This is a genomic window from Ruegeria sp. CDSA089 (genome assembly GCF_059612205.1).
The window spans coordinates 57,672-115,342 of the sequence record NZ_JBXWQD010000004.1; the positions used below are offsets into that span (position 1 = coordinate 57,672).

Below are 57,671 nucleotides of genomic sequence, written 5' to 3' on the forward strand. Positions count from 1 at the left end.
GTTACCGGCAATAACCGGCCCGCTTTAGACGCGACCTCGCCGCCGGGGTCTCCAATTGCCTGTAGCGCCCATTCGAGTACCTCGCGCAATCCAGAGCATGTCCAGCCGCTATCACGGCCGCCCCAATGTCTTCCCCGTCCGCAAAACAAACACCGACCCAGCGATCATGCGTGCGCTCACCATTTAGTTTGCACTCTACGTCCTTGCCTCGAAGGAAATTCACCATCCAGCGTCTTGCGTCTTGACCAGAACGAGTGCCAAGCTCGGGCGCATCCACGCCGTTCAAGCGCACGGGAGTGCCATCGACAACAATTGTGTCTGCGTCACGTACTTGGAGACCACCCGCAGTGGCAGTCGTAGCGAACAGCGCCGCGGCAATGGTTAGCTTCTTTAACAAGGCAAAGTCCTCGGTGTCTGGTGTTAATCGATTATTTGGGTTGCTATGCGGGTATCTACGAGTTCATCCTCGACAAGCGCATAGATCTCCTCCGGAGGAGTATTCAGCGAATACAACATGAGCGCCGGTTCCACACCCATGTCGATGAGATGCTGCATAGTTTCTCCTTGCCCTTTTTGGATACCCTCGACGGCGAAAACGACTGGAATCAGGCGGGGCTGCTCGTAGTAGTGTTGGTGCATACCCACAAGGCCGCGCAGCGAGACAATGCGATCTTCTCCGCCTGCTAGGATGTAAGGGCATGAGGACACGCACATCGCGCCAGCGAGAACGGCAGAAGCCAGCTCAGCCTCTCTAACTTTCTTACCGATGGACAATGCCTCTGAAACCACTCCTCCTGGGCTGTGAAGAGCTACCAAGTCAGGCTTCTCCTGCATGTCCGACAAGTACGAAGCGAAGCGAGACGAGTCATCCACCTCTATCTGACCGCTGAGTAGAAGTACCCTCCCCAGTCCTTCGACTTCCTGAACCGTGAAGTCCAATCGGCTTGGAAATGCTTCAGGTACGGGGACGTCTAGTGGCCCGTCTTGAGGCACAAGCGATGGATCACTGCGGTCAGTGCGGTACTCGCGGCGTTGATCACCGGGGGATATAGGTCCTGTTGGGAGTTCAACACGCTCTTTGAACGGGCTGGGGATTCCACCAAGAACGTCCGACGCTATTAGAACGCCCGCAATCGCTGACTGCAAAATCAGAATGTAGCGCAGCCAAGAGCGCGGATCGAGACGACGTAGCAGGCCCATCACATTTCATCTTTTTGTGAAGTGGCGCGGTTGAGGATAGCTGCGTCGGCCACGCCCATTGTCGCCTCAACGTCCTTCATAGCATTCATTGCGGCTCTAAGGTCAGAAAGCGTTAGAGTATCCTCAATGCTCATGCCGTCCTTGCCACTGCGGATCGCGGCTTGTGTGATAGCCAGCACAAACACCAACACGGCGGGCAACAAGTCGATGGCTATAGCTCCAGCCCAAGAAGGTACGAAGTTGTGGGCGTACTTGATCACCGCATCGGCGCTGGAAATCGGGTTATATGCCGTCTCGATGGGCGGCTCCATTTCCAACACCTCGTCAGCAGCGTTCTTGAGTGTCTTGCTGCGTTGGTCCAGTGCATTCAAAACTGAGTTGATTGTGGATGATTGCGCATCTCGTACGTCGGAACTGCGCCCATCAAGTTCAGGAAGTACAACCGAGGATGGCAGGTCCTCAGCAGCGCGGGCAACAAGTGGTGCCACGCTGTATTGGTTGAGGCGCGAGATAACACCCGCCAGCTTCACGCTTTCTTCGGAGAATTGAACTGAGCGGCGATCCACTGGACCGGGCGCTACAGTAAGCTCGCGCATCTTTGCGAGAATTTCGTTGCCTTGCTGGAACGCTTCCTCGATGGGTTCCTGCTGTGCCGCAATCTGCTCTTCAAGATTGCGTAATTCTTCGGCCTTTTGGGTCAGTACGCGAAACACTGCGCCTCGGCCAGCGGTTCCAGAGAGGTCTCCGGATTGCTCCAGTTCAGCGAGTTCTTCAAAACTCTGGCGGGCGCGTTCCACCTCGCGACCCAACGCTTGACCACTCAGAGCTATATCGTGAGCTTGCTCAAGAGCAGCTTGGTAGTCACGGACAGTGTTTTCCAAGTGTTGTTCGACCGCTGCGGAACCTGCAAGGGCGGCTGCGTTAAGCCAGCTAGACATGGCGATGATGGCGACAGAACCAACAATCGTGGAGATGGTCAAACCGATGAAACCACTGGCCGTACGCATCGAAGGCAACAGACGGAGCATATAGCTCCAGAAGACAAAGATACCGACAGAGACAGCGATTGAGTACGCGACCGCAGCGAAGAATGAGACCGCGCCATTATCTTCAAGCAGCGAGGACACACCAAGATAGGTGTAAATGCCAGACGCAATAGCTAGGACCCCCAAGGCTGCGGGAGTAAAAGTATCTAACCAGGCAAGATGACCTTCGAGTTCTTTAGCCGTACGAAGTCCCTTTGCTTCTTCAGCCGTTAAGCGATCCTTGTTCTCCGTCATACTGCATATTGCTCCACACTCATCACGCGATAGTTCGCTACTTAATCATTCATTAAGATTTTTCACCTTGGGTTGCACATCTGAACGGTACGAAACGATTGCTTGCGCGCAACGGCCATTCTTCTGTGAGTTTCCGCCAACCTGCGCTGCCAGCCCTAGCGGAAGCGAAAATCACGAACTAACTGAATCTCCAGTCGTTATTCTGGAAGTTTCAGTAAGTGGAGATCAGTCGCCTGGCTTACCCGCGAGTGAATGCGCTCAGCGGGGTAAATCCGCCACATCTCTCAAAGTGAATGTGAAGCGTCCCTACCATATCAACCCGAACGTGTGCTTGGGTCGATCATGATCCAGTATGACAATTTTGATTGACCGAACTTTTGGAGACCTGTCCCGTGGAAATCTTGATAGTTTTAGGTTTGGTTTTGGCTGTCGCGGTGTATTTGGCAGTCCGCAGTAACAGGCCAGGCGATACAACTACTCCGCCGAGTCAATCAGGTGTGAATGAGAAACCTAGATTGACCACGAACCAACGGCAGCGCACAACGCCGCCACAGAGTTTTGATCCAGACCATACGCTACCGAAACCCGACGTCACGATACTGGCGGGTTCAGCGTACGTTGTAGATGGCGATACATTGGTCATTAAGAAAACACAGGTCCGTCTGTTTGGTGTCGATGCTCCCGAGATGAACCACCCCTATAGCAAGAAAGCAAAATGGGCGCTCGTTTCGCTCTGATCACAGCGGAAAACAGTGATTTCTTTAGACTGCAAAAAGCCGTCAGTGGGTTACGACGCGCGCGTGGTGTTCGGGAAAGGCACTCTTAAATGCAGCATCCATTAGTATGCGCGCCTTGTCTTTCTCAATAGACTGCGCCGCCATCTCCCTGATCAAACCCTGTGTGGTAAGAAACACTGCTTCGCTCAAACCAATATTATGTGTTTTTGCGGCCAAAATGGCTGCTTCGATATATCCATCAATTTTGATTTTCAGCACAGTCTGGCGCTGCTTGTTCAAGTTTTTGAAGTCGTTCATCGATCAATCCTCCAACTTTTGCTCAATTGCGATTTGCAATCAAATTGCATCTTGGTTGGCCAGCGCGCCTGCAACTAACAGCGCCTCAGCAAGGTCTAGTGCATCGTCAGGCCAATAGGTTTTGGGTCGTGGGTGATGGATGTCATCCGCTACAACCGGTCGACAGGTCAAAACGGCATTTCGCCATTGCAACGGTACGGCATCGCGTCCCTGTGACGCCCCCAGAAGAGCGCCGCAAATTGCAGCATTTGTATCGGTGTCTCCTCCACAAGCCACAGTTCCAACCACCGCATCCCGAAGCGATTGCTCGGCCATCAAGCAATAGAATGCGTTCTGAAACGCAGTGAGTACCCAACCCATTTGATGCTGGAACTCGATGGGACGTTTCGTTCGTGCTGCCAGAAGCCGGTCGCGTACAACAGCCGCGCCTTCATCCTGACCCGCATTGGCATAAGCGGACGACCACATGTCTTCCTTGCTCCCTCCAGCCACACCCGTAGATACCGCCGCAGCAAATGCGGCATTAGCGGCCTTGGTCACCTCATTCGGATGGGTGAGAGAAGCGTCTTGGCGTGCGATCTCTGCGGCCAGTGCAGGCATTCCACATGCAAAGACCCCAATAGGGCTTACACGCATCAATGCCCCGTTTGCCTGGCTATCAGAGGCGACGGGGCCACTTTGTGCCAGCGCAGATATCGCACTGCTGGTTGTCATTCCAATGTCGAAGGGCCGGGAGTTCCGCCAATCGACATAAGCATTCGCCACGTGATCTCTGTCGAAACGATCCATCGCGCACAGGCTTCGGGCCAGTGCCAAAGCCATTTCACTGTCATCTGTGGGTTGGCCAGCAATCAGGTTCCAAGTGCCGCCATCCTGAAGACTGTCGACAACACCTGGATGCCTGCGGGCAATCGTCTCTGCCTCCAGAAATTCCACGAATGACCCCAACGCGTCGCCTGCCAATTGTCCCAACAAGACACCATGTGCACGCGCGAGGTTCGTGGGGAGATTTGTACGTCGCCTTGGAACGGCAGGTCTACGGTCAGCTTTCGGGTGCGCGGTCATTTGGGCGCCGGACAATCCGCGTACCAAAGCTTCCGCGCCTGCGACAACGCCATCGAAGGAGGTTTGACGGTAGTCGATAGGACTTCCGTTTCTCTGTGCGATGACCTTGCCAGCACCAATTATCAGGGCGTGTCCACCAGCAATATCCCAAGAAGACAACCCGCCTACCAAACTCATGGCAGCGTCGAGCTCCCCTACAGCGGCGAGCGCCAACCTATAGGCGGGGCTAGGCATTGTGCGCACACGGAGCCCTTTGAGGCTAACATGGTTAGCCAGGGCAAAATCCGCTGCATCTGCATTTAATCCAACAATTGGCTTATCGTGGGAACCGGCCGGATTGATAACCTTTCCATTGCGTTTCAGGTTGCCCCCTTTAGCCCAAGTTATCAGATCGCCCGCATCGTCCGGAGCTGTGGGTGCATACACCACGCCCAGTATGGGCGTATTGTTTTCAAGCAGCGCCACGGACACAGCGGACCCGCGCAAGCCCTTCATAAAGTCCGCCGTCCCGTCATGAGGATCAATCACCCATGTCAGAGACCCGTCGATCAACGAGCTTTCAGTCTCTTCTCCAAGCCAGCTTGCCGGCTGAAGGCGCATCAGATTTGTTTTCAAAAAGGCTTCTACTTCGGCGTCGACGATGGCCTTGTGAAGGGTTCCGCGCGGCCCCTCTGGTCGATGAAACTCGGCTCGGATCATTGCACCGGCCGTTTTTACCAATTGGATGATTGCTGGCAGTTTTTTAGAAATCGGGTTTTTGGTCTTATTGATCATTGAAGGTTCTCCGTGGATTCTTTCGATTGACGCCAACTTAACCAACCGTCAGACCTGAATTTGGATCCCTCGGGATTTTGCGGAATTCGAACTAAGGGAGTGTAACGCTTGGAAAACGCTGTAGGTTTCTATTGGACACTACCTGTTACTTGGGCGCATTTTGTAGAACTACCGAAAGATTTGGAAGCTGCGGCCACTGTCAGCAAAACTATTCGCTATCAGATGGAACTGATCAGACGATACGCGAAAAACCATGACTACAATCTCATACATGAAGAGATTTTTCTCGAAATCGAACCTGACAGGGGCAGCGTACATATCCAATCAGCTCTGGACTTCATTGAGCGCATGTGTCGAACCAGTAGTGCAACCATTCTAGTCGTCGATTTTTCAGTTGTGCAGAACTGGCGTCGGAATGGGTATATGGACGAATGGTTTGAAAACACTGACATGCCATTTATTCGCATCCCGCCTGATCCGCTCCTGTCTGCTGAATGGACTTTCGATCCCGGCCAGCATTTTGGCGATTGGCGCAAGCGGCACTCGGACTGGATTAACTCCAAGCGTGAACGAGAAGCGTTTGCATTGCGTCGAAGTTTAAAGCTTCAGGAAACCGGTCTGAGCGTGAACGCAATAGCCGAACAATTGAACATGGAAAAAACTCCCTCACCAACAGGGAAACCATGGCGTGAGAGCAATCTCAGAGCCTTCATGAAAAAGCACAAATGAGGTTGCTCCCGTTCTTCCTTGAGTCGGAGTTAAGCGCCATTAAACTTTTGAAATGATGTCAGGGGTCCTGTGACCGCTTCCAATTTTGCTCGTGCCTTTCTGTCGTCGCCGAAAACCAGGGCTGACTTTTCCCGCGATGTACGCCCAGCATTGTTTTTTAATCGAAACGTGACTTGGATCGCGCACTTACCGTCAAAGCCCCCACCATAGATAAATCTATATGGGTCTTTTGACATTTCTTTCGCGGTGGGGAGGTCTTGCGCAGCGAGCTGTTTGGAAGCCCAGATATCCGGCATGAACCTGGCACAGTCAGTCGGTGAAAGAAATATCACATCATGGGATTGAACGGCACGTTGGATCCGTGTGCCGCCCTTTTTGAAACTCCGCCATTGTTCAATGCGGTCAACAGTGGCATCCACAACCACGGGTGAAAGCAGATACACGTTTTTGGGGCATTCATTGTGGATCAACCGGATGCGATCCATCGCCTGTAATATCTCCATTTCCCGGATTTGCCTGAGAATCCTATCCCCCCAAGCATCGGGATGTGCAACGACCTCTAAGGGCGAAACCCCTCCTTTCAGCCGGATACCTCTAGATACTTTAGTGTACTCCCCACTTTGGAAGGCATCACCTGTAGCGGCAGCATAGGCTCGCGCGATGCGCTCTATGTCCTGACAAGCCGGTTGCTCACGGCCAATTACAAGTGCTGAAGGGCAACCCTCCCATCTGTTCTGCCCCCTTAGAGCACCAAAGTGCCCTGCTCGTTCGGTGTTGATAATGTCGAGTGACTGGAGAACACTTTTGTTTGCAAACACCGCGGCGTTAGGCTGGCGTGCAATGACTTGTTCAACCCAGGCTTTGAGTCTTTGGTTTTCTTCTAGGATCTTTGTGCTTAATCCTTGACGAGCTTGGCTTTCCTGACACAGTCGACGCTTAGAAAAATTGCATCCTACTACCTGTGTAATTTTGGCGTTTCGCTCCACCGGATGGTGATGGCATTCAAGATCTGACCCAAAAGCTATACGAGACAACTCTTGATCTGCCGTGCCATCAAGGTACAGAAAGGGGACGTCGTTTCCATGCTTAAGCGACTTAACCCTTACAGCTGTCAAACTCGGCTCACGTTTTGGGTCGCGCCAATCAGGGCCTTGTTTGAAAACACCTACGGCTTCTTCAAGACCGTAATCGAATTCGGAGCGAAGGCACTCGAGCAAAAACTGAAGCGACTGAGCTTCTTCGGTGGGCAGTCTTTGCAGCCTACTGCGCAAGAGCGCAATGTCGCGCGCGTTCCATGTTTGAGTGCCATAGCCCAGAGCCTTTCGAAGAATCACTGACACCGATTTCGAGTTAAAGGCTTCGAGTGCCGCGATAGCTTGTTCGAGGAGTATGGACGTTATGCCAGAGGCTCTGAGTGCATTCAGAGACACACTGGAAGACTGCCCAAGCGAACTTAAAAGGGCTCGTTGAACACGGGTAACGGGATGCTCATCGACAACGGGAGCAACTCCTTTCGTAGCGCCGTGTTCTTCCGAAAATGACCGGGCCTCAGGAAGAATGAAGTCCCCGAGTTCTTCCAATGTGACATCTACACTTTCAACGGCGAAATCTCTCGGGCGCTCATCAAAGATGACAAGGTCAGGTTTCGCTTCACCCGGCAGCGGTAAATAGCCAAATTCGTGTGGGGCAAAGACAATTAGACCGGTCTTGTCCCTCAAAGCTCGTTTGATCTCGGCCTCTTGGCGAAGATATCCGCAAGTGTCTTGATGTGGACATCGCTTGCATAGCGATGAACGAACCGACCAACCTCGAGCCGACACGTGCCGGGCTGTCTCAAATACCCGGCACATTTTTACCCCGTTTTCCATTGGGTCGGTCTGACCCCGCCCACGTAGGCCTATCGCGAGGGGAGCACCAGCCGGCGCATTGACGATATAGTCGTCGAGCGCTTCTTGAACTTTTGCATGATCCGGCAAGAGCATCAGTGAAACCAGGCCATGTGTTTTGTGAAGAAAGCCTGGCGCTCCCTCTCTGCCAACGAGGAACGCTGTCTTCCCAACGCCTTGCGCCCCGGACAGAAGAACACGCGGCGCTGTTACAGGTTGAGGGCCATCTGTGAATTGCCAAGACTTGGCATGGTAAGCCAAGGCTTGTCTTCCCCAGTCTTCCAAAACCTGGGCATGCTTTGCGATGGCCTCTTCACGATGGAGGGTCGGCGCTGGATAGAAAGGTACTGTCGCGACTTTAATGTCGCTTTGGCTGAGCGGCCGCTCCAAGCCAGTTTTGAGACCGTTCTCAACTACTTCGTCCGCACGTTTGTATCCAACAGATCGCGCAGCTTCGACAAGGCTTTCTCGAGCTTCGTCGAAGGAAATGTGTCCACCTGCTACGTAGCCGCCAACGAGTTGAACTTCGTCGAAGATCCGAGGATTGGATGCCCCCTTCAGTACAATTCGTTTGCAGGCCTTGGACAACTGCTGTCGTCCAAAATTGGATGTCGACGTGCATCCTTTTGAAGACTTGGTAAGAGAACCCTTGTCGTTTCTTCTATTGGACTGCCTTGGATTGGCATGCCTTTTCTTGGCTTCGATTGGAAAAGCAATGAGCGAGGCATCGACGGCATCTTTGTACCCTCTAAACACTCCTGACCTGGGGCACCCTGCGAGTGGATCAGATACGCCCTGAAAGATCGGGAAGGCCGTATAATTGGGTTGAGCAATGCCCGCGAGAGACTTGTCGCTTCCGGCATGTTCGAACAAAAATCGACGCTCGTGTGCAAACAGAGGACGGTTTGCCAGACACCAGAAGTGAAACTTGGCCAAGTCATCTTTCCCGGGGGCTGCCGCGCTGGAAGACGCTTGCCAAACTACGGATACACCTTGCAACACAGGTATTTTGCGACAAAGTGCGCTCCAGGCCCATTGCGCTAAGGCCGCCGGATCTTCCCATCCCAAATGGCCGGGACGTACGAGATCATCCACATCGAAATGTAAAAGGTAGGAGCCTCTGTCTTCCAGCGTCGCAGGCGCCCCGTCACGTGGATTGGCCAATCTTCGTATTTTCTGTTGATTGCGGTATGCCTCGGTGACTGAGCCCATCACGACCACTTTGGATGGCTCGTAAGCCAGCTTAGTGAGCAAAGCTGCAAGACCATCAAACCCTGAGATTTCGGCTTCATGAGGTTTGAAGTGTTTTGCTCGACTGCTGCGCTCCACCCCGCCTGGATGAAACACCTTCGTTTGAGGTTTATTGGTGCTGGCTTCTAAGACAGTTACTTTGAATACATTAGTTTTGGCGGCGACCTTAGTTGTTCGCTTGGCATCAATTGCCATGGGTGTTTCTCCGGGAGCACATAGCCAGGCGCGTTCAGTTTACGTAATGCGAAAATTCTCAAATTGACTGACACTACTCGGGTCCTGCCGTTGGGCTCTCATCCATTGGCCAGCGAAATTGCTGACATGCGGAGTGTCCCGAACTTTGGTTTAGCGGTGGTTTCTAAAGCCGAGACTCAAGGCTGGCGTTCAGGTTTTGTTAACTTCACACAACACCAGGGCTTACCCGAGGATAGGAAGGGCTTGGAAAGGCAAGCCTAAAATAGCCAAGTCTTGGTATGGCAATCCTCGTAAACCCAAGACAAAGAATGCCAATCTGAGACTTGGCCTCCAAATTCTTGGTTTTCCAAAGCATCCTTAAATTTTCCGAAAGGTCGATCTGCCAATATGGAACCAGGCAAAAAAAAGGAGTCTATAAGTGCCTGTTATTTCGTTTCTTTCTCCAAAGGGTGGTTGCGGAAAGTCAACCGTCTGTGCGTTGATTTCACAAGAACTCTCTAGGCTGGACCTATCCTCAATCATCCTGGACACTGATCCAAAACGCTGGATTTCCAGTTGGGCGAACCTGAAACAGCTGAACAGCAATATCGATGTGCGCCCCATTGACCAAGAGAACCTTACGGATGCCGTCTTCAAATCCGCAGTAGAGGCGGATTTTGTACTGGTGGATGTTGAGGGTTCAAATGATGCTAGCCTGATTGACGCAGTCTTGGTTTCTGACTTTGTAGTTGTACCATGCCGGGCAAGCAGGATGGATGCGCTAGGAGCCGTACAGGTTCTCAAGCAAGTAGCTCAGAAAAGCCAGGTTCTGGGTCGGAAAATTCCGGCTGGTGTACTGCTCAACCAGACTGAACCCGGGGCAGTAGAGTTCCGGATCACAGGCGCTATCAAAGCCATTCTCGAAGAAGCCGGTGCACCGATTTTCAAAACGCAATTGGCGGCTCGACCCGTTTTTCAGGCGATGATGAGTCTGGGTGGAGACTACGTCGATCTACCGCGTGCGTTTCAAGGATCTTCGCCAAAATCCGCTTACGAAAATGCGAGGGCACTGGCTCGCGAGGTTCTACTTCGTGCCACAACACCTGGCTACGAACATGTATAAGGAAAGCCGGATGAGCACACACACAAAAGTACCGAGTATTGGCAGCATTCAGGAACACACACCAGACGACATGAGTTTCGAGCGCAAGGCACCAGTATCGCTGTCACAGCTGAAGCTGGCAGAAATGAGCCCGAGTCGACGAAGAGCAGCGCTTCGGACAAAGACGTTTACTTCGGATGTGAACCCAGCGCTTTATGCGGCATGGGACGAACTTCGCGAGGCTAAGGAGCTAACAGTTGTCCGAGCTCTAGAACTGTCGCTAATTTCTTTCCTGAACGCTAACGACAAGGAATTTGAGCTGTAGATATAATCTCAAGCGTATTCCGTTCCGAAGAAAACTGCAAAGGATCGTAACTATCCTTCCGAACCGTCGCGTTGTTTTTCCTTAGAACAAAGACATCCGTAAAGGGCGCCCGATAGGGGCGCCTTTTTACTTACATACGCACGTCTGCATTTGCATGTGTATTTGTTTGTTTGATCATTCAATCGTGTACGAGGCGCTGACCTTTTTGGCTTCCATTATAGCCAACTTATGCCCGCGACAAAGCCTGACATAGTCCGAAGATGTGCGTGTGCCCGCTTGCCACTGGACATGATGCGACCGGGGCTGATCACCTCTCGTCGCACCTGAGATCCGTCCGATCCACTCCAATCTGAAGCCCTTAAGGCCGGGTTGATACCATTGGCGCGAGTATCTGCTTCAGTTTCGCCTTTGATCATTTAACTAATTGTTTTCATGAAAACTTGGCTTTGCATTTTGTTAAATTTATGGCCGCCCGAGCACATCAAGCGCCTCGGTTGCAGTGATAAACCTGCCGTCCTCCAGCACATCCTCGAAGTTGTCGACCGCGACAAGGAAGGAACCACCACGGCGCATATCCATGGATATTCTATAAACCCAATTGACGTCCTCCTTGGTTACCACCGAAACCTCCGCTTTCAGATATTCCTCATCAAACTCATCGATGTCCCCACCAATTTTCACACAAAGATCACTGGTAAACTTGGACAGCATGTCAGCAGCTTTTTCCCTATTCATTTGGGTGTTGGCCTCCCACAAAAGCTTCTTACCTCCAATTTTTCAACGCCCCACCCAGTTGGTACATTCCGACCCCACTGCCCTTCGACTTCTTTGGATACTTCGCTGATGGCTTGTTTCGGTTCTTTCTATGAAACTTAGCCCAATCTGAGGCTTCCTTTGGGTTGAAACCAAGCCCTTTTATCTGATTTTTGCAGTTGTTTATGCTCGTTACGAGCTTTCTTGCTTCCAAAGCCTCTTTCGGAGTTAACTCTTTACCAGATTTCGCTTTTTTCAGGAGTTTCCCGAGCCGCGTTCGTCGCTCCTCATTCTTCAAAGCGATCTTCTTTGCTTCTGCGAGGTTGCTGGTAGCTTTGTTCAGCTTCGTTCGTCTGCCCATTTAAGTATCTGCCTAATTCTATCGACCATCAGCTACCCAATTTCCGTGTCCGTTCTATGCGATTGAAATCACGACGCGAAGAAATCGGAACTCATGACTATGACCGGCAGCAATATCACCAAAGCCAAGAAACCCCACTTTAGCGCGGCGCTTTCGACCTTTTGACCAAATGCCGTTCCTCGACCAAAGATGACAGCGTCGCCTAGCCACCCGAGCAGCAGAGCGTTGGCAACAAAGACTGTCGCGAACATGCCTGGTCGATCCAATGACAACTCAAGACCAGGTAGAGCAAAGTAGCAAACTGGAAAGAACGCAACGATCCAAACGTAGTATGCGATCCGTCCAATCATGTCAGGTCTCCTGCGAAAGCTTTGTGACCGTCCGGCTAAGGCGCTCTAGTTTTGTTCCGGTACGGCTTATTACGCTGCTTAGGTAGCGTAACGCCAGGGGAGATGTTCGTCGAGGCGTGTGATCTTGTGGTCTGCGAATTGGGTAAGGACCCAGGTGAGGCAAGCCTGTTGTGCGATGGCTTCGAGCTCGTTTACGGATGCGCTCAAGGGGTTACCCCCCCTTTTTCCTCGCCAAGGAAAAAAGGGGGTAAACCGGGGGTAGCACAAGCGAGTCTTCAACGGTTCTTCCCAAGTTTCTAAATTGGCGGGTTTAGCTACCTGCTCTGAACGGAGCTCATCGGCGAACACCGGTTATCTTTTCTATATTTTATCTTTTCTATATTTTCTCAGTTCTATCTTTTTCACTTTTCTATCTTTTTGCCTTCCGAATTCATATCTGGCCTCAAGCAAGTTACTTAAAAAATATAATATAATCAATGTGTTAGGTTGATTTTTTGTTGACATGCAGTTTTAGACATGTCAAAAGAACTGCGTGAAAACAATCAAATGGAGATGCGCATGCTTGAGTATATTCGAACCGCCTACAATCAACTTCACGTCGCAGCAGTTATCATTCATGTTCTGCTTGTTTTCGGCCAACTGCTTCACATTCTGCCACATGCATAAGGACCCCCAAGTGACCTGTACGCACTTTGATATAGCCATGCAGGTGCAGCCTCTCCTTCGACACCGTATTATTTCAGCCTAACGGGCTTGATACGCGGTCGGCGTCGAATGAAAGGCTGCACCTGCTTCTGCTCCTCGATCATAGAAAAAGTCAAAAGAAAGTACCTTTTCCCGTTCGTATCGCGGCACATCCAACATCCGACCGCAAAGCGTTGCTGGTGGATTATTGCCACTCCAAAAAGGTGTGGCTCGCTCTCCTCGGTTCTTTTGTGAAAGACCTCAAGCTTTGCTTTTTGGCTGGTTCGCACACCAGAGCGCCTTTCATGAATCTCCAAAAAAAGTGCTGCGTCGGATGGAGAAAAAATCTCTACAAATCCTGTAACAAGATATCTTTTGCCGCAAATATCCAGCACGCCAAGCCAAGCAGAGCATTCATTGTGATTGGGGATCCCATTTGGGTACAGCTTTGCAGATCCTGTCTTTGTCATATTGCATAACCTCATTTGCTCGATGGCAAATGTATGTGCGGACGCAAGCAACAACGGCCCGTCCCGCGGTTGTTGGTAAGTTGTTTGTTGCAATGTCGTTACCAAACTTCTGGCTACGCGAACGTCCAACAACAAGTTGTGCCGCTAGCCAAATGGAGTTTACGCGATGGGAAAAGCTGCCCGGAGTTCAAAGACCCGACAAACTGAACTCATTGGAGTTAGGTTGAACTCGGATTTGAAAAGCCTGTTGGATGAACGGGCCAAGGAAAATGGTATCTCACCTACTTCACAGGCTCGCGTCCTGCTTGCACGTTCACTCGGGTTCTCAAACGAAGTGGAAACGCGGCCACCATCTCGGCGTTGCAGTCAAAAAACGATCTCACAAGATCTAAAACGCGCCGTCTGTTTTCTGGATCTTTTGCAGGACATGCGCAGGGAACTTCAATACCTCGCGCATACCCTAACGCGCACTCATAACGATCCTTCTGAAAGCCGCGCCATTGCTGCTGCTCTGGCCAAAATATCTGCTTCCCTACATGGCATCCAAATCCACGTGACAGGAGGCAACACATGATCATCAAAACATTTCGTGTCCCTACCGGTCATACCAACAAGATTGCCAAATACCTTGCCGCCAAAGGCGAAAACGAGCGGGTTGATTGGCTCTGCGGTCATCCCGATGACATCCAAATCATGGGCGAGATTTCGAAGCTCTCGGGAAAAGCTTTCTCCGTACGGCACGTGGTTCTGGCACCCCAGGCCCGTTTAGATCACACTCAGCTCGCGCAAGTGATCAAGGCATATTGCCAAGAGTATCGAGTACCCAATTCCAGCGTAAGACGCCTTTGCCTGATCAAGCATATGAAACCGCGTGCTTCCACAGAGTGCACAAATGTTCACTGGCATCTTGCGATACCGGAGACAGATCCCCTCAGTTTGAGAGTACTCAACAGTTCCTTCACGCGAATCCGAGACGAGAAGTTATCCCGAATGTCCGAATTAATGCTCGGCCACCCCATTGTGCCAGGGCGGTTCACCAAGCAGATTTTAGAAGCTTTGAAGAAGGAGCAGCCGAACCTTGATCTTACTCCTTACTGGAAAGCGCTAGAAGGAGTTGTTCATGGCGCAAATTCTTCGATCATCCTAGACAGAACTATCGGACTGGCCCAAGACGAAAAAAACAGTCCGCCTCACCTCACCGGCACAAGCTCCGGTGAGGTAACAAGTGCTCCCGAGTGGGACGCGACATGTGTCCCATTTTGGCGAAAAACTGTTTCGATCTCTGCTTTGTAGATCTCGCGTTTCTCAACCAGAAGAGCGCTCAAATTTTCAATGACGGCTCGGCTTTTGTCGATGACGTCTTTCGCCCGAGAACTGGCCGTTTCCAAACGTTGTAATACGTTGTGCCGAATCTGTTCATCCTGAAGGACCTTACTAAGGTTCGTCACTTCGACTGGCCGCCACAGCAAAGGATTTGCGCCAAGTCCAAACATCTCTTCCAGGCGCGTCGCAAGAAGTGTCGCTTGCGCAAGGTCACTTTGCGCACTGCCGCCAGAGCCAGTAGAAACCGATCCAAGAAAAACCATTTCCGCTTCGCGCCCTGCAAGAAGCATTGCCAGCTTCGCTTCAAGCTCAGCGAGCAAGGGAAATGGGCTCTTGTTCTCAAAGAACACGACCCCACCTCCAGTTCGGATCTCGGCACGATCAGGCACCCCAAGCCCGAGAAGGCTCCCGGCAACAATGTGCCCCGCTTCATGATAAGCTGCCCGCAGCAAATCCGATTGCGAACTCTCAGGTACAATATTCTCTGCGGCAGCCCACAGATGAGCATCTTCTAACGTGGCTCCTTTGTATCTCGCCAAACTGCGGGCTTTTCGCACAATCGCCGCCGCATCCGCGCCTGTGCAGCCAATAAGATGTGCAGCCACGTCCTTAATCGTGCGCAGCGTAATTTCGTCGCCGCAATGATCTAAAAGAATGTCGACAAGCGCGTCTTTTCCGGGTTGTGACATCTCAATTTTCAGATCAAAACGCCCCGAGCGGACCAACGCGGCATCCAGTTTTTCTGGATGGTTACACGCCCCGACAATCAGAATACCTTGATGCAAATTGGCTTTATCCATTGCCTCAAGGAGGCCATTGAGCGCCGATCTGGTATAATTTGCATTCTCGCCGCTTGCGGTTGCACGATCCTCAAAGGAATCGATTTCATCAATGAACAGTACCGTCGGCGACCTTCTGCGCGCTGCATCGAAGGACTTGTTCATTGCCGCCAGAAAATCGCCCAGGTGGCCATGTTGCTGCCAGTCGGCGTAGCTCGTCGCAATGAAGTGCGCACCGATCTGACTGGCAAGCTTTGAAGCGGCAAAAGTCTTACCTGTGCCCGGGGCGCCAAACATGAGAACACCCCTGGGAATTTCCGACCAATCCAATTGACCGCCTCTCCATGTTTGAATGTCGGCAGACAGTTGCTTCAGAACCGCTTTGGTCGAACCCAAGCCCTTTACTGCGTCAAGCGCTGACTTATCGGCCGCAACCGAGTTGTCATCGGCAAATCGAACAAGCGCTTCCACCATCTTCTTGGTGTTCGTCTGTCGCACTGCGGTGGTCAGCTGTTCCAGCGTCAAACACTGCAACTCCTGTGCTTGAGGCAGTTGGTCAAGGATCGGTTGCATGACCGGGTTGCAACATGGACGGTGCAGTACCTGATGAAGTTTTAGAACGATTTGCGGAGAGATTTCCGCTAGCCGCACAACTTGTGTTGCCGCCTGTCGGATTGTTTCAGGAATTTCCTCCAAACACTCGACAATGCACAGGAACGGCCGTGACTCCGCCATGCGATCAGACAAGTTTTTCTCAAACTCATCTTTTCCTTTGGCCCGGCGCGATGAATAGGTCCTAGAATTCCGAGTAACAAGGCTGATCTTTGGAAGGTGTTTCTGAGCTTTTTTTGTTGCCGGCATGAGGCCGCGTTCGAAAGCGTCCTCGACATGTTCAACCCATGCCGGATCACCGGTTTCAACGACGGTGAAACCATATGGGGCATACAAGCTTTCGATGACGGTCTTTTGGTCCTCGGGGAAGCTTGCAAACAGCCGGATCAAAGCTGCCGCAGAGTGGATATCGAGTTTTGGTGAGCAAGCGAACCACTTCGTCCCCACACCCGCTTTTCCCTCATCTGCGCCCCAAGCATTTTCTTGAGAATCGGTAGAGCATAGTTCACGCAGCGCGTCATCGAACCAGGTGTTGAGTTGTCTTAGAAAACTGGAAGAAGTCTTAGATCCTCGTGGCATCGAGCACCCCTTTTGTCGGATTCAATCTGAAGCAGCTTGGAACGGTCGAACTACGACCAGGGACTATCCAAGCGATATCAGCCTCACGCTGGGGCGACTGAACAGTTCAGGTTGTTTCACAACAAAAGTCATCAATATTTCCAATTTGGGATCAGCAATTTAGTGCTGTTTGACTACGAGTACAAGACCCGACTAACTACCTTCGTCAGGGTTCAAGAATCCGGATTTTTGTCCATAATTTTGTCTCATTATTTAGATACCCAGACATGGTGCCAGAACAAGGTTAACTTGGGATTAACGTTTTCAGCAGAGTTTGTCGTTGAGCGTTGACAGAGGCGATAAGGCTCAAGCCTTTTGGGGTACTTCGCCGGGGCCATGCACAGTCAAAAAACTAATTTAAGATATACTTTTTATATAAAAATTATATAACTTGTTGCACTCAGATTTTCCCTGGGTAATATCACCTTGAGATTGAAAGGTTGAACTCCCATGCCTACGACCATGGTCATTTTCACAAGCAAGAAGCCAGAAGACGTCGCGAACTTGGGCGGGACTGGGTGGTGGAAAGTTGACCCCGTAAAGGCACGGGGCGCGACCCATGTTGTCCTTACTCACAACGCCTTCGACAAGAGGCGACCTGGGGATCCAGAGCATCACGGTGAATCGTTCATGGTAGCAACGATAAAAGATGTCTTGCAGGATGAGGACGGGCGTTGGCTTATTCAGTTTGATCAGTATGCAATGACAAGTGCGGGACTGAAGTGGCCTGGATATAGAAACCCTGTCAATTATACGGACACCGATGGAGTACTTGATCAGCTCGAGATTGGTGATTGGCAAAAAGTACAAGAGGTCTCATTTAAGGACGCGCAGGCAAAAAGGCGGCGTGACGATGCTTCCGCAGCGCGCATGCAAGCGAGACAGGCTCCAACATCAGGCACAGGCGAGCTGACATTTGGCGAGATCATCGAACTGCACCGCGAACGCATTGCAGTTGATCTCGGTGTCGAGCCGGCGGCCGTAAAAATCACGATAGAGACCTCAAAATGAACCACTTTGGCATAAAGTCACAAGTTCATGGCACCAAAAAAATACTCGCGGATCTCCTCCAAACTTATATCAAGTCCATCTTCTCATGATCCTACAACAAATTGGGTTATTTGAGGGCTCAACCCATATCCTGCTGCTTCGGCGACGCTACGGCATCTATGGCTTATTGGTAGTGAACACTGAAAAACAGACACGCAAAATAAAACTGTGAGGGAACGATTGGAAGGATCAAACGACTACCGAATGTCTTTTTCCACAGGTGGGTTGTTTCTCAACGAAAGCGTTGAGTTTGCTTCGCTGCATCGTGAAGATGAGGCTTGGGAGGAAACCCAGGCACGGGCCGTGAAAGAAGGCACCACCCAACTGCCGAAAGATGCCTCCAATACTCGCAGCATTCGAGAAATCAAAAACAGGGTCTCGACACTCACCGCCGAAGAGCTTGACTTCTTTGTGCGTGAGGCCGACCGCGCCGATCAAAAAGCGCTGTTGTGGCTGGCCTGTTGCCGTGCCTACCGTTTTGTCCGCGAATTTGCCGTCGATGTTTTGCAGGATCGGTATCTATCTTACCAACTTGATCTTCCGCTCGAGGCGTTTGACATCTTTTTTGATGCCAAAGCCGAATGGCATGACGAACTAGCAGAACTGAGCACGTCCACAAGGCTAAAGCTGCGCCAGATCCTGTTTCGGATGATGCGAGAAGCTGACATTCTGTCCGAGCAGAAGGAGATCCAAACTTATCTCCTATCTTCAAAGCTGATTGCAATGATCCAGTCTAACACCCCGGAAGAGCTAAACTATTTCCCCGGCCAAACATGGGAGGGCTCATGAATATGAAAGCACCCATTAGCCGTAAAGAACGCCTCGAGCATGTTCTAAACGCCATCACCAGCCCACGGTTTCTCGACATGCAGGGCTACAACGAGGTTCCGTTTTTCATCTGTGAGTATCCGGCCTCTGACGGGTTGGCAATCAATGAAGATCGCGAAGACATCATCAAGCGCGCAGGTCATGCTGGCGTTCGTGTGTTGGATTTGAACCTCTATGATCTCTGCCTTGAAATCCTGGATGAGCGGGACGTCCTCGATCAGGTGTTGGAAGCAGAGGCGGAGTTGGGGAAGTCCGAGCTTCTGGAATTGCTGCAAAACGTTCTGGATCCTTCTGAACATCTCATTCCCAAGATCGCTGAAAAGATCAAAGAAGCAGACCACGACGTCATCTTCTTGTCTGGAGTTGGTGAGATCTATCCCTATATCCGGTCCCACAATGTGCTGAACAATCTGCAAAGCACCGCAAAACACGTGCCCACGGTGATGTTCTTTCCCGGCACTTATACACATGCCCTGGCAACCGGTGCGTCACTGGATCTCTTCGGATTGCTCCATGACGACAAGTATTACCGTGCCTTCAATCTCATGACTTACGAGGTCTGACCAATGACCACCTTGATGCGTGACATCTTCCAAAAACCCGTTGATCGCCCAATTGATGCAGTGATCAAGGCCGATGACGATGAAAGCCTGCTGATCGAGCTGGAAGAATACGTCATCACCGGCGAAATAGGCCAGCGGTTGGAGCGGTTCCTTGAGGAATATAACAACTATCAGAAGTCGAACGGTGTCTGGATCTCGGGCTTCTATGGATCTGGTAAGTCGCACCTGTTGAAGATGCTGGCGCTCCTTCTTGAAAACTCCCCCATGAATGGCAAGACGCCACTTGAGATTTTCGAAGACAAGCTCACGGATCAACCGATGCTGACAGGCGCGCTGCGCAGAGCCGTCTCGGTGCCATCCAAATCGATCCTGTTTAATATCGACCAGAAGGCAGACGTTATCTCGAAGGGCGATGTGGATGCGCTTCTGTCTGTGTTCCAGAAGGTGTTTGATGAGGCCTGCGGGTATTTTGGCAAACAGGCACACATTGCGCAGTTCGAGCGCGATCTCGATGAACGTGGTCAGCTCGATGCGTTCAGGGTTGCCTATGAGAAGGCCGCCGGGAAGCCTTGGGCGCGCGGCCGCGAGCAAGCCGTTCTTGAAGGAAAGAACATTGGCAAAGCTTATGCGTCTGTTTCCGGAAACGATGCCGATGATGCGAAAGATATCCTGAAGCAGTACCGCGCCGATACACGGGTATCCATCGAGGACTTCGCCAATCAGGTGAAAGCCTGGATTGATCGTCAGGACCCGAAGTTTCGTCTGAACTTCTTTGTTGATGAAGTTGGCCAATATATTGCCGACAACGTTAAGCTGATGACCAACCTGCAAACGATTGCTGAAAGCCTGAACACCAAGTGCAAGGGTCAGGCCTGGGTCATCGTAACCTCTCAGCAGGACATGGAAGCCATCATCGGCGACAACCAAGCGTTTCAAGCGCAGGACTTTTCCAAGATTATGGCCCGCTTTGATGTGCGGATGCCGTTGAACTCCGCGGATGTGGCAGAGGTCATTCAGCGCAGGCTCTTGGCCAAAACGGACGCCGGCACGATCACGCTTGGTCATCTTCATGACCGCGAAGAAAACAATCTCAAGACGCTCTTTGATTTCGCTGACGGCTCCATCAAGCTGAAGAACTTCAAAGATAAGGACCATTTCATCGCGAGCTATCCGTTCCCCGGATATCAATACGATCTGTTCCAAATGGCCATTCAGGGTCTGTCGCAACACAATGCCTTTGAAGGCAAGCACAGCTCGGTTGGGGAGCGGTCGATGCTGGGCGTATTCCAGGACGTCTCCAAAGCGATGGCGGATCAGCCAGTCAAAGGGTTTGCGACCTTTGACATGATGTTCGAAGGCATCCGCTCCGCGCTGAAATCCGCCGCGCAAAGCTCCATTCTGGTGGCGGAGCGTAATCTGACGGACCCATTCGCAGTACGCATTTTGAAGGCTCTCTTCCTCGTTAAATATGTGAAAGAGTTCAAACCGACTGTGCGCAACATTAGCATCCTGATGCTATCGGAGCTGGATACCGATCAGACCATTTTGAAGCGAAATGTTGAGCAGGCGCTTTCAGAACTTGAGCGCAACACGTTGATCCAGCGCAACGGGGAAGTTTACGAGTTTCTGACGAATGAAGAAAAAGACGTCGAAGACGAGATCAAGGACGTCGAAATCGATCAGTCCGAGCTCTCGGCCGAGCTAGAAATTCTGATTTATGACGCCATCGTAAAGCTGCGCAAAATCAGACACACGGCGACCGGATTCGACTATTCTTATACACGCATGTTGGATGACAGAGCGTCGGGACGACCCTACGAACTTGCGATCAACGCGATCAGCCCATTCCATGACGACGTGGATACTCCCGACGCCATTCGGATGCGCAGCATGGGCAATGACGAGCTTTCGGTGGTTATGTCCGCTGACCAACGTTTTATCCGAGACCTAAGACTGTTCAAACAGACAGATAAGTTTGTCCGCCAGGAGCGAACCGGATCCCAACAACCAGGTCGCGATAGGATCGTCAGCGACAAAGGCGATCAAAACCGCCGCCGCCAAAAAGATTTGGAGATGCGTCTTCGCAAGCTTCTGGGGTCTGCGCGCTTTTTTGTGCGTGGCGAAGAGTTGGAGATTGGGGGCGAGGAACCGCAGGACCGGATATTTAAGGGGTTCCAAGCCCTTGTGGACAAGATTTACGTCAACCTCAGCATGCTGCGCGGCGTAGTCTACACTGAAGTTGACCTAAAGAAAGCCGCCAATCCTGACAGCTCTCTATTTGGGGACAGCGGTGCGGGCTTGACCGAGGCTGAGCAGGAAATGCTGAACTTCGTACAAGGACAAGCACGCAATGGTGTGAGAGTTTCCGCCAAGTATCTCAGGGATAGGTTTTCCTCCAAGCCATATGGTTGGCCGGAAATCGCAGTCTATTGCATTGCTGCAAGTCTCGTTGGCAAAGGCAAGGTTGAGGCGCGCTCGGACGGGGCTGTCAGAGAAGGTGACGCGCTCGCTAGTGATCTTCAGAACAACCGCTTGCTGGATAACGTGCTCTTTACGCCGCAAACCGAGTTCACGCCCGCTGAGCTGCGAAAGGCAAAGGATCTGTACGCTGCACTGTTTGACGCCCCTGCCGACGGGTCAGATGCGCGTTCCTTGGGTACGGAATGGTCGAATGCCGTGCAGAAAATGAGTGACGAGCTGAAAGATTTGCTGCGCCAGGACACGCGCTATCCGTTCGTGGTCGCGTTGAAACCCCTTCTAGACCGTCTGGAAGCCATGACGGATAAGCCGGCCACCTGGTACATCACGGGCGTTGCGCCTCAAGAAGATGCTCTTCTCGATGACAAGGAAGATCTGCTCGACAAGATCAAGAGCTTCCTGGGGGGCACCCAGCGGAGCATCTATGATGATGTTCGCCAGTTCCTGACCGATCATCGTGCAAATATCGACTATGTTGATGGTGAAGCAGGCACCCAGTTGCAGGCAGCGATTGATGATCCGAACTGTTTCAAAGGTTCCGGCATTCAGAACTTGAAAAATGACTTCTACGCTCTGAAGGAGAAAATCGATCAGCAATTGCTTGCAGAACGCAAGGATGTGGAAGACGAGGTGAAAGCGGTTGAAAGCAAGGTCACGTCCCTAGATGAGTTCCAAGCCCTGCCAGACGAAGCAAAAACCGAGATACGGGCTGCGATCACGTCTCGGACCCAAGGGTTAGATGAGATTGGCCTGATCCCAGCGCTGCGTGACAAAAAGTACAGCCTCAGAAATGATCTGATGGCCCAAACGCTATCACTAATCGAACGGTTGAAGCCGGTGCCGGATGGGGACAAGTCAGACGGGAGAGGAGATGATGACGCTCAGCCTCCTGTAAAAAAGGAAACTATACCACCGGCAAATATCCGCGATGTGTCCGTCGCCTATGACGGCATCTATCTGGCCGATGAGGCGGATGTGGGCCGCTATGTCGATGAACTCAAGAAATCGCTCCTCGCGGAAATCCGTGGTGGCAAGAAGGTAATTGTGTGATGGACACAAACGCGCTCAAGAAATTTGCCCAGGACGCCCGCACGCAGCTGATCGAACAGGTGGCTTCGCGCTTTGACCGTGTGATTGCCGACAGCAGCGTCGAACGCCGCGAGTATCCCCAGATCGTCAAAGAACTGGACAAGGCTGTATCCAGGGACGGGCGGACGCAAGTGGTCGAAAAGGTCGCCTATACCTGGTTCAACCGTTTCACTGCGCTGCGCTTCATGGATGCCAATGGCTACAACCGCGTCCGCGTTGTGTCTCCCGCCGATGGCGCTACACGACCGGAGATCTTGGCTGAGGCCGCGGCAGGCAATCTGCCCGACGGCGCTCCGGATCGGATCGTGCAGCTCTTGGACGGGCGCATCCCGTCTAATGATGCGCAAGGCGAGGCCTATCGCCTGCTCCTCGTCCATGACTGCAACGCGTTGCACAAAGTACTGCCCTACATGTTCGAGGCCATCGACGACTTCTCCGAGCTCCTGATGCCAGACGATCTTCTCTCCAACGATGCGATCCTGGCAAAGATGCGGGCCGTCATGACCGAAGACGCCTGCCAGGACGTCGAGATCATTGGCTGGCTCTACCAGTTCTACATCTCAGAGAAGAAGGATCAGGTCTTCGCAGGTCTAAAGAAGAACCAGAAGATCACGGCCGAGAACATCCCGGCCGCCACTCAGCTCTTCACTCCGCATTGGATTGTCCGCTACCTGGTGGAGAACTCGCTGGGGCGGCTTTGGCTTTTGAACAACCCGCGCAGCGGGCTGGCGGCCAAGATGGACTATTACATAGCGCCGGAAGAGCCCGAGACGGACTTCCTGAAAATCACCAAGCCCGAAGAGATCCGCATCTGCGATCCCGCCGCTGGTTCGGGCCACATGCTGACCTATGCCTTTGACCTGCTCTATGCCATCTACGAGGAAGAGGGCTATGACGCGACCGAGATCCCCGCGCTGATCCTGACGCACAACCTGACCGGAGTAGAGATTGACGACCGGGCGGGTGCGCTTGCCGCCTTTGCCCTGGCGATGAAGGCTGCGGGCAAACTGAGACGGCGGCGATTCCTACGGATGGAGGCAAAGCCCGACATTTGCGTGTTGCAGAACGTGACCTTTACGGAGGCCGAGATGCAGGACGTGGCCGCCGTGGTAGGCAAGGATCTGTTCACTGATGAGCTGCGCGAGACGCTGGGGCAGTTCGAGCAGGCCAAGAACTTCGGCTCATTGATCGTGCCGAAACTGCGCGACCCGGCAGATACACTGCGGGTGGTCGAGGCGCGGGATTTCGGCGGCGACCTGCTGCTGAAGGAGGTGCAGGAACGCGTCATCGCCGTGCTGCGCATGGCCGAGGCACTGTCGCCGAAGTATCATGTGGTGGTGGCCAACCCGCCATACGCCTCGGCCAGCGGGTTAAATGATGCGCTACGTGCGCATTCTGAGGTCACCTATCCAGAGAGCAAGAATGACCTGTACTCAATGTTCATTGACCGAAATAGAATTCTTGCAAGGGCATCAGGCTACGTTGGCATGATTGCCATGCAGTCTTGGATGTATCTCAAGACATTCATGGACGTTCGCCGCATCGTTTTAACGAAAACCAAACTAATTTCACTACTGCACCTTGGCCCCAGAGCGTTCCCGGAAATTCAGGGAGAACGAGTGCAGGCAGCTTCGTTCGTTTTCAAGACTGCCACCCCAATAGGCAAGCATATGCCGATCTTCTTCCGCCTTATTTCAGGAAAGGGCGACGAAAAGGAGGCAGAATTCCTCCGGAGAAATGGAAAATTTTCGGGAATTCGACAAGCGGATTTTCTGAAACTTCCCGATCTTTCAGTTGCGTACAAGATGCTTAGCAATCCTGTTCTGAAAGAAAAGCTGCTCGCAGGTGATATCGTTGATCTGGATGCGAGGATCGGGTCTCAACCTGGCTCTGAGTTGATAATATTTTGGTGGGAGGTGCTCTGCTCAAATATTGGATCACGCTGGCGCAAGTACAATAAGGGCGGAACTTTTCGTCGTTGGTTCGGTAATGCGGTATGGATTCTAGACTACGGCAAGAATGGTGAAAATGTCACCAAGGCTGGCGGGCAGCTCTCAAACCAACACTTCTACGGAAAGCCGCACATTAGCTGGACCCGCGTGTCAGGAAACATGAACTTGCGGTTTTATCGCGAGGGAACTTTCTTTGATAATACTTCGCCCGCAATCTTCAGCGACCTCGACTTTGCGCAGGGCTACCTAAATTCAAAGGTCGGCGAGTTTAATCGAACTGGGAAGTTTTCTGGCACAAAAATTGAGGCAGGCCATGTGCAAAGCGTTTCCCCTGTCTCTCCAACGGTGGGACAACGCTCGAACGTTGAAGCTTTGGTGGGTGATCTCATCCGTTATTCGGCGTCTGACTGGGACGCCTACGAAACCTCCTGGGATTTCACCACGCTCCCGCTGCTCTCGCCCGAACATCGCGGCGAGACGCTGGCGGACAGCTACGCTACCCTCCGCGCCCACTGGCAGGATATGACGGACGAAATGCAGCGCCTTGAGGAAGAGAACAACCGCATCTTCATCGACGCCTACGGTCTGCAAGACGAACTGACCCCCGAAGTTCCAATTGAGGAGATCACCCTCACCTGCAACCCCGCCTATCGCTATGGCGTGAAGAACTCCGAAGAAGACCGCGAAACCCGCCAGCGCGCCGACACCATGGCCGAGTTCCTCTCTTACGCCGTGGGCTGCATGTTCGGCCGCTACGGCCTCGACGTACCGGGACTGATCCTCGCCAATCAGGGTGAGACACTGGAAGACTACCTGGCCCGCGTTCCTGAACCGGCCTTCATGCCAGACGAGGACAACGTCATCCCCGTGCTCGACGAGGATTGGTTCAGCGACGACATTGTCGCGCGGTTCCGCAAGTTCCTGCGCGTGACCTTTGGCGACGAGCATTTCCAGGAAAACCTGCGCTTTGTCGAAGACAGCCTTGGCAAGGATTTGCGCAAGTATTTCACCAAGGATTTCTACAACGACCACGTCAAACGCTACAAAAAGCGCCCGATCTATTGGATGTTCTCCAGCCCCAAAGGCACGTTCAATGCGCTAATCTACATGCACCGCTATCGCAGCGATACGGTGTCGGTCGTGCTGAACGATTACCTGAGGGAATTCATCACAAAGCTGGAAGGTGAACGTTTGCGCCTCGACAAGCTGGCCGATGATGCCACCGCAACCCAAGGGCAGCGCACCAAGGCGTTGAAAGACAGCGCCAAGATCGCCAAGCAGATTGATGAATTGACTGAATGGGAGCGGGACGTTGTCTTCCCCCTCGCGCAGCAACGGGTCGAGATCGACCTCGATGACGGGGTGAAGGCGAACTATCCTAAATTCGGCACCGCGCTGAAGAAGATCGCAGGTTTGTCATGAGAGGACTGAGCTGATGTCAGATCGCGTCTCAACCACGCTGGCAAAGATGTTCGAAGAAGAACGGATCGTCTTTTGGTACGATGCCGACCGCGACATGCGCGACACGTTCGCGGCGCTGGCCCTGCCGGGTGTGGAAAAGGTCGAAATCAAGGATAACGAATTCGGGCTGAAATACCGGATCCTGCGCAAGGAGCCGGACCAGAAGTTCCTGATCTACCATCATGGGCCTGAGCCTGCGATGAAGGACAACTGGCTGCTGGACGTGCAACTGGCCACGGCTATGTTCAAAGCCGATCAGGCGGCCATCTGGGTTCAGGAATTGGGGATCCCAACGCAATACGACACTGCCGTTCGCGATCACATGGCCTTCTATCGCTCACAAAAGCGTCTGGACCGCCTAAAGCAGTTTGAGGCCGATAAACCTTCGGCCAGTGTGTCTGACATTCGCCGCAAGATGCTGGCGGTGTGTGCAGAAGCCGATGGGGAGCTGGATACCGTTGTCGAGGCGCTGCTCGAGGATCTCGCGTTTGGTCGTGATGACAGGATACGGGTGATCGAAAGATCCGGTTTGCTGTCTTTCTTCTGGAAGCAGGTCGCCAACGCCTATGGTTATCAGTCTGAACAACCGGATTTCCAAGATTTTTCAATCGCCCTGTTCCAATCCGCCTACAAGCGGGCATTAGGTGAGGTCGGCGATCTGAACGGTGAAGCCTTGCTCACGTTCCGACGCTGGAAGAACAGCCGTCACAATGGTCAGGCGTTTGAGCGCTTGTCGGAGAAATATCAGGACATCCTGAAGATCCCAGAAGACCTCGAACTTCGCGATATCCATGCGGTCGTCACTATAGACCATTTTGAAGAAATCGACCGACATATCATTCGCGCTATCGTCAACGCGATGTCGGAGCAATCGGCAAGCAGTGTCGATGTTCTGAAATGGGTTCGAGAACGCCGCCAAAGCCACTGGTATCCCAAATACGCCAATATCTATCAGGCCATCGCCTGCGCGACCGAGTTCCAGCAGGCACTTGCCAGTGCCGAACTTGTGATGCACAGCCCTGCGGACGCGGTCAGGCGTTATTCGACAAGCTGGTTCAAGCTGGATCAGCTCTATCGGAAGTTCCTCTATCACATGCAGAAAAGCGGTCAGGCAACGTTGTTGTCGAGCCTCTATGAAAGCATCGAAAACCGATACGGCACGAACTTCGTTCTGAAGATCAATGACCTCTGGCAGGATCAGATTGCAGGTCTGGATGAGTGGAAAATCTCCGGTTTCGAACGGCAGCAAGATTTTTTCAGGCTTCAGGCCGACAGGTTCAGAAGCAAGGACCAAAAATTCGTTGTGATCATCTCGGACGCATTGCGCTTTGAGGTGGCGGAAGAATGCATGCGAGAGATCCGATCACTGGATCGGTTCGATGCCGAGCTGACCCCTATGATCAGCTCGCTTCCAAGCTATACCCAGCTCGGCATGGCGTCGCTTCTGCCAAACAAGGACTTGGAGATCACGGAAAAAGGTGATGTGTCCTCACATGCTTTGCCCACATCTGGCACGAGCAACCGGGGTAAGGTTCTGGCCATGGGACGCGGTGAGGACCGCACCAAGGTCCTGAAGGCCGAAGACTTCATGAATATGCGTACGGAAGAAGGCAAAGAGCTCTTCCGAGACCATGATGTCGTCTACATCTTCCACAATCGCATCGATGCGGTGGGTGACAAGCTGCAAACCGAAGACCGGCTGCCAGAAGCAGCTGAGGACGCTGTCGAAGATCTGAAGAAGATGGTCCAGAAGCTAAAGTCAGCCAACTTCTCCAACATCGTCGTTACAGCAGACCATGGCTTCCTCTATCAGAATAAACCCCTTGATGGCAGCAGCTTCTCGGTCGCCGAACCGGCCGGCGATAGTGTCACCACCAAGAACCGCCGTTTTGTGGTTGGGCGCGGCCTGAAACCCGCAGACGGGTTCAAATTGTGGGAAGCAAAGCAGCTTGGTTTGGCGGGCGATCACCAGGTGGCCATTCCAAACTCGGTAAACCGGCTGCGTGTCAGCGGCTCTGGTGCCCGATTTGTCCACGGCGGCGCCAGCCTGCAAGAAGTTGTTATTCCGGTTCTCAGGGTTGGCAAGCAGCGGGAAACGGATGTCAGCAAAGTTGATGTCAGGATCGTTGTATCTGGCAAGAGCCTGATTTCTTCGGGCCAAACGGCAGTGATGCTCTATCAGGAACAGCCGGTCTCAGAGAAATGGCATGCCAGAACTGTGACGGCTGGGATCTACGCGTCCAACGATGAACTCATCTCTGACAAGCACGAGCTGACTTTTGATTTCAGCTCGGAGAACGCCCGGGAGCGGGAAATGCCGTTGAAATTCCTGCTGTCTCGTGCTGCGGACGAGCACAATAACCAGGATGTTTTTCTAAAACTCAAAGAGCAGATTGGCAGAACCAGCCACTCTGAAGAAATTGCCAGCCATCGGTTCCAACTGAAGCGCGGTATAAAAACCGACTTTGACTTTTAAGAGGGCGAACAAATGAGCGCACTTGATGACAAGATAAACGAACAGTTCGCTGGATTTGTGGTACGTAAGGACCTCGTTAAAGCGGTCAAAGGCAATGCCATCGTGCCGGGATATGTGCTCGAGTACCTCCTCGGGCAATATTGTGCGACCGATGACGAAGCATCCATTGCGACAGGCATAGAAACGGTCAAAGAGATCCTACGAAAGCACTATGTGCATCGAAACCAGGCTGGTCTCGTTCAGTCAGAAATCAAAGAGCGAGGGCATTTCAAAGTCATCGACAGGGTATCGGTATCGCTCAACGAAAAAACGGATGCATACGAGGCTGTTTTCGAGAACCTTTCCATCAAAAAAGTCGCGATAGATTCTGGTACGATCAAAGCTCATCCAAAGCTGCTTGTAACTGGCGTCTGGTGCATCAGCGACGTGAGTTATGAATTCTCAGAACAATCCGGGATTTCTCCTTGGACAGTTGACTCCCTAAAGCCGATCCAGGTTGCTGGTGTGGACTTCGATACCTTCAAAAAAACCAGAGATGAGTTCGCTACAGATGAGTGGATTGATGTTTTGATGCAAAGCATCGGATTCAATCCCGAAGAGTTTGGAAATCGCAGCAAGCTATTGCAATTAATGCGGCTCATTCCCTTCGTAGAACGAAACTACAATCTGATTGAACTTGGTCCCAAGGGCACTGGTAAATCGCATATTTATTCGGAGTTTTCTCCACACGGGCAGTTGATCTCAGGCGGCGAAGTTACCGTACCCAAGCTTTTTGTGAACAATAGCAACGGCCGGATCGGTTTGGTCGGCTACTGGGACGTCGTCGCCTTTGACGAATTCGCAGGGCGTACCAAAAAGCCCCAGAAGGCTTTGGTCGATATCATGAAGAACTACATGGCGAACAAGAGCTTTTCGCGCGGAGTGGCGACCATGGGAGCGGAAGCTAGCTTCGCTTTCGTTGGCAATACTGCCCACAATGTCCCTTACATGCTGAAGAACTCCGACCTTTTCGAAGAGTTGCCTGCCGAATTTCATGATTCTGCGTTCATAGACCGAATCCACGCCTACCTTCCGGGGTGGGAAGTCGAGGTCATTCGTAGTGAGCTATTCTCGGAAGGATACGGCTTTATAGTTGATTACCTTGCTGAGATATTGCGCCACCTCCGGAACGACGACCTCTCACTTGTCTATCAAGATGCGGGCTTCAAGCTGAGCAGCCAAATCTCCACACGCGACAGGGACGCAATCAACAAGACCATGTCCGGTTATCTCAAGCTTCTGTTCCCAAATGGGGGGGCGACAGAAGCAGAGATCGAAAGTTTGTTAACCCTCGCTGTTGAGAGCCGCAAGCGCGTCAAAGATCAGCTAAAGCGTATCGACAGCACGTATCCCGAGACAGATTTTCACTTTTTGCGTCCAAACGGTGAGAAGTGCACCGTTACAACTCTGGAAGAAGACGAGTACCCCAAGTTCTACTATCGAAACCTTGCTCACGACGACGATGCCGAGGATGACGAGGTGCTGATCGATGCGGAAGACATTAGCGGCACAGAAGCCTCGACGCCAAGCGAGTCCACTGGATCCGGAAAACCGACCGAGATGCAAGCTCGCGAAGGGCATATTGTGGTCAAAGAAAACCTCAAGGGTGTGACTTTTGAGAAGATCTTTGGCCCCTGGATCAAAGGTGCCACCAAAATCACGATAACGGACCCTTACATCCGGATGTTCCACCAGGCTCGCAATTTGATGGAATTCCTGGAATTGGTCATCCGTCAAAAGAAGCCAGAGGATCACATCACCGTTGAGCTGATCACAGCGCCCAACGATGGAGAAGTTGCAAAGCAGCGCGAATTTCTGGACGAAATTGTTGGGTCGTGCAGTACGGCAGGCATCGACTTTACTTGGCGATTTGATGACGCCGGCACTGCGCACGCTCGACATATCATCACGGACACGGGCTGGAAGATTTCACTCGACCGGGGCTTGGATATTTTCCAGCACTTTGGGTCTAGTGCCTTCAGCTTAGCGGGCCGTTTTCAAGAGCACAGGGCGGTTAAGCAATTTGAGGTGACCTATTTGAAAGTGTAATCGGGCTTTCGGCGCACCGCTAGACCGCCCCCTTTTGAGACCATTCTGGCACCCGAAAATAGATCGGGTGCCAGCAAATTCTTCGAAAAAACGCGAGGACCTACGCCTTACTTCACTTTAAGCCCTAGGAGACATCCAATTAAGGGCAACCTTCTTCCATTTTGAGCTGTCTCAAGAAGTGACTGGAAACCCGCCGTCTCATTTCTTGCCAATCCTCACCTACGTAAGGTTCTGCTAAGGCAACACAGTCATCCCAAGTACCTCTCAAACGTACTACTTTCACGTCCCGCCCTTGATTTTGTAGTGACACTTGAAACTTGGACTTGAGATTTGGAACAACTGAATGTTTCATCCAAACAATCGCCCTACTGCTCCGTTCCTCCCATTCAACTGATTGGAGTGTCCAGAAGTCAATCGTTGCAGGGTCGCTTGAAAAGACTGAGAACTCTGGTCGCCCAGACAATCTAGAAACGACGTTGCGCAGGTCCGTATCCAAGTCGTCTGCCATACTCCAATAGTTTTCTACGACCATTGAGATTGCCGTTTTTTGGATTGAGGACAGAACTGGCTTCACTGCGCTCGCATAGTTCTCAAAGCCATCTTCAATGAGGAACTCGATTTCCGCCAGCGTTAGCTCAGTGCGCGGGGAACCGGCCTTCAGAAAGCATTCCCAAAGGCCTTCCGGAATGAGAGGAAATTCGCAGCGAACACAATTCAAAAAGCGTTCTGCCATTCGTTGCACAATATCGTGGGGCGGAATGAAATCACGTTCTTTCGGTCGGAACTCTCCGAACATTGAGGCTTGGCTGTACTTGAACGGGTACAATAGGTCGGGTTTCGTCGGCCCATTTTCGAACAAGTCATTCATGACGCCAGTCTTGTGGATCTGAAACGTTTCGTATCTTTTCGTCATTTATTCACCTTGGTAGCAGTTGAAGATGCCCCCAAGGGTAGGCACTAAGGATTCGGCCCTCAAGCCCGAAATCTCTTTAAGTTATTGTTTTAATTAAATTTAAAGAATAGCCCGACTTTCTCAAGGATAGGCAAGAATAGTTTCAAGAATAGAGTGTTGCCAACCGGCAACACATCGTCTCTCTATCCTTTTCAGACGGTGGCCATTTATCCTTGCCTACGACGCGGACCTATATTTTCTAGAAAAACTTGGCCGGCTGTTATGACTGAAACGGACCACAGCTGCATTCAAAATAAAGCGTTAAGCATTCAGAAAAACATCTTAATTTGGAGTCAAATGGTACAGGTATGGTACACAGACCGATTCTATTGGACGCAAGTGACATTCGCCGAAAAATTTTTCAAATATTTCAGTAATTTAATGGTGCCCGGGGGCGGAATCGAACCACCGACACGAGGATTTTCAATCCACTGCTCTACCCCTGAGCTACCCGGGCACGGGAACGGCGACTGCCGTTGGGTGGAGGCGTTCTATGACTTGCCACTGGCAGTGTCCAGAGCCTTTTTTACATTTTTTCAATGCGGACGCGAATGACCGGTTTCGTCGACTTCGGCATCCGCCTCAGCGTTCTCTTCACGTTGCGACGGCACCGCGTAAGAATCGTTCAGCCACTTGGCAAGATCGACATCCGCGCAGCGCTTCGAGCAAAACGGGCGGTACGTGGCAACAGTGTCTTCACCGCAGATCGGACAGCTCATTTCAACACCTCGCTCAGCGGCAGCCGGGCCCGTTTGCGCTGCAATTCGAAATGCCCTAACGGCGTCCAGCCTGCCAGTGTGGTTTCGATCGGGTCGGACTTGAAGGCGGCGCGCAGAGCGGACTCGAACCCTCGGCGGTCCTTCTTGGGCATTGGTGCCAGATCGAGCGTGATCTGCCCTCCTAAACCCCGCACACGCAAGGCGCGGGCCAGCGTTTTGGCGCAGGCGAAATTAGCCTTGGTTCCAGCTGCCAAGGATGTGTCAACGCCGGTATTGACGTCAACGGCGACCAGCGCGCGGGTGGGCTGGATGAACAGGTGCCCTCCGCCGGGCAAAGGCTCAGAAATGCCGCGGGCCGTGTCCAATGCCTCCAGCACGCCATGGGTGCCGAAACTACCTGCGCGGGTTTCGACCTCGGCCGGGTCGGTCCAGTCGCGCCAGGCCAGAACATGAGGGCCGTCGCCTTCAAGCAGCAGTTCCGGCTCGGTTCCAGGGTCGTTCACCACTGCGTCCGCGTGGGCCAGCATGGCGCTGATATCTTCGGCAATTTCGCCCGCGTCCTCACCGGCGCAGCACGAGCGCAGGATCAGACCGTAATCGCTACCGTCCATCACCTCATGAGCGATCTCAAGCAGGCGGTCACGCTCGTCCTCATCCCGGATCGAGCGCGAGATGTTCAGGCCCGGCGCATCCGGAGTGACAATCGCGTAGCGACTTTTGAACAGAACACGGTCGGTCACAGGCAAGGCTTTGCCCGGTTCGGCATAGCCCGTCACCTGCACCAGCAGCAGCGCACCGGGGGCAAGCCCCTTGACCTGCCGCAGAAACGCGGGGCCGTCGGGCGTGGACAGGAACATGCCGCCCTGCCCTTTTACTGGCCGATCTGCGCGAGCACGGTAGATTGTGCCCGGTGCAGGCGCATCGGCGGCGATCAGGAAATCATCCAGCTTGCCGTCGACCATCAGTGCCGCAGCCTCACGACCCTTGATATGATCCAGAACGATGGTGCGACCCTTCATGATGCCTCACGATACAGGGGATAGCCGATGCCTTGCAAAAGGGCGGCGGTTTCAGACAAGGGCAGGCCCACGATACCGGTGAACGATCCCGAAATCCACGGGATGAATGCGCCAGCCGGGCCTTGGATGGCGTAGGCGCCTGCTTTGCCCTGCCAGTCTCCGGTCGCCAGATAGGCATTGATCTCAACATCCGACAGGCGTTTGACCTTGACCTGTGAGACCACGTCGCGTTGCAGCACCCGATCCCCGCGTCGCACCGCGACCGAGGTGATAACCCGGTGGCGACGCCCGGACAGGGCGTGCAGAAACTCAGCCGCCTGGCCTGCGTTTTCGGGTTTGCCCAGAATACGACGGCCCAGCGCCACGGTGGTATCCGCACACAGCGTGATATCGTCGCCATCCGCTTGCACCGCCTGCACTTTTTCGCGCGTGATGCGGCTGCAATAGGGAACCGGCAGCTCGCCCTTCAGGGGCGTTTCGTTGATGTCCGGGGGGCGGATCGCATCGGGCTGCACGCCAAGCTGAGCCAACAGGTCCAGCCGCCTTGGGCTGCCCGATCCGAGGATAAACGCCATGAGATAGGGCGTTACTTGAAGCGATAGTTGATCCGACCCTTGGTCAGATCATAGGGGGTCATCTCGACCTGAACTTTGTCGCCAGCCAGAACACGGATGCGGTTCTTGCGCATCTTGCCTGCCGTATGTGCGATGATCTCATGGCCGTTTTCCAGCTCGACCCGAAACGTCGCATTAGGCAGGAGTTCCTTCACGACACCGGGAAATTCGAGCGTATCTTCCTTGGCCATGTTGTCTCCACATTTACGTTGCACTCGCAGAATCTGCGAGGATGTGCGCTTAAATGAGCCTATTTCGGGCTTATTTCAAGGCCGGAATCACGAAAGAGCAGAGATTGTGACCGATTCGACTCGGGGCGTTTGCTCATCCCAATGGGTTCGGTTCAGCACATGGCCATCGGCGCGGACCTCGGCAATGGCCGACAGGTCGATATCGGCGTAGGTCCAGCCGGGTTGGTTCAACTGTCCTTCGGCCAATACGCCGGTGCCGGGGAACCCTTTGTCCGGCGGGCCGAAGATGCCACCGGTGCCTGTGTTCATATCCACCGCCTCGGACCACGCGTTGCTGCCGACCAGCGACGCCATGACCGTCACACACTGGTTTTCCAGCGCACGCGCCATCGCACCGATCCGCACCCGCCAATAGCCCGAGAGTGCCTCGGTGCATGAAGGTACAAGGATCAGGTCCGCTTCACTCAGCGCGCGACCCAGCAGGGGAAATTCGCTGTCATAGCAGATAAGAACGCCGATCTTGCCCGGCTTGGTGTCGAACAGTTTCAACGGGCCGCCGGGGGCGATATCCCAAGCCTCACGCTCGAACCGGGTCATGATTTGCTTGTCTTGGTGATCCTGCTGGCCATCAGGCGCATAAAGCGCCGCTCGGTTCACCGGGCGCCCCGGCCCATCCACAACCGGCGCAGACGCACCCAGAATATAGGTGCCATATTCGCGCGCCAGCCGTTGATGCAGGGCCTGCGCATCTGCCATCCGGTCCGACACCGCGCGGATCGAACGTTCCAGATCACCTGCCACATCGGCCCCGTCCAATGTCGACAGCTCCATCGCGCCATATTCGGGAAAGACCTGCAACTCGGCCCCCTGCCCGGCGGCCTCGCTGACCCAGCGGTTCAGCTTGTCCTCATACTGCGCCCAACTGTCGAGCCAGTCGAGGTCATAGGCGGCGGTTGCGACTTTCATGGGCTGCGTCCTTCAGCATTGGATTGGAGCGACCCTAGGACAGGATCGCGCGATATGTATAGACCCGACACGGGCCCGACGGGAAAGTGAATTGGCTTACCGGCCCAGACTTGGTTCAATAGGGTCAGGAGGATCACCATGCAAAACCCCGAAAGCTTCGAAAAGTTCTATTTCGCCAAGGTCGGTATGGGCGAGGCCTGCGGCTGCGCTGAGCGTGTCATTGACGTGTTCGAATTCAATCGCAAAGGCGGGGCACAGACAAAATCCGAGGTTAGGCTGGAAAAGCCCAAACGCCGGTCCTTTCGCGGATGGGCGGTAAAGTACGGCCTTCTCAGCCGCAAACAGACACGCTGAGACCGCAAGGCGCAGTTATGCGTTCAGATCCCTGATCCAGAACTGCAACGGTTTCTGCGTCTCGCCGTCTTCTCCTATATCCTTCCACGAAAACTGCGCCACGACACCGGGTAGGGGTTCATACCCGCGTGCCCGCCAGAACGCATCCAAAGGCCTATAGCTTTCTGGTCGCATCGGATGGTCGACAGGGCGCTGCACGCTGCAAAAGGCGCATTTCGTAAAGCCCAAAGCGCGCGCGTGGGCTTCGCGTTGATCGAAGAATTTATGACCAACTCCCTGCCCCCGGTAGTCCGGCAGCAGAACAGATTCGGCGCAATAGAAAACATCTGACAAACCCACACCTGACCCGTCAAAGGCCGCAGCAAAATCTTCGGCATGATCGGCCAGAGGCGCACCGGTTGAGGCCCCGATCAGACGGTCGCCGTCAAAGGCCCCTACCACGATGGATCGGGCACTGTCGCGGTAGGCTTGCAGGTATTTCCGCTCATAGCCCAGATCCCCATCATAGAGATAGGGCCATGCGTGAAACACATTGATGCGCAACCGGGCCACATCGTCCAGAGCGGTCTCAAGCGCCGCTCCGGTCAGGGGGCGGACGTCTGTGACCTCAGCCACAGGACACCTGTTTGGTCCAGTCGGCCAGGTTGTAAAAGGTGGTCACGCGAGTGATCTTGCCGTCTTTCAAATCAAAGAAAGACCCAGCGGGAAGGCGGTAGGTCTGACCATGCGCCTCGGGCAGGCCCTCATCGGTTTCCAGATAGGTGCCGTTCACGATGAACTCGGCCGCAGCCCGGGTGCCGCCTTGGGCGTCGAACACCACGATGTCGGTCAGGTTTTCACGGTAGCAGCGGTTCATGTGGGCGCAGAAGGCGGCGAATTTCTCTTTGCCGACGCGAATCTGGCCTTCGTTCACATGGTGGGCCACGTCGTCGGACAGGCAGGCCAGCATGCCATCAACGTCACCTGCGTTGAAGGCTTTAAAATAGGTTTCGACGGTCTGGTTCATGGTCACTCCGTTGGTTCGCCCCAGCGGTCCTTCAGATGTTTGATGATCTGATCGCGGGTCTGTCGGTAGTGCGTTAGCTTGTCTTCACGACTTTCGCCCAGTCCGGTAGGGTCCATTATTGGCCAATAATCGACATCCAGATGAAAAATACGGGTCAAATCCAACGCTCGCCTTTGGCTGGCGGGTGACAACGCGACGATCAGGTCGAACGAGCTGAGGTCATCGCCCCATTCCTGCATCTCGTCGAAGGAACGCGACCTGTGTCGCGAAAGCTCAACGCCGATTTCCTGGCAGACGGCGACGCAGAAACCGTCGATCTCCAGATCGTTATGGACACCGGCAGATTGCACATAGGTACCGGTGCCGTAGAACTTTTTCATGATGCCTTCGGCCATCGGAGACCGAACCGAGTTGTGGTCGCAACAGAACAGAATCGACTGCGGCAAAGGCGTCACCCGTCACCCCCCGAAATGCAGCACGCAGATCAGCGTGAACAGGCGGCGGGCGGTGTCGGTGTCAATTTCGGCCTTGCCTTCCAGCCTCTCTTGCAGGACCCGGCTGCCTTCGTTGTGAATGCCCCGCCGCGCCATATCGATGGTTTCGATCTGACTGGGTGGCAGCGATTTCACCGCGTCGAAATAGCTTTCGCATATCTGGAAATAGTCTTTTACCACCTGCTTGAACGGGCCCAGCGACAGGTGGAATTCGGCGGCTTTTTCCTCGGTCTCGGTGGCGATATCGAAAACCAGCCGTTTGTCCCGGATGGACAGTTGCAGATGATAGGGGCCGTCAGGCACCACGCGATCGTCGCGCGCGGGCAGCGCAAAGGAGTTCTCCTCCAGCAGATCATAGATCGCGACCTTGCGCTCCTGCTCGATCTCGGGTGTCGGCGGGGGCAGGTTTCGGTCATCCAGTTCTATGTGCGAAATGCGGGTCATGCGTACGTGGTCCATTCAGGTCGGGTCAGACTTATCGCAAGAAAATTGAATGAGCAACGCGGCCCTGTGGCTTTTGTCACAGCGGATACAGGGACGGGTCAATCGCATGTTTGCGCAACAAGGTGTCGACCAAAGATCCGGAATTGATCTCTCGGTCCTTGAATATCTTTCGAAACCACGACCCAAAGAAATGGATGGACATTTTGCTTTGCCAATCCAGAAATTCCAGCTTGGACATATCAGGCTCGTTCCACAGACCGCGATGCCGGAGTGGAACGGCGTAAAGCTCGACTCTCGGCAAGCTCATGTCATGCTCCGGCGTCCCATAAAGGCTGTGAAAAAACAGCGGCGGCCCAAGCGTTGACAAAGGCAGGCTCCAGTAGGTGGATTGCCCGTAAATGTCCCGATAGGCGTGCTTTCTGTCATCCGACCACCAGAACGGCACGAGGTCGCTGTCGAAAGCGAAATCGCACATCTTCTTCAAAGCCGGGCTGTCGCTGGGCAGAGCCACAACCCCGTTCATCATCCGCTGCCGTGCCAGATTGGCTTTGGGAAACAAATACCCCTCACGGGTCTCGAACGGCCGAACAGCATAGGCATCCGCGTCCACCCAGATATAGTCGCTCTGCTGAATCAGTTTCAGGCGAAACAGATCGGCGTGGACTGCGACCGAGCGCATGATCGGGTCGCGGTAGATCTCGGGCGTGTCAAAGATCTCCCGCGCGTCACGGGCCTCGATATAGTCCGGGATATCCTCAAGATCGCCGTAGTGGTAGACGATGGGCGTCTGGTCCACATCCGCGAAGGACTTGAGACACAGGTGCTCGAGAAAGCTGAACCGCTTGCCGATCCACAAGGTTGCCACGCGTTCCAAACTGCCCTCCACCTGATATCTGTTGGTTCGCGCCTTTAGTCGTTCAGACGATCCAGCCGGGCCGTGACGGACAGGCCATGAGCTTCAAGGCTTTCAGACCGCGCCAGTTGCGCCGCAGCAGGACCGATGGCGCGCAGCGCGGCGGGGGTCATCTGGGACAGCGTGGTGCGTTTGAGGAAATCCATCACGCTCAGCCCCGAAGAAAACCGCGCCGAGCGCGCGGTGGGCAGCACGTGATTGGGGCCGCCAACATAGTCGCCGATGGCCTCGGGCGTGTATTGGCCCAGAAAGATGGCGCCTGCGTGGACGGTTTTTGCGCTCAGCGCCACAGGGTCGGCAACGCAGAGTTCAAGATGCTCTGGGGCGATACGGTTCGACAGCGCGGCGGCCTCATCCAGATCGCGCGCGGTGATCACTGCGCCAAAATCGCGCCAGCTTGCGCCTGCGATGGCGCGGCGCTCGAGCGTCTCAAGGCGCTTGTCCACGGCAGCGGCAACCGACCGACCGAAAGCTGCATCATCAGTGATCAGGATCGACTGCGCACTTTCGTCATGTTCCGCCTGACTCAGCAAATCAAGCGCGATCCAATCGGGGTCGTTGTCCTTATCGGCGATCACCAGAATTTCGGAGGGGCCCGCGATCATGTCGATGCCCACCTTGCCAAACACCCGCCGCTTTGCCGCCGCGACAAAGGCGTTGCCCGGACCCGTAATCTTATCCACCGGAGCGATGCTGTCCGTGCCATAGGCAAGCGCCGCAATCGCCTGCGCACCACCCACGCGATAAATCTTATCCACCCCTGACAACTGCGCGGCCAGCAGAACCAAGGGGTTCACCACCCCATCCGGCGTGGGCACGGCAATCGCCAGACGCTCAACCCCCGCCACCTTGGCCGGAATCGCATTCATCAAGACCGACGAAGGGTACGAGGCCAACCCACCCGGCACATAAAGCCCCGCCGCCGACACGGCCGACCAACGCCAGCCCAGTGTGGCCCCAGCCTCATCCGTCCATTCGTGATCGGCGGGCATTTGCTTTTCGTGATAAGCCCTGATGCGCGCCGCAGCCAGTTCCAGCGCGGCGCGATCTTCATCCGTGACCTCAGCCACTGCCGCCGCGATCTCATCAGCCGAAAACGCCAAAGTATCAGGGGTCAGTTCCAGCCGGTCGAATTTGGCCGTCAGCTCGATCACCGCCGCGTCGCCGCGCGCGCGCACGTCCTGAATGATCTCGGCCACAACCGCATCCACGTCGGGGCTGTCTTCGCGCTTGGCCGACAACAGCGCCGCAAAGGCGGTTTCGAAATCGGTCGAGCTTGTCTCAAGGAAAACTGGCATCGTCTTGCACTCCGGGGCGTTTCATCGGGACATATCGCCCGAGGGGAAGGGCCTCAACCCTTCGTCGGTCGGGTGCAGCGATTTGCGCATCGGATATTGCAGGACGCCCTGCCATTCTTCGGCCTCACCCGCGTCCTTCCAACCGAACCGGCGATAAAATTCCCGTGCCGTCGCAGTGGCATAAACATGTGCCACTGCACACCCTTGATCTACCAGTTCACTTTCCAGCCGGATCAACAGAGCCAAGCCGACACCACGCCGCACATAGGCTGGATCGACATAGAGCAGCGACACTTCCGAACGGTTGTGCAGCCCGCCGACCCCGGCCACCTGCCCGTCAATCTCGGCCAGCCAAAGCTGGGCGCCGGATTGTATCCAGCGTCGGATCGTCTGAGGGTCCTTGTTGGCCGTCCAAGCCGCCAGCAGCGCGGGCTGCTTGTGATGGTCTGCCGCACAAAGATAGGTGATCGAGCGGATCAGAGCGCGGCTCATCTGGAACACATCGAACACGGTCGCACGGCGCAAAACCAGGCCTGTGGAAGGCCCGGAAAACGCTTGCGCTATGCCCCGTTTATTCCGGATGATGCGGCGCCTGCCCAGACGGTGCCTGATAGGGCCGCGTGACGTCCTTGAGGGACACATCCACAGCCTCGACCAGTAATCGGATCGCGCCATCCCCGGCCAGAGTCAGCACCACGCGGCCCGCCCCATCTTCGCCCGGCTCAAAATCAATCGACAAGAGGGACATCACCATATCCTTGTCGCTGCGGTCGATCCCCTGACTTGCCACCGACAGCACCGAGTCGAACACCAGCACCGACTGTACCCGCTCAAACGGGCGGTCGCGCAGGGTGGCGGCGTCTTTGTCCTCCCACCGAAAGCGGTTCAACAGCAGGCCAAAGCGGCGTTGGGATGGCCGCCAAGTCATCTCGGTTATAGGAAACACCGCGTCCTGTGTCAGGGTCGAGATCACCTGCAGGTCATCTGCATCCTCGGCACCAAGATTCAGCGGGGCCTCGCGCCCGTCATGGAAACTTGCGTCTGTCATTGGCCTTTGATCCGTTCAATCTTTGCACCCACGCCTTCCAGCTTGCGCACCACATGTTCATAGCCACGATCCAGATGATAGACCCGGCTAACCGTCGTCTCACCTTCGGCCGCCAAACCGGCCAGAATCAACGAAACCGAGGCCCGCAGATCGGTCGCCATCACAGGCGCGCCTTTCAAACGTTCGACGCCCGTTACCGTGGCCGTGCCGCCATGTACCTCGATATTGGCCCCCATTCGTACCAGTTCAGGGGCGTGCATAAAGCGATTCTCAAAGATACGCTCTTCAAGAACGGACACACCTTCGGCAGTACACATCAGCGCCATCATTTGCGCCTGTAAATCCGTGGGGAAACCAGGGAAGGGTTCCGTGACCACATCCACCGACCGAACACGCCCGTTCTTGCGCGCGACCATCAGACCATTTGCGGTTTCCGTCACGCTGACACCCGCTGCTTCCAGCTTTTCGGCAAAAGACGCAATCAGCGGCATCCGCCCGCCCAGCAACTCGACCTCACCGCCGCAGATCGCCGGGGCCAGCATATAGGTGCCCAGTTCGATCCGGTCAGTGACAACCTGATGGGTCGCGCCGTGCAAACGGTCGACGCCCTGAATTTCGATGGTCGAGCTCCCCTCGCCTGAAATCTGCGCGCCCATCTTGCGCAGGCATTCGACCAGATCAACGATCTCGGGCTCGCGCGCTGCGTTTTTCAGGACGGTAGTACCTTTGGCCAGCGTGGCCGCCATCACAATGTTCTCAGTCGCCCCGACCGAGGCAAAACGCATCTCATGCACCGCGCCTTTCAACCCACCGGGGGCCTTGGCGTGCAGATATCCGTCTTTAAGCTCGATCTCGGCGCCCAGCGCTTCAAGCCCTTCCACATGCAGATCCATCGGGCGCGCACCGATCGCACAGCCACCGGGCAGCGACACGACCGCCTGCCCGAACCGCGCCAGCAAAGGCCCCAGCACAAGGTTCGAGGCCCGCATCTTGCGCACGATGTCATAATCCGCCGTCTGACTGGTCAGATCATGGCTGGACATGGCAATCACCTGCCCGTCCTGCAACGACGACACCTCGGCCCCCAGCGATTGCAGTAGGGCGGTCATGGTCTTGATATCGCTCAGACGCGGCGCGTTGGTCAGCGTCAGCGGTTCATCGCTGAGCAGCGTTGCGGGCATCAGCGTCAAACACGCGTTTTTAGCCCCTGCAATCGGGATCTGACCGTTTAGCGGCCCGTTACCCGTTACCAGAATCGAATCCATTTGCTCTTATCCCTCGTCCTTATCGGCCTTGCCCCCAGCGACCGCCCGCGCCTTGGCCTGCGCCTTGCGCCGCGCCATGTTTGCCTTCAGCGCGGCCTTCAGCCGCTCTTCGCGCGCATCACTGGGTTTGCCTTGTTTTTTTGGTGAATTTTTTTCCGTCATGATCTTTCTCTACAGGAGGCGAAAAAAACCGTCCAGACACCCTTGCGCCGCGTTTCGTTTGAGTCTAATCACCCGCCCACAGCGCTGCTGTAGCTCAGAGGTAGAGCACTCCCTTGGTAAGGGAGAGGTCGAGAGTTCAATTCTCTCCAGCAGCACCATCCAAACCCCCAAAACACACCCAAAAAACCCTTGTAAAACAAGGGCTTTAGCTTTTTCCCTGATCCCGATTTTTCCGAAAATTCGCTTTCACCGTATTTTGTGAAGTGCGGCAAAGCGCGGTGAAGTGCGGGAAACTGCACCAAAAAAGTGTGCAAAAGTGGTGCAAATTTTGCGCGCCCAAAAGGGTGCCTAAAACAAGATATGTTCAATCTTTAGCTGTAGGAGGCATATATCACGCGCCCGGCAACGTTTGGTTTCCGTGCGCAAATCCACACTTAGCTAAAATCTACTGGGGTTTTGGCGCTGACTTCGAAGCAATCGACGTCCAAAGAAAACGGCACGCTAAAGCTAGGGTGAATGCCCAAAGCAACCGTTGCCGTAGCACTCAAACCATGCCATATGCGTGTTGGGCGATAAATCCCATCAACCATAACGAGTGACTTGACTTAAATCTTGGTCCAGTGCTGAATTGCTAGCGATATGCCAAATCAATATTTCGTTGTAAGCCCGATTCTTCATCCATGTACATTGATCAAAGCTTCGCCGATTACATTGGGCGATAAGATTTCAGTAAGAACCTTGAGGACGGAACACCTCGGCGCCATTCTGAAGAAGTCTCCGGGTCACGCACCTCTCATCAAGGCGAACTCAAAGTCTATAATTATTGACTGCCAGAACACCCCACCGGATCACAAAGCGATCCTTGACGATCTGTTAGCTAGCACTTTTGCACTAAATGCATTTTCCAGCAAAGGTTCGGTTATTCACCATAAACCCATCACTATTCGCTTCAATAAAGTTCATCTGGCCACTGAAGTGCATGACTACCTCTCAATTGCAGCCGCTGACGATCATAGTTTTGCCATTCGAAAAGGGACCAAACCCTCTGAAGTATCAGCAATCTATTCGAACGTTAGAAAAGCAATAGATAGAGACCCAACGTTCGCCATTTCTCTTCGCCGCTTCAACGCGTCGTTGGCAAAAAACTCTCCCGAAGAAAAAATTATCGATCTGGCAATATGTCTTGAATCAATGTTTGCTAGTCAGTCTGAAATCTCATTTCAGTTTTCTTTGTACAACGCCATCTTAGCTGAGGCTGATCCGAAAAAACGGCACGACACATTCAAAACCTTGAAGAAGTTCTACGCTTGGCGGAGCAAGATTGTTCATGGCAGTCACACTTTGGATCACGAATGGTTCGACGAAAATTGGAGCAAGATTGTTCGCCTGGCTAAACTGTCAGTTCTTTCCAAAACCGAGTTCATATCAGAAAACGATCCCAAGCTTTGGCGGGAGCACCTCGAGAAACTACTTCTAGGCATGGAGAAAGCAGCATGACCCCACGCAAGATCTCGCCAATAAAACTAGACGTGCTGGTAGACGACGTTTTGGGTGTAAAGGTTGCTCGCGGCTTTGCAAAGCTTTCGGAACTCGCCAAGATGTCGAGGCCCGACATTTACGACGCCAAAACAAACCCGACTGGCACTCAAAGAGATTTAAGCCCCAAACATGCACGCGATGCCTACAGTTACGTGCAAGAAGAAGATCTTGCGTTTTGGCCAGAAGTCTTTTTGTCCTTAAGGGACGACGTTCACGTGGTGTTGAGGCCGTTGACGAAGAAAAACAAACTCCACACACTTGAGATTGATATTGATGCGATCTCGCGAGCGGACAATATCCACATCTCTAGAGTGGACGGAAACCACAGACTACATTTTGCAGATGGTAAGACCGAAGGTTATCCAGCGATTGAGAAGGTCGTATCCTTTTGCTTGGCTCTGAAGATGACCCAAGATGAAGAGATTAAACTCTTCAGGGACATCAACGACAACCAAAGAAGGATGAACACCAGCCATCTAGACAACATCAAACTTCGGTTGTCTTCGGCCACAGAATTGGCTCGCAGAGACCCTATGCTCTATATTGCCAACAAGCTTCGCGATGACTCTGACAGCCCATTCTTTGGTGTGGTCTACGATGGAGGCAAGTCAGACGTTACGCGCTTCTTACCCCTGCGAAGCCTGAAGACAGGGCTGGAGTACATGTTTTCGCGACCGACCAAACTGACAGCCCTAGACGATCGCGATGTTCAAGCAGCTGTTGTCAAAAACTACTTTTCCGCCCTCAAGAAGTGGCAACCAGAAGCATTCAAAAAACCAAAAGAATACCTCCTCTTACGCGGTGCGGGTTTTTGGGGTGCTTGTTTCCTTGGAGCTGAAGTAATCGACCGAGCGTTGGGTGATGGCAAATACAAACCTGACGATATGGTTAGGATTCTGAAATCCGGACCGGATTGGGACTGGGGCAAAAGCGGACCGTTTCAGGGCTTAAGTGGCAGAAGCGGTGCTGTTCGTATCCGCGACTCTATTGTCGCCGAGCTGGAAGACAACGAAGGTGTTTCACTTCGATCGGTAATGAAACGCATCGCAGATGAGTTATAAAAGCTGCATTCTAGGAGCAGCTCCTTCTCCAGAATGCCACTAGGTTTTCTATCGTCTGTTGCGTGCCTATTAGCGAAAAGCCAGCATCGGTATTTCTGGCGTGGAAAGTTGCTATACCGAGTGAATTCTCGGCAGGACTTTGTTTGCAGAGCATATCTGAAAGACCTGCCAGTTGACTGCCAAATCCCTTAATTTATTGTTTTTAAATGTAAAAATTTAGACTTAGATCCTTCATTTTTTGGCGCTTAAACAGTTCAAAAAACGTGTGCAAAAGTTGTGCAGCGCCACGAAAAACGCCCATTAAGTAATTGATTTTTATTAATAAAAATAACTCAAAACTTCCTTTGGTAAGGGAGAGGTCGAGAGTTCAATTCTCTCCAGCAGCACCATTCCCAAATTACTGATTTTCAATACTCGTCTCGCTGCTGCGGCGCCGCTAGCCAATTGCCCTCGGCACCAACAGTGTTGACTCGGCCCAACGCGGCATGGGACCCTTCGCCATTGTGTTCATAAGCTTCCCATTTCAGGTGGCATTTCTCTGTAACCTTGTTTGCAGGTTCGGGAGTTAAAGAGTGACTGATATTCGTTCCGACAATAGCAACGCGGCCCCAACGCAATCATTGGCAGGGCGCTTGGGCTGGATTGATGCGGTAAAAGGCCTGACGATCATTTTCGTGGTTCTACACCATTCTATCGCCGGGTTCCGGTTCGACCCGACCTTCCCCGAATGGGTCAGAACCTTCAACTACAGCCTCGATCCCGTGCGCATGCCCCTGTTCTTTCTGGTAGCCGGGCTGTTTGCCAAAAAGGCTATCGACGGCCCCGCAGACAAGTTCATCCGCGGCAAGGTGATCTATTTCCTCTATTTCTACCTTCTGTGGTCCATGATCATCTTCACCTTTCGGTTTGGACTGAACGCTATTACCAATTCGACCACCTATTGGTGGGAAATCCTGATAATCCCCTGGGACCCGCTGCCGACGATCTGGTTTCTCTACGCCCTCATGCTGTCTTTCGTAATATTGCGCCTGCTGCGCGGCGTTCCCCCGGTCTATATTGTCGGGTTTGCGGCCATCATACAGGCGCAGTTCCTGCTGAATGTCTGGCCCGAAGGCGTGGTCGTCATCGCCGATAAACTGGCCAAGCTGTTCGTCTATTTCGCGATCGGAGTATATGCGTCTGAATGGATCAGATCTTCGGCGGTCAAGGCGCGCGCGCTACCGGTGATCGCATTGTGGATCGGGTTCCTCGGGCTCAGCATCGCTGCGCTGTCGGGAGGATTCGAGAAACTTCCTCTGGTCTACTTTTCCCTATCGGCCCTGTCCGCCTCGGCAATCATTGGAACGGTAGTTCTGGCCTCGAACGCGGGTAAGGCCAAGTGGTTGGTTACAATCGGAAGTTTCAGCCTGTATATCTACCTCACCCATTTCCTTCCCGTGGCAGGGACGCGCATCATTCTATCCAAAATTTTGGGTATTACCGAGCCGCTGGTGGTGATCCCGCTTTCGGTTCTGGGGGCGCTAGTGTTCGGAATCGTCTTCTGTAAAGTGCTGACAGGATCAAGACTCCAATGGCTGATCAAAGTGCCCGATCGAGTGTTGAACCGCACGCTTTCTCTGCCGTTCGGAACCGCAACCCGGACCTGAAGAACCAGTCTAGTTCAGGCGCCCGGATGCGGCCAAAGCACCGGCCAGAGCGCTCTCGATCTCTTTGGGAAAGTCACGGCCTTTCTTATGCAATCCTGCCGCGACCCAGCCCACCATATGGCCTCGTGCACCAATGCCATTTGCGCGCACTTCGGTCGGGCAGGTCTGTTCCTTCTGAACCAGGGTCATCGCTTTTTCGACCTCGTGATCGGACAAAACCATTTTGACAGCGCTGATGATATCCATCGACATCTGAAGAGTCTGATGTTCCATCCTGTGCGCCGCGCCCGACAAAAGCCGGGTACAAAAGGCCGATAGGAAATACCAACGAAAGATCGAAAACACCCGATCCTGGAACTCGGTCGGGTGCTCTTGGGCGACCCTCGCTGTCTGTGCAATCCGTTCGAAAGCTGCCTCAGCCGCCTGAGAGGCTCGGCAAATCTGTGCCTCGCGCGACGTCACAGACGCAGCGATAAAAGCAGACGGGACAGCGGTACCAGCGGTTCCTAAGTTCATAATCGTCCTCCAGCTCTAACTCCTGCTGAAGACATGGGTACATCCAAAAACATTCGATTGTGATTTTTCGCCAAAAATTCCCTAAAGTGTTAAATGACTGTCTTCACGAAAATGTCACAGAAAGGCATTTAACGCAAACATTAGCTGCATCAGACGTCGGTCAATTCCCACCAAGTAGATTTCATGTCGCACAACAAATTAAGGCAAATCTGCAATTTGTTTCCAAATTGGCTCTTAGAATGGACATGTTCTGACAATAGTTCTGCCCATTTCGCCGGATACTGATAATCAATCCCGCAATTCAGTTGACCAGTTTTGTTGTAACGAGGGGGTACGAGCGGGAATAGGGGGTGAGCGCCCGCCAAGCCCGACTCGCCCAAGGGCAGGCCAGCTCCCCCCGCATGCAGATCTTTCACCAGTTTCAGAAACCGCCTGAAAAGCTGCACCACAGAGGTCGCTGCTTTGCCAGATCGCCTGTCAACAACAGGCACATCCGCCTGTTTCGTTCCACTTTTTCACGGCCTTGAGTGAGGTCGTGACATGAAAAACGCCGCCCCAATTTGGGGCGGCGCGTCTTACCTTGAGCAATGGAGGCTTATTCAGCCGCCTGCGCCACCTCGCTCTTGTCGCGCAGACCGTCGCGGAACAATGCCTTGGCCAGCGCCACCATCATCAGCCCCATCACCATGGTGAAGGGCAACGCGCCGATGATCATTGCGTTGCGCAGCGCATCCAGCGGGTTGTTGTCACCAGCCGCCAGGATCAGCGTACCGATCACAGCCGTCAGGATCAGACCCCAGATGATACGGTGCTTAATGCCAGTCTCTTGGCTGCCGCCCGACATGATCGTGTTCATAACCAGAATACCCGAGTCCGCAGAGGTCACCAGGAAGGTCATGATCAGGATCACGCACATCACGTTCAGCATCGACAGCAGACCGCCGTCAATCATGTAGGACAGGGTCACGAACAGCTTGTTGGTATTCGACGCACCGATGATCGCGCCTTCCGCTGCACCAGCCAATTCCAGATCAATCGCGGTACCACCCAGAACGGTCATCCATGCAAAGCAAACCAGCGCCGGTGCGAACACACAGCCCAGGATGAACTCACGCACCGAGCGACCCTTGGAGATGCGCGCCAGGAACAGGCCCACGAAGGGCGAGAAGGCGATCCACCAAGCCCAGTAGAACGTGGTCCAGCCGGCTTGCCAGCCGAACTGACGGCCCTGCTCGCCTGCAGCATAGGCTGCGGCCAGCGTCGCTTCATCCAGCTCAGCCGCTGCGCCTTCCAGACCGCTCTTGAAGCCGTCAAAGCTGCCCCAAGCATTCGTCGCACCACCCATCAGCGCATCCGCATGGGCCTGCGCCTCGGCCGGCAAGGCCGCTGCAAAAGCTTCAGCTGAAAGCGGGCCATAGGCACCAAAGCTCAGCGATACGAAGTGCAGGATATAGTCGACCATTGCCGTACCATAGGTGGTCATCGCGAAGACAAACGAGCCAAACACAACGAACGTACCCAGCAGGATGATCGACAGAACAAGGTTCAGGTTCGACAGATATTTAACGCCCCGGCCGACACCCGACACCGCCGAGATGATCGACAGCCCCATGATGACAGCCAGACCCGAGATCAGACCCACTTTCGATGGTGTCGGAACCTCGCCGCCCAAGTCCATAATCCATTCCATACCGGTAATTGCGTACAGCCCATCGATGAATTGGCTTACGCCAAACCCGATCGTCACCGACACACCCAAGATGGTCGCGACCACGCCCAGCACGTCAACCACGTGACCCAAGAAGCCGTTCATCAGCTTGCCGAACAGCGGCGTCAGCGCCGCGCGGATGGTCAATGGCATGTTGCGTGTATACGCGTAGTAGGCCAACGATAGGCCGGTCACCACATAGATTGCCCAGGCGTGGAAACCATAATGCAGATAGGTGTAGCGATAAGCCGACTGCACAGCATCTGGCACGTTACCCGGGACGTCGCCCGCAACCACAACGGGGTTCGAACCCCACAGGCCCAGAGGCTCGGCTGTGGCGAACACCATCAGACCCACACCCAGACCGGCGCCAAACATCATCGAGAACCACGAGAAATTCGAGAACTCGGGCTTTTCGCCTGGCTGACCCATTACGCGCTTGCCCGTCGAAGGAAGAATCGCAACGACCGCCAGGAAGAAGAAAAACAAGCCAACGATGATGATGTAGAAGCTGTTGAACACTTCCAAGATTTGAGAGTTCCAGCTGCCCAGAGTGCTGTTGGCATTGGCCGGGAACACCAAAGCCCACAGCACCAGCGCAACCATGATGCCTTTACTGATTAGCGCAATCGGTACGCTGTTGTTTTCATAAAAACCGCTATCCGCCGTTTTTATGTCCAAGTCCGTAAACGGGTCCTTTATCGACATCTACTTCCTCCGTGTTGTCGTTCGTTTTTGGGGAAAGCTGCCGCGACCGGCGCGCTTCACCCAGAGATTTCGCAATTATGTGATAAATGAACTTTCCAGATCGGACGTGCCGCACGCTTTCCACCAGTCGCCACCTGTTGATCCGACAATTCGATTTGCGTTGTGTGGAACACGCCGCAGATCGCTATTGACCTGTGGTTTAATCTGGCAATCGGGGGTGAGGCTATGCCAATCCATCAATTTCCCTTTCGGCCATTTTCCGAATGTCAGCATTCGCTGTTGTTTTTTCGCCCGCCTGTCTGAGCCCCGTTGAAGAACACTCGAAACCGCGTGCATGACCCAATAAATTTGGTGAATGCGACTATAGCGTGCCCCGTGCGGGACATTAGACAGAACCGACATTTTTGTCGTTTTTGGCGACATCCACCGAAATCGTGACCGTAAAATTCATCTAATTGGCGAGGCAATCTGGCATTCAACCCCAAATAAACTAATACTCGATTGAAATGATCTAACGCGACCACGAAAGCTGATTCTTAAGCCAACATGTCCAGACGCCACTATAACCTTCCGCCCCTTACCACCTTATCCGCCTTCGAAGCCGCCGCACGGCATCTCAGCTTCAAAAACGCAGCTGAAGAATTGTCTGTCACCCCAGGGGCGGTCAGCCATCAGATCAAAGCGCTCGAGGGGGACTTGAACGCCGTCCTTTTCCAACGCAAGCATCGGGGTGTGGATCTGACAGAAGACGGAAAAGCCCTGTTTGAGACTCTGTCGTCGTCCTTTACCAAAATCTCCAAGACACTGGCGACAATCCGGGACCAGGCCGCAATCGGCAAGGTGACAGTGGGATCAACAACGGCCGTTGCTGCATTATGGCTTTCTCCAGCAGTGATCCGGTTTTGGCGCGAAAAGCCTGAGATAAATGTCGACCAACTATCGCAGGACCGGCCTTTTCGCGACAGGCCCGATATTGATTTCTTCATCCGTTATGGTCGTGACAGCGATCAAAGCCTCTCACACACCCCCTTGTTTCGCGACCACCTTGTGCCCGTAGCCAGCCCGGACATAGCCGAACGCCTGGTTGACGCATCACTGGAAGACCTCGCCGCCGAGCGCTTGATCCATTTGGACTCAGATGATCGCAGTTGGACCACATGGCCGGAATGGTTCCATCAAATGGGTCACAATGGCGCGATCCCAATCGACTCGCGCGTGAACAGCTATTCGGTTGCGTTGCAATTGGCCCGCAAGGGGGCTGGTCTGGCGCTGGGTTGGCGACGGCTGATCCAACCGATGCTGCAATCGGGTAAATTGGTCATCATCGGCCCTCATAGGTTGACCGCACCCAACCAATTCTACCTTGTTGGGCGCCCCGACAACGAGTTGTCAGAGAGCGCTCGCGCACTGAAGAACTGGATCTTGCAAGAGGTAGAGGACGGCTCGGTTTAGATCAGATAACTCTCTGATGAGGTTTTCTGATATTGAGACGCCCGCACGCCTTCCCCAATACGGTTAAAACCAATCTTAGGAGAGCCCGATGAACAAGCATAGCCCTCTGTCCTCCGTTCTGGCCGACGTGAATATCGCCAACGGTCTGCCGAATGAACACTATGTCGACCCTGCAATTTTTGCCGAGGAACGGAAATCGGTTCTTTATGCGAATTGGTCCGGGGTTGGCTTCGGTAAGGACGTACCCGAGGAGGGTGATGCCAAACCTGTGGACTTTCTGGGCATGCCCCTGCTGATCGTACGCGATCGCGACGGCGAAATCGGCGTATTTCAGAACACCTGCCGTCACCGCGGCATGATCCTGGTGGACACTCCTCGCAAGATCGGAGGCGCGATCCGCTGCCCCTATCACAGCTGGTGCTACAGCCTGAAGGGTGAGCTGCGCGCAACCCCTCATGTGGGCGGACCCGGTCACAACACCCATGAAGACGTTGACCGCAGTGATCTGGGACTGGTCCGCGTGCGGTCCTACGTCTGGCGCGATGTGATCTTTGTGAACGTCGACGGCAACGCCCCAGCGTTCGAAGACGCCCACGCCGCTCTTCTTGAGCGCTGGAAGGAGTTCGACCAGCCCGTGCATCACGGCGGCGAGACGTCCTCGTTCAAGCTTGAGGTCAAGACAAACTGGAAGCTGGCGGTCGAGAACTATTGCGAAAGCTATCACCTGCCGTGGGTTCATCCCGGTCTGAACAGCTATTCCCGGTTGGAAGATCACTACAACATCGAAGCACGCGGGCACTATTCCGGTCAGGGCACGTTGGTTTATCGCCAACTCACCGATCAGGATGGGGCAACTTTCGAAGATTTTCCGGGCCTCAGCGACAAATGGGACGAGGGTGCCGAATATATCGCTCTTTATCCCAATGTTCTGCTGGGCGTGCAGCGCGACCACGCTTTTGCCATCGTGTTAGAACCTGTCGATCAGGAAAACACCGTCGAACACATTGAACTGTACTACGCAAAAAGCATTGAAGATACGCCGCAGCATGACGGGTTGCGCGCCTCGAACGCGCAGCTTTGGAAGACGGTATTCGAAGAGGATGTCTTTGTTGTAGAAGGCATGCAAAAGGGTCGCCATGGTGTTCTGTTTGACGGCGGACGGTTCTCGCCCGCGATGGACGGACCGACGCATAATTTCCACCATTGGGTCGCAACGCAGATCGAAAACGGTCGCGCGGATTGAAACTGCGGACCGGTCGGTTTTCAATGGCCGGTCCCGACGGAGGTTCGATGGACAAGTCCAAGCTGGATCACCTGCTGCTCGAGGCCCATGCTCGCGATGATCACGACGCGCTGATCCGCTATTACACCTTGGCTGCAGACGAACGCGAGGCCGCGCGGGACACCGACGCGGCCTGTTTCTATCTGACCCATGCGTTTGTTTTTGCGCTGGAATCTGGCGCGCCCGAGGCAGATACCCTGAACGCAAGACTGGCCGCCCATGGGCGCGCGCACCGGTTGGATTTTTCGGATTAGCCTCAGGTTAAACCAACTCAACCCAGATTGAAATTATTCTCCGTTGTCCGCGCGACGTCCTTGGTGACAGAAAGCGCAAAGAACCCAACTTGGATATTGCAGGCACATGAGAACGAATGCACAGGCAGTGGTGATTGGTGGCGGGGTGATCGGGTGCTCGATCCTCTATCATCTGACCAAACTCGGATGGTCGGATGTCGTCCTGTTGGAACGGGATGAGTTGACCTCGGGCTCGACGTGGCACGCGGCGGCGAACATCCACGGGCTGCATGACAGCACAAATATCAGCCGCATTCAGCACTATACAATGAACCTTTATAACGCATTGGAAGCCGAAACGGGCCAAAGCTGCGGCGTGTTCCAGCCCGGCTCGCTGTATCTGGCGCAGACCGAAGAGCGCGAACATCAACTTCGCCTGCAGGCCGCAAAGGCCAAGCTCTATGGCATGAACTTCTATGAGATCAGCATTGAAGAGGCCCAACGCCTGAACCCGCTGGTCAATTACGATGGTATCCGCTGCGTAATGTTCGAACCTGATGGTGGCAATGTGGACCCGTCGGGCGTAACCAATGCATATGCGGTGGGTGCGCGTCAGCGCGGTGCCGAGATCCACCGCTTTACCCCCGTCACCGCGACCGAACACCAGGAAGACGGCACCTGGATCGTGCGCACACCCAAGGGCGACATCAAAACCCCTTGGGTGGTGAATGCCGCTGGCCTGTGGGGTCGTGAGGTCGCCAAACTGGCTGGGATCGAACTGCCACTGCAACCAACCGAGCATCAGTATTTCGTCACCGAAGCCATGCCGGATGTGCAGGCGCATGGCGCCCGCCTGCCCTCGGTCTCGGACCGGGATGGCGAGTACTATTTGCGTCAGGAAGGCAACGGTTTGCTGGTCGGGGCCTATGAGAAAGACATGAAGTTCTGGGCCGAGGACGGCACGCCGCTGGACTTCGCCCATGACCTGTTCCCCGACGATCTGGAGCGGATCGAAGAGAACATGATGAACGCTATCGAACGCCTTCCTGCCGTAGGTGAGGCCGGAATCAAGCGCGTCATCAACGGCCCGATGATCTGGTCTCCGGATTCGAATGTCTTGATGGGGCCGGTGCCCGAAGTTGATGGCTATTTCTGCTGCAACGGCATCATCCCCGGCTTTTCGCAATCCGGTGGCATGGGCCTTATAGCCGCGCAGTGGATCATCGAAGGCGAAACCCAATACGACATGTTCGCCTGGGACATGGCCCGCTTTGACACCTGGGCGACAAAGGAATTCACCAAAGCCAAGGTGCGCGACCAATACGCCCACCGTTTTGCGATTCACTTCCCGAACGAGGAGCGCGGCGCAGGCCGCCCTGCCCGCGTGCGCCCGATCTACGAAACCCAAAAGGCCATGGGTGCGGTCTTTGGCCTGAATGTCGGCTGGGAGCATCCGCTTTGGTTCGCGGATGAGTCGGGCACGGTGGATACCAACGGCTTTACCCGCCAGAACTGGTGGGCCCCTGTGGGCGAAGAATGCAAGATGCTGCGCGAGCGTGCGGGCATCATCGATATCTCGAACTTTGCCAAATACATCTGCAAAGGCCCCGGCGCGGCGGATTGGCTGAACGCAGTCTTTGCCAACACTATGCCAAAGGCGGTTGGCCGCTCTTGCCTGACGCCTCTGATCTCGAAACGCGGTGGGATTGCAGGCGACTTTACTGTCACCCGCGTGGCCCAGGACGAATTCTGGATCATCGGCTCGGGTATGGCCGAGCGGTATCACAAACGCTTTTTCAAGCAGGTTCCACTGCCCGAAGGCACCACATTCGAAAGCCACACCGAAGCGATGTGCGGCTTTAACGTCGCCGGTCCGAAATCACGTGATATCCTGCACCGCCTGACCAACACCTCGCTGGCAACCGAGGATTTCCCGTTCATGCGTTCGGCGATGATCGAGCTTGCAGGCGTCGAAGTTCTGGCCCTGCGCGTGTCCTTCACCGGTGACCTGGGGTGGGAGTTACATTGCAAGACCGAAGATCAGGCGCAGCTTTATGAGGCGCTGCTGGAAGCGGGCAAAGACTTCGGCGCAGGTCCCGTTGGCAGCCGCGCGCTGATGTCGCTGCGGGTGGAAAAGGGCTATGGCTCGTGGAGCCGCGAATACAGCCCCGAATACTGGCCGCACGAGGTTGGGCTGGACCGTCTGTGCAAGTTCGACAAGGATTTCCTGAACAAGGAGGCCGCGCAGAACGTGCTTGAAAACCCCGCCCGCGAACAACTGGTCCTGCTGCATCTGGATGAGGCCGACGTGACCGCGTCCAACGCCGACGCAACCGGTGGTGAGCCGATTTTCAAAGGCGGCGAAGGCATCGGTCGTGTAACGTCCGGCACCTATGGCTACACGGTCGGCATGTCGCTGGCGCTTGGGTATGTCAAAAACGCCCAGCCCGGCGATGAGGTCGAGGTGATGGTGCTGGGCCGGCCGCACAAGGCCACCATCCTGCAAGAGCCTCCGTTCGACGCAAAAGGTGAAAAACTGCGCGCCTGATCAAACCGTGATCAGCCCCTGACCTAACGAGACCCTATCCACGCGCCCCACCCTGCCTATATCCTGAAACAACCATTTGGATCGTTTTGGGAGGGGCGGGGCGCGTGGAACATAAAACCGATATGCTGATCGTCGGCGCCGGGTTCTCGGGGCTGATTATGGCGATTGAGGCCCGCAAGCGCGGGATCACCGATATCACGATCCTTGAAAAAGCGAGCGATATCGGCGGCACATGGCGGGAAAACACCTATCCCGGCGTCGCGTGCGACGTGCCCTCGCACCTTTATTCCATGGCCACACACCTAAACCCGGACTGGAGCCGCGCCTATGCAGGCGGGGCCGAGATTCAGGCCTATCTGCGCAAGGTCGCGCAGGATGAAGGTTTGTACGACTTTTGCCAGTTCCAGCAGAAACTGAAATCCGCCCGGTGGGATGGCAGCCATTGGCAGGTTGAAACCGAAGGCGGGGACATCTGGTCCGCGCGCATTTTGGCCTCGGCCATCGGCGCGCTGCATGTACCCAACATCCCCGATATTCCCGGCGCAGACAGTTTTCCTGGCCCCAGCTTTCATTCTGCCCAATGGAATCACGAAGTACCTTTGTCGGGTAAACGGATCGCGGTGATTGGTACCGGGGCCTCGGCGGTTCAATTCGTGCCCGAGATTGCGAAAATGGCCGGGCAGGTCACCATCTACCAGCGCAGCGCGCCTTATGTTCTGCCCCGACCAGACGGCCCCATCGCGCCATGGGTGCGCAGGTTGTACCAGCGCATGCCCTTGTTGCCGAAACTGCGGCGCAAGCTGATCTACATGGTGTTCGAATACCGCCACCGGGTCTTTCGCCGCGAAAAGGGGGCCGTCAATTTCGCCATGAAAATGTGGCGCACGGCCTTAGAGAAAGCCATCACTGATCCGGCCGAGCGCGAAAAGCTGACCCCCGCCTATCAGATCGGCTGCAAGCGCATCCTTAGCTCGAACGATTGGTACCCGACCCTTGCACGCGACAACGTGACGGTGGTGCCGCATCGCGTAACCAAAATCGAGGGCGACCAGATCACCGCCGCCGATGGGTCACAGGCGCAGGCTGATATTCTCATCTGGGGCACGGGGTTTCACGTTACCGACATGGTCGACTATCTGAACATCTCCGGCGCGGATGGGCTGAGCCTGCGCGACGCCTGGGGCGAGGGGATGCAGGCCAATCTGGGGACTGCGATTGCCGGATTCCCGAACTTCTTCATACTGCTTGGGCCGCATACCGGGCTGGGGCATAACTCGGTCGTTCTGATGATCGAAGCGCAAGTCCGCCATATTGGCCGCGTTCTGGACGAGATGCAGCGCGGTGGTCTGCATGCAATCACTCCTGACGCCTCCAGACAGGCCGCCTTTGAACAAGAGATGCAAGACCGGCATACGGACAGCATCTGGCAGACGGGTGGCTGCGCTTCGTGGTATCAGGATGCCGAGGGGCGCAACACAACCCTCTGGCCCGGTACCGTGTCCGAATTTGAAAAGCGCATGGCCCAATCAGGTCTGGAGCATTACCACCCCCTCCCATCCCAAAGCGGAGACCATTGAGATGACCTTTCTGATTATCGTTCTTTTCGTTGCTGTATTTTTTGGCGCGATGAACCTGTGGACCCGTAAGCTGACCCGGGACGGCAGCAGACGTGTCCCGCAACTGGGGCAGATCCAACCTGTGCGCGGCGGCAGCATCCACTATGTCGAAAAAGGCGATCCATCCAATCAGAGCCTTGTCCTGATCCACGGCCTCACCGGGCAGCTTCAGCACTATACTTATGCGTTGGTGGATATGCTCGCGGATGACTACCATGTCATCGCTGTCGATCGGCCCGGATGCGGGTATTCAACCCGCGAGTCCGCCGATCTGGGGCGCCTGCCCGAACAGGGCCGCATGATCCAGGAGTTTCTGGATATCAAGGGCGTGTCCGACCCGGTTCTGGTCGGCCATTCGCTGGGCGGCGCGGTTTCTCTGGCGATGGCGCTGGATTACCCTGAAAAGGTCAAGGCACTGGCGCTTCTGGCTCCGCTGACGCAGGTGATGCCCGGCCCGCCGCCCGTGTTCAAACCGCTCGAAATTCGGACCGAATGGTTGCGCAATTTCATCGGTAATACGATTGCCGTCCCCATGGCCGCCAAGACCGCCCCTCATGCTCTCAGCGCTGTCTTCGACCCCGAACCGGCACCGGATGATTTCCTGGACCGCGCCGGCGGCGCATTGGGTCTGCGACCATCAGCCTTCATCACCGCCTCTCAGGACGTTGTCGGCATAGACGATAGCCTTGAGGCACAAGTGGCCCGCTATCCAGACCTCAAAGTACCCGGAGGCATTCTATACGGCGCACAGGACGCCATCCTGTCCCCCACTGCCCACGGCGCGCCGATGACGCAATATGGTCTGACCAACGAACAGATCGAAGGGTTGGGCCACATGATCCTGATCACCGCGCCCGACGCATGCGCCACCTTTATCCGCAGCATCGCAGAAGGCGCTGTCAACCCGAACCAATCCGCATCCGAAACCGGTTGAGGCCCGGCACAAAAAGAATCCGGTTTCAGGGAGATTTCCCTCTTGACCCTCTCGGGCCCCTCCCTTAAATCGCCTCTCACCCATGGCGGAGTAGCTCAGTTGGTTAGAGCAGCGGAATCATAATCCGCGTGTCGGGGGTTCAAGTCCCTCCTCCGCTACCACCAACCCCCCCAGCTTTTTGGAACGATTTGATACCAAGGCGCTAAGGCGGCCCTTCACCTCGACTGG

General features: G+C 54.3%; 53 protein-coding genes and 3 tRNA genes (1 of these 56 only partly in view). 25 read left to right on the forward strand and 31 right to left on the reverse strand.

The genetic code is table 11. The features are described 5' to 3' along the window. Nucleotide 1: 1 nt before the first annotated feature. From AC2FJ6_RS11210 to AC2FJ6_RS11220, 3 genes are all read right to left on the reverse strand, one after another. Nucleotides 2-292, reverse strand: a complete 291-nt coding sequence (locus AC2FJ6_RS11210; protein ID WP_496669243.1) for a thermonuclease family protein — start codon at nt 290-292, stop codon at nt 2-4. Between the two features lie 128 nt (nt 293-420). Then, complete coding sequence (locus AC2FJ6_RS11215) at nt 421-1,200, reverse strand: COG3904 family protein (protein ID WP_496669042.1); 780 nt, start codon at nt 1,198-1,200, stop codon at nt 421-423. Continuing rightward, nucleotides 1,200-2,480: a hypothetical protein gene (locus tag AC2FJ6_RS11220; protein WP_496669045.1), complete on the reverse strand. Its 1,281-nt coding sequence runs from the start codon at nt 2,478-2,480 to the stop codon at nt 1,200-1,202. Before AC2FJ6_RS11220 ends, AC2FJ6_RS11215 begins: the two co-directional genes overlap by 1 nt. A 365-nt stretch (nt 2,481-2,845) precedes the next feature. On the opposite strand from AC2FJ6_RS11220, the gene AC2FJ6_RS11225 reads away from it, so the two are divergent. Beyond that, nucleotides 2,846-3,217, forward strand: a complete 372-nt coding sequence (locus AC2FJ6_RS11225) for a thermonuclease family protein (RefSeq protein WP_496669047.1) — start codon at nt 2,846-2,848, stop codon at nt 3,215-3,217. Nucleotides 3,218-3,259: 42 nt separating this feature from the next. Here AC2FJ6_RS11225 and AC2FJ6_RS11230 read toward each other — a convergent pair whose 3' ends face one another. Both AC2FJ6_RS11230 and AC2FJ6_RS11235 read right to left on the reverse strand, forming a co-directional pair. Continuing rightward, entirely contained in the window at nt 3,260-3,514 is a 255-nt protein-coding gene (locus AC2FJ6_RS11230) for a hypothetical protein (protein WP_496669052.1), read from the reverse strand. Between the two features lie 39 nt (nt 3,515-3,553). Continuing rightward, the gene (locus tag AC2FJ6_RS11235) at nt 3,554-5,353 is read right to left on the reverse strand and encodes an inositol monophosphatase family protein (RefSeq protein ID WP_496669056.1); all 1,800 of its coding nucleotides are present in this window, start codon (nt 5,351-5,353) and stop codon (nt 3,554-3,556) included. 108 nt (nt 5,354-5,461) lie between these two features. On the opposite strand from AC2FJ6_RS11235, the gene AC2FJ6_RS11240 reads away from it, so the two are divergent. Further along, nucleotides 5,462-6,082: a hypothetical protein gene (locus AC2FJ6_RS11240; protein ID WP_496669058.1), complete on the forward strand. Its 621-nt coding sequence runs from the start codon at nt 5,462-5,464 to the stop codon at nt 6,080-6,082. 29 nt (nt 6,083-6,111) lie between these two features. Here the strand turns inward: AC2FJ6_RS11240 and AC2FJ6_RS11245 are convergent, their stop codons facing one another. Continuing rightward, nucleotides 6,112-9,414 carry a hypothetical protein gene (locus AC2FJ6_RS11245; protein WP_496669059.1) on the reverse strand — a complete coding sequence of 1,101 codons (3,303 nt, stop codon included), beginning with the start codon at nt 9,412-9,414 and terminating at the stop codon, nt 6,112-6,114. A 418-nt stretch (nt 9,415-9,832) separates the two neighbouring features. On the opposite strand from AC2FJ6_RS11245, the gene AC2FJ6_RS11250 reads away from it, so the two are divergent. Together AC2FJ6_RS11250 and AC2FJ6_RS11255 are read left to right on the forward strand one after the other, a co-directional pair. After that, nucleotides 9,833-10,516 carry a nucleotide-binding protein gene (locus AC2FJ6_RS11250; protein ID WP_321251725.1) on the forward strand — a complete coding sequence of 228 codons (684 nt, stop codon included), beginning with the start codon at nt 9,833-9,835 and terminating at the stop codon, nt 10,514-10,516. Between the two features lie 10 nt (nt 10,517-10,526). Then, a complete protein-coding gene (locus AC2FJ6_RS11255) occupies nt 10,527-10,820 on the forward strand; it encodes a hypothetical protein (protein WP_480776951.1) in 294 nt (97 codons plus the stop codon). 462 nt (nt 10,821-11,282) lie between these two features. Here AC2FJ6_RS11255 and AC2FJ6_RS11260 read toward each other — a convergent pair whose 3' ends face one another. The 4 genes from AC2FJ6_RS11260 to AC2FJ6_RS11275 form a co-directional block, all read right to left on the reverse strand. Then, nucleotides 11,283-11,555, reverse strand: a complete 273-nt coding sequence (locus tag AC2FJ6_RS11260; protein ID WP_480776950.1) for a hypothetical protein — start codon at nt 11,553-11,555, stop codon at nt 11,283-11,285. Between the two features lie 28 nt (nt 11,556-11,583). After that, a complete protein-coding gene (locus AC2FJ6_RS11265; RefSeq protein ID WP_480776949.1) occupies nt 11,584-11,934 on the reverse strand; it encodes a hypothetical protein in 351 nt (116 codons plus the stop codon). 68 nt (nt 11,935-12,002) lie between these two features. Continuing rightward, nucleotides 12,003-12,284: a hypothetical protein gene (locus AC2FJ6_RS11270; protein WP_480776948.1), complete on the reverse strand. Its 282-nt coding sequence runs from the start codon at nt 12,282-12,284 to the stop codon at nt 12,003-12,005. A gap of 734 nt (nt 12,285-13,018) precedes the next feature. Further along, the gene (locus AC2FJ6_RS11275) at nt 13,019-13,438 is read right to left on the reverse strand and encodes a hypothetical protein (RefSeq protein WP_171123535.1); all 420 of its coding nucleotides are present in this window, start codon (nt 13,436-13,438) and stop codon (nt 13,019-13,021) included. Between the two features lie 166 nt (nt 13,439-13,604). Here AC2FJ6_RS11275 and AC2FJ6_RS11280 point away from each other — a divergent pair, with 166 nt between their 5' ends. Beyond that, nucleotides 13,605-14,012, forward strand: coding sequence for a hypothetical protein (locus AC2FJ6_RS11280; protein WP_171123537.1), 408 nt, complete (start codon nt 13,605-13,607; stop codon nt 14,010-14,012). After that, the gene (locus AC2FJ6_RS11285) at nt 14,009-14,731 is read left to right on the forward strand and encodes a hypothetical protein (RefSeq protein ID WP_496669061.1); all 723 of its coding nucleotides are present in this window, start codon (nt 14,009-14,011) and stop codon (nt 14,729-14,731) included. The genes AC2FJ6_RS11280 and AC2FJ6_RS11285 overlap by 4 nt, the downstream gene beginning before the upstream one ends. Here AC2FJ6_RS11285 and AC2FJ6_RS11290 read toward each other — a convergent pair. Next, the gene (locus AC2FJ6_RS11290) at nt 14,629-16,731 is read right to left on the reverse strand and encodes an AAA family ATPase (protein WP_496669063.1); all 2,103 of its coding nucleotides are present in this window, start codon (nt 16,729-16,731) and stop codon (nt 14,629-14,631) included. The genes AC2FJ6_RS11285 and AC2FJ6_RS11290 overlap by 103 nt on opposite strands. 489 nt (nt 16,732-17,220) lie before the next feature. Between AC2FJ6_RS11290 and AC2FJ6_RS11295 the strand changes: the two genes are divergently transcribed. From AC2FJ6_RS11295 to brxL, 7 genes are all read left to right on the forward strand, one after another. Further along, on the forward strand, nt 17,221-17,781 hold the full coding sequence (locus tag AC2FJ6_RS11295) for a hypothetical protein (RefSeq protein WP_496669065.1): 561 nt from the start codon (nt 17,221-17,223) through the stop codon (nt 17,779-17,781). A gap of 243 nt (nt 17,782-18,024) precedes the next feature. Further along, on the forward strand, nt 18,025-18,609 hold the full coding sequence (locus tag AC2FJ6_RS11300; protein ID WP_170353259.1) for a DUF1819 family protein: 585 nt from the start codon (nt 18,025-18,027) through the stop codon (nt 18,607-18,609). Between the two features lie 2 nt (nt 18,610-18,611). Then, entirely contained in the window at nt 18,612-19,211 is a 600-nt protein-coding gene (locus tag AC2FJ6_RS11305) for a DUF1788 domain-containing protein (RefSeq protein ID WP_496669067.1), read from the forward strand. Between the two features lie 3 nt (nt 19,212-19,214). Continuing rightward, entirely contained in the window at nt 19,215-22,739 is a 3,525-nt protein-coding gene (gene brxC / locus AC2FJ6_RS11310) for a BREX system P-loop protein BrxC (RefSeq protein ID WP_496669069.1), read from the forward strand. Beyond that, entirely contained in the window at nt 22,739-26,152 is a 3,414-nt protein-coding gene (gene pglX, locus AC2FJ6_RS11315; RefSeq protein ID WP_496669071.1) for a BREX-1 system adenine-specific DNA-methyltransferase PglX, read from the forward strand. Before brxC ends, pglX begins: the two co-directional genes overlap by 1 nt. Nucleotides 26,153-26,198: 46 nt before the next feature. Then, a complete protein-coding gene (gene pglZ, locus AC2FJ6_RS11320) occupies nt 26,199-28,667 on the forward strand; it encodes a BREX-1 system phosphatase PglZ type A (protein ID WP_496669246.1) in 2,469 nt (822 codons plus the stop codon). Nucleotides 28,668-28,679: 12 nt separating this feature from the next. Continuing rightward, nucleotides 28,680-30,755 carry a BREX system Lon protease-like protein BrxL gene (brxL, locus tag AC2FJ6_RS11325; RefSeq protein WP_496669073.1) on the forward strand — a complete coding sequence of 692 codons (2,076 nt, stop codon included), beginning with the start codon at nt 28,680-28,682 and terminating at the stop codon, nt 30,753-30,755. A 139-nt stretch (nt 30,756-30,894) separates the two neighbouring features. On the opposite strand, the gene AC2FJ6_RS11330 is transcribed toward brxL, so the two are convergent. The 7 genes from AC2FJ6_RS11330 to AC2FJ6_RS11360 all read right to left on the reverse strand — a co-directional run bounded on the left by AC2FJ6_RS11330 (nt 30,895) and on the right by AC2FJ6_RS11360 (nt 35,216). Continuing rightward, nucleotides 30,895-31,668 (reverse strand): hypothetical protein, encoded by a 774-nt coding sequence (locus AC2FJ6_RS11330; RefSeq protein WP_496669076.1) that lies wholly within the window; start codon nt 31,666-31,668, stop codon nt 30,895-30,897. Nucleotides 31,669-32,089: 421 nt separating this feature from the next. Next, nucleotides 32,090-32,164, reverse strand: a tRNA-Phe gene (locus tag AC2FJ6_RS11335). Between the two features lie 79 nt (nt 32,165-32,243). Next, entirely contained in the window at nt 32,244-32,426 is a 183-nt protein-coding gene (locus tag AC2FJ6_RS11340; RefSeq protein ID WP_170774012.1) for a DNA gyrase inhibitor YacG, read from the reverse strand. Continuing rightward, nucleotides 32,423-33,445, reverse strand: coding sequence for a ribonuclease E/G (locus AC2FJ6_RS11345; RefSeq protein ID WP_170774011.1), 1,023 nt, complete (start codon nt 33,443-33,445; stop codon nt 32,423-32,425). Before AC2FJ6_RS11345 ends, AC2FJ6_RS11340 begins: the two co-directional genes overlap by 4 nt. Further along, a complete protein-coding gene (locus AC2FJ6_RS11350; RefSeq protein ID WP_170774009.1) occupies nt 33,442-34,020 on the reverse strand; it encodes a Maf family protein in 579 nt (192 codons plus the stop codon). Before AC2FJ6_RS11350 ends, AC2FJ6_RS11345 begins: the two co-directional genes overlap by 4 nt. 11 nt (nt 34,021-34,031) lie before the next feature. Further along, entirely contained in the window at nt 34,032-34,250 is a 219-nt protein-coding gene (gene infA / locus AC2FJ6_RS11355) for a translation initiation factor IF-1 (protein ID WP_005978431.1), read from the reverse strand. Nucleotides 34,251-34,337: 87 nt separating this feature from the next. Beyond that, nucleotides 34,338-35,216, reverse strand: a complete 879-nt coding sequence (locus AC2FJ6_RS11360; protein WP_170774007.1) for a carbon-nitrogen hydrolase family protein — start codon at nt 35,214-35,216, stop codon at nt 34,338-34,340. Between the two features lie 138 nt (nt 35,217-35,354). Between AC2FJ6_RS11360 and AC2FJ6_RS11365 the strand changes: the two genes are divergently transcribed. Then, nucleotides 35,355-35,570, forward strand: coding sequence for a hypothetical protein (locus AC2FJ6_RS11365; protein WP_170774005.1), 216 nt, complete (start codon nt 35,355-35,357; stop codon nt 35,568-35,570). Between the two features lie 15 nt (nt 35,571-35,585). Here the strand turns inward: AC2FJ6_RS11365 and AC2FJ6_RS11370 are convergent, their stop codons facing one another. The 10 genes from AC2FJ6_RS11370 to AC2FJ6_RS11415 form a co-directional block, all read right to left on the reverse strand. Continuing rightward, nucleotides 35,586-36,185 carry a GNAT family N-acetyltransferase gene (locus tag AC2FJ6_RS11370; protein ID WP_170774003.1) on the reverse strand — a complete coding sequence of 200 codons (600 nt, stop codon included), beginning with the start codon at nt 36,183-36,185 and terminating at the stop codon, nt 35,586-35,588. Further along, nucleotides 36,178-36,576, reverse strand: coding sequence for a ketosteroid isomerase-related protein (locus AC2FJ6_RS11375; RefSeq protein ID WP_170774001.1), 399 nt, complete (start codon nt 36,574-36,576; stop codon nt 36,178-36,180). Before AC2FJ6_RS11375 ends, AC2FJ6_RS11370 begins: the two co-directional genes overlap by 8 nt. 2 nt (nt 36,577-36,578) lie before the next feature. Continuing rightward, nucleotides 36,579-37,031 (reverse strand): arsenate-mycothiol transferase ArsC, encoded by a 453-nt coding sequence (locus AC2FJ6_RS11380; RefSeq protein ID WP_170773999.1) that lies wholly within the window; start codon nt 37,029-37,031, stop codon nt 36,579-36,581. Between the two features lie 3 nt (nt 37,032-37,034). Then, entirely contained in the window at nt 37,035-37,514 is a 480-nt protein-coding gene (locus AC2FJ6_RS11385) for a UPF0262 family protein (RefSeq protein ID WP_170773997.1), read from the reverse strand. A 76-nt stretch (nt 37,515-37,590) separates the two neighbouring features. Then, entirely contained in the window at nt 37,591-38,388 is a 798-nt protein-coding gene (locus AC2FJ6_RS11390) for a hypothetical protein (RefSeq protein WP_170773995.1), read from the reverse strand. A 35-nt stretch (nt 38,389-38,423) separates the two neighbouring features. Then, nucleotides 38,424-39,725, reverse strand: a complete 1,302-nt coding sequence (gene hisD / locus AC2FJ6_RS11395) for a histidinol dehydrogenase (protein ID WP_170773993.1) — start codon at nt 39,723-39,725, stop codon at nt 38,424-38,426. A 21-nt stretch (nt 39,726-39,746) separates the two neighbouring features. After that, the gene (locus AC2FJ6_RS11400) at nt 39,747-40,217 is read right to left on the reverse strand and encodes a GNAT family N-acetyltransferase (RefSeq protein ID WP_237217487.1); all 471 of its coding nucleotides are present in this window, start codon (nt 40,215-40,217) and stop codon (nt 39,747-39,749) included. A gap of 79 nt (nt 40,218-40,296) precedes the next feature. Further along, the gene (locus AC2FJ6_RS11405; protein ID WP_170773990.1) at nt 40,297-40,773 is read right to left on the reverse strand and encodes a DUF2948 family protein; all 477 of its coding nucleotides are present in this window, start codon (nt 40,771-40,773) and stop codon (nt 40,297-40,299) included. Next, on the reverse strand, nt 40,770-42,038 hold the full coding sequence (murA, locus tag AC2FJ6_RS11410; protein WP_170773987.1) for a UDP-N-acetylglucosamine 1-carboxyvinyltransferase: 1,269 nt from the start codon (nt 42,036-42,038) through the stop codon (nt 40,770-40,772). Before murA ends, AC2FJ6_RS11405 begins: the two co-directional genes overlap by 4 nt. A 6-nt stretch (nt 42,039-42,044) precedes the next feature. Next, the gene (locus AC2FJ6_RS11415) at nt 42,045-42,200 is read right to left on the reverse strand and encodes a hypothetical protein (RefSeq protein ID WP_170773985.1); all 156 of its coding nucleotides are present in this window, start codon (nt 42,198-42,200) and stop codon (nt 42,045-42,047) included. An 83-nt stretch (nt 42,201-42,283) separates the two neighbouring features. On the opposite strand from AC2FJ6_RS11415, the gene AC2FJ6_RS11420 reads away from it, so the two are divergent. The 4 genes from AC2FJ6_RS11420 to AC2FJ6_RS11435 all read left to right on the forward strand — a co-directional run bounded on the left by AC2FJ6_RS11420 (nt 42,284) and on the right by AC2FJ6_RS11435 (nt 46,446). Next, a tRNA-Thr gene (locus tag AC2FJ6_RS11420) sits at nt 42,284-42,358 on the forward strand. A 481-nt stretch (nt 42,359-42,839) separates the two neighbouring features. After that, complete coding sequence (locus tag AC2FJ6_RS11425) at nt 42,840-43,697, forward strand: hypothetical protein (protein ID WP_496669078.1); 858 nt, start codon at nt 42,840-42,842, stop codon at nt 43,695-43,697. Next, nucleotides 43,694-44,800, forward strand: coding sequence for a DGQHR domain-containing protein (locus AC2FJ6_RS11430; RefSeq protein ID WP_496669080.1), 1,107 nt, complete (start codon nt 43,694-43,696; stop codon nt 44,798-44,800). Before AC2FJ6_RS11425 ends, AC2FJ6_RS11430 begins: the two co-directional genes overlap by 4 nt. A 572-nt stretch (nt 44,801-45,372) precedes the next feature. After that, nucleotides 45,373-46,446 (forward strand): acyltransferase family protein, encoded by a 1,074-nt coding sequence (locus AC2FJ6_RS11435; RefSeq protein WP_170773984.1) that lies wholly within the window; start codon nt 45,373-45,375, stop codon nt 46,444-46,446. Nucleotides 46,447-46,455: 9 nt separating this feature from the next. Here AC2FJ6_RS11435 and AC2FJ6_RS11440 read toward each other — a convergent pair whose 3' ends face one another. Then, the gene (locus AC2FJ6_RS11440; RefSeq protein ID WP_170773982.1) at nt 46,456-46,962 is read right to left on the reverse strand and encodes a hypothetical protein; all 507 of its coding nucleotides are present in this window, start codon (nt 46,960-46,962) and stop codon (nt 46,456-46,458) included. Between the two features lie 595 nt (nt 46,963-47,557). Beyond that, a complete protein-coding gene (locus AC2FJ6_RS11445) occupies nt 47,558-49,378 on the reverse strand; it encodes a BCCT family transporter (protein WP_170773980.1) in 1,821 nt (606 codons plus the stop codon). Nucleotides 49,379-49,924: 546 nt separating this feature from the next. Between AC2FJ6_RS11445 and AC2FJ6_RS11450 the strand changes: the two genes are divergently transcribed. The 7 genes from AC2FJ6_RS11450 (at nt 49,925) to AC2FJ6_RS11480 (ending at nt 57,604) form a co-directional block, all read left to right on the forward strand. After that, nucleotides 49,925-50,830 carry a LysR substrate-binding domain-containing protein gene (locus tag AC2FJ6_RS11450; RefSeq protein ID WP_170773978.1) on the forward strand — a complete coding sequence of 302 codons (906 nt, stop codon included), beginning with the start codon at nt 49,925-49,927 and terminating at the stop codon, nt 50,828-50,830. Between the two features lie 88 nt (nt 50,831-50,918). Further along, entirely contained in the window at nt 50,919-52,073 is a 1,155-nt protein-coding gene (locus tag AC2FJ6_RS11455; RefSeq protein WP_170773976.1) for an aromatic ring-hydroxylating oxygenase subunit alpha, read from the forward strand. A 47-nt stretch (nt 52,074-52,120) separates the two neighbouring features. After that, nucleotides 52,121-52,366: a hypothetical protein gene (locus AC2FJ6_RS11460; protein WP_170773974.1), complete on the forward strand. Its 246-nt coding sequence runs from the start codon at nt 52,121-52,123 to the stop codon at nt 52,364-52,366. Nucleotides 52,367-52,472: 106 nt separating this feature from the next. Continuing rightward, nucleotides 52,473-54,893, forward strand: a complete 2,421-nt coding sequence (locus AC2FJ6_RS11465) for a GcvT family protein (RefSeq protein ID WP_170773972.1) — start codon at nt 52,473-52,475, stop codon at nt 54,891-54,893. A 104-nt stretch (nt 54,894-54,997) separates the two neighbouring features. Further along, the gene (locus tag AC2FJ6_RS11470) at nt 54,998-56,470 is read left to right on the forward strand and encodes a flavin-containing monooxygenase (RefSeq protein ID WP_170773970.1); all 1,473 of its coding nucleotides are present in this window, start codon (nt 54,998-55,000) and stop codon (nt 56,468-56,470) included. A gap of 1 nt (nt 56,471) precedes the next feature. Next, the gene (locus AC2FJ6_RS11475; protein WP_170773968.1) at nt 56,472-57,443 is read left to right on the forward strand and encodes an alpha/beta fold hydrolase; all 972 of its coding nucleotides are present in this window, start codon (nt 56,472-56,474) and stop codon (nt 57,441-57,443) included. Between the two features lie 84 nt (nt 57,444-57,527). Then, a tRNA-Met gene (locus AC2FJ6_RS11480) sits at nt 57,528-57,604 on the forward strand. On the opposite strand, the gene AC2FJ6_RS11485 is transcribed toward AC2FJ6_RS11480, so the two are convergent. After that, on the reverse strand, nt 57,561-57,671 hold the final stretch of the coding sequence (locus AC2FJ6_RS11485; RefSeq protein WP_496669248.1) for a recombinase family protein. 1,503 nt of this gene lie beyond the right edge of the window; 111 of the gene's 1,614 nt are visible here — the last part of the coding sequence; its start codon lies off the right edge, out of view; the stop codon is at nt 57,561-57,563. The genes AC2FJ6_RS11480 and AC2FJ6_RS11485 overlap by 44 nt on opposite strands.

Coding starts and splice junctions, on each gene's coding strand:
- AC2FJ6_RS11215 (WP_496669042.1), bottom strand. CDS start 1,200: ATGGGCCTGCTACGTCGTCTCGATCCGCGCTCTTGGCTGCGCTACATT.
- AC2FJ6_RS11220 (WP_496669045.1), bottom strand. CDS start 2,480: ATGACGGAGAACAAGGATCGCTTAACGGCTGAAGAAGCAAAGGGACTT.
- AC2FJ6_RS11230 (WP_496669052.1), bottom strand. CDS start 3,514: ATGAACGACTTCAAAAACTTGAACAAGCAGCGCCAGACTGTGCTGAAA.
- AC2FJ6_RS11235 (WP_496669056.1), bottom strand. CDS start 5,353: ATGATCAATAAGACCAAAAACCCGATTTCTAAAAAACTGCCAGCAATC.
- AC2FJ6_RS11245 (WP_496669059.1), bottom strand. CDS start 9,414: ATGGCAATTGATGCCAAGCGAACAACTAAGGTCGCCGCCAAAACTAAT.
- AC2FJ6_RS11255 (WP_480776951.1), top strand. CDS start 10,527: ATGAGCACACACACAAAAGTACCGAGTATTGGCAGCATTCAGGAACAC.
- AC2FJ6_RS11260 (WP_480776950.1), bottom strand. CDS start 11,555: ATGAATAGGGAAAAAGCTGCTGACATGCTGTCCAAGTTTACCAGTGAT.
- AC2FJ6_RS11265 (WP_480776949.1), bottom strand. CDS start 11,934: ATGGGCAGACGAACGAAGCTGAACAAAGCTACCAGCAACCTCGCAGAA.
- AC2FJ6_RS11270 (WP_480776948.1), bottom strand. CDS start 12,284: ATGATTGGACGGATCGCATACTACGTTTGGATCGTTGCGTTCTTTCCA.
- AC2FJ6_RS11275 (WP_171123535.1), bottom strand. CDS start 13,438: ATGACAAAGACAGGATCTGCAAAGCTGTACCCAAATGGGATCCCCAAT.
- AC2FJ6_RS11280 (WP_171123537.1), top strand. CDS start 13,605: ATGGGAAAAGCTGCCCGGAGTTCAAAGACCCGACAAACTGAACTCATT.
- AC2FJ6_RS11285 (WP_496669061.1), top strand. CDS start 14,009: ATGATCATCAAAACATTTCGTGTCCCTACCGGTCATACCAACAAGATT.
- AC2FJ6_RS11290 (WP_496669063.1), bottom strand. CDS start 16,731: ATGCCACGAGGATCTAAGACTTCTTCCAGTTTTCTAAGACAACTCAAC.
- AC2FJ6_RS11295 (WP_496669065.1), top strand. CDS start 17,221: ATGCCTACGACCATGGTCATTTTCACAAGCAAGAAGCCAGAAGACGTC.
- AC2FJ6_RS11300 (WP_170353259.1), top strand. CDS start 18,025: ATGTCTTTTTCCACAGGTGGGTTGTTTCTCAACGAAAGCGTTGAGTTT.
- AC2FJ6_RS11305 (WP_496669067.1), top strand. CDS start 18,612: ATGAAAGCACCCATTAGCCGTAAAGAACGCCTCGAGCATGTTCTAAAC.
- brxC (WP_496669069.1), top strand. CDS start 19,215: ATGACCACCTTGATGCGTGACATCTTCCAAAAACCCGTTGATCGCCCA.
- pglX (WP_496669071.1), top strand. CDS start 22,739: ATGGACACAAACGCGCTCAAGAAATTTGCCCAGGACGCCCGCACGCAG.
- pglZ (WP_496669246.1), top strand. CDS start 26,199: ATGTTCGAAGAAGAACGGATCGTCTTTTGGTACGATGCCGACCGCGAC.
- brxL (WP_496669073.1), top strand. CDS start 28,680: ATGAGCGCACTTGATGACAAGATAAACGAACAGTTCGCTGGATTTGTG.
- AC2FJ6_RS11330 (WP_496669076.1), bottom strand. CDS start 31,668: ATGACGAAAAGATACGAAACGTTTCAGATCCACAAGACTGGCGTCATG.
- AC2FJ6_RS11340 (WP_170774012.1), bottom strand. CDS start 32,426: ATGAGCTGTCCGATCTGCGGTGAAGACACTGTTGCCACGTACCGCCCG.
- AC2FJ6_RS11345 (WP_170774011.1), bottom strand. CDS start 33,445: ATGAAGGGTCGCACCATCGTTCTGGATCATATCAAGGGTCGTGAGGCT.
- AC2FJ6_RS11350 (WP_170774009.1), bottom strand. CDS start 34,020: ATGGCGTTTATCCTCGGATCGGGCAGCCCAAGGCGGCTGGACCTGTTG.
- infA (WP_005978431.1), bottom strand. CDS start 34,250: ATGGCCAAGGAAGATACGCTCGAATTTCCCGGTGTCGTGAAGGAACTC.
- AC2FJ6_RS11360 (WP_170774007.1), bottom strand. CDS start 35,216: ATGAAAGTCGCAACCGCCGCCTATGACCTCGACTGGCTCGACAGTTGG.
- AC2FJ6_RS11365 (WP_170774005.1), top strand. CDS start 35,355: ATGCAAAACCCCGAAAGCTTCGAAAAGTTCTATTTCGCCAAGGTCGGT.
- AC2FJ6_RS11375 (WP_170774001.1), bottom strand. CDS start 36,576: ATGAACCAGACCGTCGAAACCTATTTTAAAGCCTTCAACGCAGGTGAC.
- AC2FJ6_RS11385 (WP_170773997.1), bottom strand. CDS start 37,514: ATGACCCGCATTTCGCACATAGAACTGGATGACCGAAACCTGCCCCCG.
- hisD (WP_170773993.1), bottom strand. CDS start 39,725: ATGCCAGTTTTCCTTGAGACAAGCTCGACCGATTTCGAAACCGCCTTT.
- AC2FJ6_RS11400 (WP_237217487.1), bottom strand. CDS start 40,217: ATGAGCCGCGCTCTGATCCGCTCGATCACCTATCTTTGTGCGGCAGAC.
- AC2FJ6_RS11405 (WP_170773990.1), bottom strand. CDS start 40,773: ATGACAGACGCAAGTTTCCATGACGGGCGCGAGGCCCCGCTGAATCTT.
- murA (WP_170773987.1), bottom strand. CDS start 42,038: ATGGATTCGATTCTGGTAACGGGTAACGGGCCGCTAAACGGTCAGATC.
- AC2FJ6_RS11415 (WP_170773985.1), bottom strand. CDS start 42,200: ATGACGGAAAAAAATTCACCAAAAAAACAAGGCAAACCCAGTGATGCG.
- AC2FJ6_RS11425 (WP_496669078.1), top strand. CDS start 42,840: ATGCCAAATCAATATTTCGTTGTAAGCCCGATTCTTCATCCATGTACA.
- AC2FJ6_RS11430 (WP_496669080.1), top strand. CDS start 43,694: ATGACCCCACGCAAGATCTCGCCAATAAAACTAGACGTGCTGGTAGAC.
- AC2FJ6_RS11440 (WP_170773982.1), bottom strand. CDS start 46,962: ATGAACTTAGGAACCGCTGGTACCGCTGTCCCGTCTGCTTTTATCGCT.
- AC2FJ6_RS11445 (WP_170773980.1), bottom strand. CDS start 49,378: ATGTCGATAAAGGACCCGTTTACGGACTTGGACATAAAAACGGCGGAT.
- AC2FJ6_RS11450 (WP_170773978.1), top strand. CDS start 49,925: ATGTCCAGACGCCACTATAACCTTCCGCCCCTTACCACCTTATCCGCC.
- AC2FJ6_RS11455 (WP_170773976.1), top strand. CDS start 50,919: ATGAACAAGCATAGCCCTCTGTCCTCCGTTCTGGCCGACGTGAATATC.
- AC2FJ6_RS11460 (WP_170773974.1), top strand. CDS start 52,121: ATGGACAAGTCCAAGCTGGATCACCTGCTGCTCGAGGCCCATGCTCGC.
- AC2FJ6_RS11465 (WP_170773972.1), top strand. CDS start 52,473: ATGAGAACGAATGCACAGGCAGTGGTGATTGGTGGCGGGGTGATCGGG.
- AC2FJ6_RS11475 (WP_170773968.1), top strand. CDS start 56,472: ATGACCTTTCTGATTATCGTTCTTTTCGTTGCTGTATTTTTTGGCGCG.